Below are 57,671 nucleotides of genomic sequence, written 5' to 3' on the forward strand. Positions count from 1 at the left end.
TAAAAGCCTGCAAATACGGTATTAGGGAAGCGTGATTTTAGAAGAGCGCTGGCGTTGGAAAGATTAGCCAAAACATTGGTTTCACCTTCCAATAAAAAAGAGAACTCCTCATTTAACATTTGATAACGTGATTGTTTTTCTGATTCTAACATAGAACTATTATATCAAAAAAGGCTTACAGACAAAAGAAAAATCCCTTGTTTAGAAAACAAAGGATTTTGTGAATTTTCAATTTGATTAAAGTTCGATATCACCGAACAAGTCAGCCATTGAGAATCCTGTTTGTGTTTCTGGAAGTTCGAAATCACGTTTTTCTTGACGTTTTGGACGACGTGGACGAGCAGCACGTTTTTCTTCTTTTTGTCCTTCTTCTTGAGCTGGACGCTCTTCAAGAGCTTTGATAGAAAGTGATACGCGCTCTGCATCTGCGTTAACTTCAAGAACTTTAACTTTAACTTCTTGACCAACTTTAAGAGCTTCTTTTGGATTTTCAATACGTTTGTGTGAAATTTGTGATACGTGAACAAGTCCATCGATACCTGGCAATACTTCAACAAATGCACCGAAGTCAGTCAAACGTTTAACTGTTCCTTCTACTACATCACCTTTAGCCAATTTTTGCTCAACGCCATCCCATGGTCCAGGTGTTGTTGCTTTAAGTGAAAGTGATACGCGTCCTTCTTCTTCGTTAAGATCAAGGATTTTCACTTCAATTTCTTCACCAACAGTTACAACTGATTTTGGTGATACGTTACGTTCATGTGACAATTCAGTCAAGTGAACCAATCCGTCAACACCACCAAGGTCGATGAAAGCACCGAAGCTTGTGATACGTGCAACTTTACCAGTTACTACATCACCAACAGCCAATTTACCGAATACTTCAGCGCGAGCTGCTGCTGTAGCTGCTTCAACAACTTCACGACGTGAAAGGATGAAGCGGTTTTCTTTAGCGTCAACTTCTTTGATTTTAGCATCAAATTCTTGACCTACAAAACGCTCAGTGTTACGTACGAAACGAGTATCCAACATTGAAGCTGGGATAAATCCACGAACACCTTCAAATTCTACTGAAAGTCCACCTTTAACGGCACGAGTTCCTTTAACAGTAACAACTTCTTCTTCGCGACCAACAAGTTTGTCCCATGCTTTGCGAGCTTCAAGACGTTTTTTAGATACAAGGTATGTAACTGTATCAGTATCTTTACCAACTACTTGACGAAGTACAAGAACATCCAATACTTCTCCTACTTTCACAAAGTCATTGATATCTGCATCGCGATCGTTTGTCAATTCGCGAAGAGTCAAGACACCTTCAACACCAGTCCCAGAGATTGCAACGTTAGCTTGAGTCGCATCAACTGTCAATACTTCAGCACTAACAACATCACCAGGCTCAACTTGGCTAACGCTATTTAGCAAATCTTCAAATTCGTTCATCTAAAAAATCCTCCAACAATCAAGTTTTTCTTAAACTTGACATACTTATAATTTTTTTCCTAAGCACCCGCAAGGACATGTTCATATCGTTCACGTCTTTCAATTATTAAAATAAAATACCCTAAGATATTTTGCTTTTTATCTTGATCATTACCTAAGAACTGGGGTAGCTGGATTCGAACCAACGCATGAGGGAGTCAAAGTCCCTTGCCTTACCGCTTGGCTATACCCCATTGATGAAATGGAGAGAGAGGGATTCGAACCCCCGAACCCGAAGGAGCGGATTTACAGTCCGCCGCGTTTAGCCTCTTCGCTATCTCTCCTACAATCAACATGGACTATTATATCATGAAAATTTCAAAAAAACAAGACTTATTTTGCTAAATTATAATTTTCAATCAAAATTTCCACAGCTTTTTCCAATTTTTTATAAAAACTATTGACATTCCCATTCTTTATGATAGCAAATTGTCCATCTAATTCGGCAATTTCTCCGATAACTTTTTTACCAATAGTCAATGTATAACCTTCAAAACTGTCTTTTCCCACATTAACTTTGGCATCTGCTACTTGGATTTCGATTTTTTTATCTTTCTTGCTCATTTCATACCTCTCTTCACTTTTTCTATTTTACAAGAAAATCCTAAAACTAGCAAGAAAAAACTCTATATCATTCCATGTCTGATATAGAGTTTTCTGCTTTATTTAATGTGTTTTTCTAGTTCTTTTTGGTACTTACCATTTGATTCCAATTTTTCTTTTTGCCATTTTTTCAGTGCTTCTTCATATTCTTTTGTTGTAACAATATCTTTTTGCAATTTCATTCCTTTAAAGATATATGGGTCACCTTTAATACCAACTTGTGAGTATGGTTTTGAGAATGGCACGACATTACTTACAACTGGAGAACCACCAGATGAGGCTGTAGGCATCAATAATGAACTATCTGTCAACCAAGCTTGAGCCTTGGCATATTTTTCATATCGCTCTTCAAGATTCGTAGTTTCTGAATCGGCATCATCCAATAATTTCTTATATTCATCTAAACCAAGTTTAGCTACAACATCCTTATCTTTCCCTTTAGTAATACCAAGGTGCTTCATGGCAGAACCTGATTTAGGATCCATGATATTCAAGTAAGATGCTGGGTCTTGATAACTTGGAGCCCATCCTGTACTGTTCAAATCATAGTCTTTTTGAGAAGGAACACGCGCTTGTGAAGTGATTGTTTCCTTTTCATTATCTGTCATTTGAAGAACGTCGATGACAACATTTTCAGCACCAAGAGTTGATTCTATAGACTGTTTGAAAGAGTTGCTTTGTTGAACAGCGATGGTATCTGTTTGTTCAACTGGGACATCCAAGTGAATTGGGAATGTTACCCCTTTAGATTCCAAGTCTTTCTTAGCTTTTTCGAATGCAGCTTTAGCCTTGTCAGGGTTGTAGATAGAATCCTTACCGTCAACTAGCTCAACACCTTTCCATTGGTCACCATAGTTCACCAACTCTGCTTGAGCGATTTGACCAAAGTTTTTCCCACCTGCTTGTACAAAGTTGTCAGGAACAAGGCTGTTACGAATAATCTTATCCGCACCGTCTTCACCATTTAGCTGAGCAGCATAAGAATGGCGGTTAAAGGCAAAGTTGATAGCCTGACGGAAGTCCTTATTAAGCATAGCTTCTTTTGTAGAAGTCTTTTGTTCTTCACTTGTTTTCGCAGTTTTATTGTATGACTGACGATTTACGTTAAAGGTGAAGTAATAACTACTTGAGTCCTGTGGGCTATAAGTTATTTTATCTCCGTATTGTTCCAAAGTAGAAGCAAAGTTTGAGCTACTTGGGAAGAGACGGGCTGTCGTATAGGCACCAGAAGAGAAGCTACGAATCAACGATTCCTGATCAGAACCATCGTAGTAAGTCAATTTAATCTTCTCGATTTTTACCTTTTCTTTATCCCAGTAATTTGGGTTTTTCTCGTATTCGATCAACGATTTAGAAGTCAAGGTCTTCAAGATATAAGGACCATTGTAAAGAATCCCTGCTGGAGTAACTGCTCCATAATCTTTACCTGATGCCTTCAAAAACTCTTCATTTACAGGCAACATCGTTGCTGTGGTGACTTTAGAGTTCCAGAAGCTTTCTGGTTTGTTTAGGGTATATTCAACTGTATAATCGTCCAAGGCCTTAACACCAACTGTAGAGAAATCATTGGTCTCACCAGTCATGTAGGCATCCAAGCCCTTGATTGAATTTTGGATGAGAGAGACACCGTCTGACTTACCGTCAGCTACGTGTTTTAGTCCTGTCACAAAGTCATGGGCTGTTACTTCTGCATATTCTTCACCTTCAGAAGTGTACCATTTAACCCCTTTACGAAGTTTATAGGTATAAGTCAAACCATCTTTTGAGACAGACCAATCTTCAGCTAAGGAAGGAATAACATTTCCGTATTGGTCATTTTCCATCAAACCATCCACCACATTCCCGATGACATCTGTTGTAGATGTACGAGTCGCTACACTATAGTCCAAAGACGCAGGATCTACTGCATAGACATATGAAAATGTTGTCGGTGCATCTGCTTCTTTATCAGCTTTTCCACAAGCCACTAATAGAGCTGTTGTGCTCAGGACCACTCCTGCTGTTAAGAGCCACTTTTTCGATTTCATAAAAAATCTCCTTTAGTTAATTTTAATCTACTTTTACAATCCAACCTTCTGGCGCTTCAATATCGCCAAACTGAATTCCTGTCAATTCATCATAGAGTTTACGAGTCACAGGACCTACTTCTGTTTCACTATAGAATACATGGAAATCATCACCGTGCTGAATTCCACCAATTGGAGAAATCACCGCTGCTGTACCACAGGCACCTGCCTCTACAAAACGGTCAAGGTTATCAATCGGGACATCCCCCTCAACAGGAGTTAAGCCCAAGCGATGTTCTGCCAAATAAAGCAAAGAATACTTGGTAATAGATGGCAAGATAGATGGACTCAATGGTGTTACAAATTCATTATCAGCTGTAATTCCAAAGAAGTTAGCTGAACCGACTTCTTCAATCTTTGTATGAGTTGATGGGTCTAGATAGATAACATCTGAGAAATGACGTGACTTGGCCAATTTCCCTGGTAAGAGACTGGCAGCATAGTTCCCACCAACCTTGGCCGCACCTGTACCATTTGGAGCGGCACGGTCGTATTCATCCTGAATCAAGAAGTTGGTTGGAACCAAACCGCCTTTAAAGTAATTACCAACTGGCATGGCAAAGATGGTGAAAATATACTCTTCTGCTGGTTTAACCCCAATAATATCTCCTACTCCAATCAAAAGAGGACGAAGATAAAGGGTTCCACCTGTTCCGTATGGTGGTACGTATTCTTCATTCGCACGAACAACTGCCTTACAAGCTTCTACAAACATTTCTGTCGGAACTTGTGGCATCAAAAGACGATCACAAGTACGTTGCAGTCGTTTAGCATTTTCGTCAGGACGGAAAAGTTGAATACTACCATCCTTAGTACGGTAAGCTTTCAAACCTTCGAATGCTTGTTGTCCATAGTGAAGACTTGGAGAAGACTCTGAAATATGCAAGGTTGCATCTTCTGTAAGTTCTCCTTGATTCCATTGTCCATTTTTAAAATGAGCAATATAGCGATAAGGTAATTTCATATAGGAAAAACCGAGATTTTCCCAATCAATCGTTACTGTCATATTCCACTCCTTATTCTAAAAACCTATTTCTTTTATTCTACACTATTTTTCTAAAATAGCAAGTATATTTTGTAATTTTCAGAAAATTTCTTCAATAAAAAGAACCAGCTCTTAGAACTGATTCTTCATTTCACTTATTTAGCTTCAGTAAATACTTCTTTAAGATAAGCGTCAAAAACTTCTTCATCTGAAATGGTGTCTGAAATAAAGCTTCCATTGCTAGTACGTTCTGACAGGTTCAAGTCTTGTAATCGGCTTTCATAGATTGTTCCTTTGTTTGATTGAACAAGCAGAGTTTGGTCGTTCTCTTCCACTTCTGTACTGAAGAGATCACCAACGAAGCCTTGTTCTGCAACTGCACCTGCCAAGAAGACACGATGCGGTTTGTTTTTCAACTCACGCAAGACTTGTAAGCCGCGTTTGGCACGGCTGGTTGCCGGAATTTCGTCAATAGAAACACGTTTCAAACTTCCACGTTGGGTCAAGAGGTAGAAGGATGAGGTGTTACAGATAAAGGCGGATTGGAGGACATCATCTCCTTTCAGGTTCATAGCTTTGACACCTGCAGCCTTAGCACCGACAACTGGTACCTCTTCGATATTGAAACGAAGGGCATAACCATTTTGGCTAATCAAGAGAACATCATCCAGTTTAATCGGAGCCACTGCTACAATCTGGTCTGTCTCGTCTTTGAGCTTAGCATACTTGACAGACTTAGATTTATAGGTCCGCCATGGAGTGAACTCTTTTCGCTCTACACGCTTGATTTGACCGAGACGAGTCGCAGCAAAGTAGGTTGTGCCTTCATCAAACTGATCCACGACTTCCACATAGAGGATTTCTTCGTTAGTTTCAAAGTTTGTGATGGTTTGGCTCAGATGCTCTCCGATATCCTTCCAGCGAACATCTGCCAATTCATGAATTGGTCGATAAATGACATTTCCAAGAGTCGTGAACATCAAAAGATGCTGGGTTGTCTTGGCAGATTGAACAAAGATTAAACGGTCATCATCACGTTTGCCAATTTCTTCCAAGGTGGAGGCTGCAAAGGAACGTGGGCTGGTACGCTTGATGTAACCTGCCTTGGTCACGCTGACGTAGGTATCTTCCTCGGCTATAAGACTAGCTGTATCAATCTCAATTACTTTTGCTGTATCTTCTAAAGTACTCAAACGTGGAGTCGCAAATTTCTTCTTGACCTCACGAAGCTCTTTCTTCATGAGATTGTACATGGTACGTTCATCACCGATAATAGCCGCAAGCATGGCAATCTTTTCACGAAGTTCTGCTTCTTCTTCCTGCAAGACAACTACGTCTGTATTGGTCAAACGGTACAGTTGCAAGGTTACGATAGCCTCAGCCTGTTCTTCCGTAAAATCATAGCTTACCTTAAGATTTTCCTTAGCGTCCGCCTTATTCTCAGAAGCACGGATAAGCGCAATGACTTCATCCAAAATCGAAATCACGCGAATCAAACCTTCGACGATATGGAGACGTTTCTCAGCCTTTTCCTTATCAAAGCGTGAACGCGCCAAAATCACTTCGCGACGGTGGGCGATGTAGCTAGACAAGATTGGGACAATACCGACCTGACGAGGGGTGAAATTGTCAATCGCCACCATGTTAAAGTTGTAGTTGATTTGCAGGTCAGTATATTTAAAGAGATAGTTGAGAACAAGCTCCGTATTGGCATCTTTTTTGAGCTCAATAGCAATTCGAAGACCATCACGGTCAGACTCATCCCGAACCTCAGCAATACCAGCCACCTTGTTATTGACACGTACATCATCGATTTTCTTGACCAGATTGGCCTTGTTGATTTCATAAGGAATCTCAGTAATAACGATTTGTTCCTTACCACCTTTTAGCTTTTCAATCTCAGTCTTGGAACGAACAACCACGCGCCCTTTCCCAGTTTCATAGGCCTTCTTGATTTCATCACGACCCTGAATGATTCCTCCAGTCGGAAAATCTGGTCCAGGCAAAAATTCCATGAGCTTGTCCACCTTAGCTGTTGGATGGTCAATCATATAAACAGTGGCATCAATGACCTCAGCTAAATTATGGGGTGGAATATCTGTGGCATATCCAGCCGAAATCCCAGTCGATCCATTTACCAAGAGATTTGGAAAGGCTGCCGGCAAGACTGTCGGCTCTTTCTCTGTATCGTCAAAGTTCCAAGCAAAAGGAACGGTCTTTTTATCGATATCTTGAAGAAGGTAGCCAGCAATTTCAGACAAACGCGCCTCAGTATAACGCATAGCCGCAGGTGGATCTCCGTCCATAGAACCGTTATTACCGTGCATTTCAACTAGAATCTCACGATTTTTCCAGTCCTGTGACATACGAACCATAGCATCATAGATAGAACTGTCACCATGGGGGTGGAAATTCCCCATGATATTCCCGACAGACTTGGCCGACTTACGGTAACTTTTGTCAAAGGTGTTGCCATCCTTATTCATAGAATAAAGAATGCGACGCTGAACCGGCTTCAATCCATCACGAATATCTGGCAAGGCTCGGTCTTGAATAATGTATTTGGAGTAGCGACCAAAACGCTCTCCCATGATGTCCTCCAGGGACATATTTTGAATGTTAGACATATAGGATACAGAGCCCGTAAAATATCAAGTGAAAATAGAAAATTCTTGAAATAAGAAAGATCATCATAGAATTTATCTTTTTCACGCATCATTTAGGGCGTGTTCAACTCCTTTCAAAGAATATAGAGTAAGTTTTTACAGAAAAAGTGTTCATTTAAGATATAAAGGGACGATTTGGCTTGCCAAAAATGTCTGTAGAAAAATAGAAAATCGATGTAGGGCTCGATGAAGTCAAGACGATTTGACTTTTTTCTGAATAAAATTAGTCCCGTGTTCAGTTACTACAAATAACCAAACGACTCTTTCTGTAGTTTAATCTTTTAAATTAAGGTCTTTAGTTAGTTAGCGATTAAGAAGTCTCTCCTTAGCATACTCAATCATCTTCTCAGCTACTTCCATATCATAGTCAAAGCCCATCTTTTGAGCAAAGAATTGAGCTTCTTGATGAAAAAGTTCCATGGTAGCAAATAAAGACTGGGTGATTTTATCTAAACTTGAAAAATCAAGCAGATTTGAGAATTGTTTCTCTTTCTCAGCAGGTAAATAGTTAAAGAGATACTTGTAGTTTTTGCCGATATCGACTTTCCCCCTATCACTTGCAACCTGCCAAGCCAAAATCTTTAGGAGTTCTTGGTGACAGATGCCATAAAGATGGTCAGTGGCATAGAGTAGTTGCTTGCGGCAGATTCCTTTGACTACGTAGGCTGACACCCACCAAAATTCATTGCAGGTTTTTTCAAACTCTATCTCAATAGCTGAGTTCTTCCAGTAACGTTGAGGACTTGCAGTATAGGACTCAAACAAGCCTTTCTCATCTTTCAAAACTGTATAATCAGCTTCGCTATCCACCCACTCTTGAATGTATTCTTTGGGGCAGAGAGTCAAATCAATCCGATTGCCATCTTCAAAGAGCAGGAGATAGAGGCGACGATGGTCAAGTACGTTATACTGCTCAATGATGCGCTTGCCAAACTGATCCAACCAAGTCAGGTCAGCTAACAGACCATCCAAACTCTCCACAATGTAGACCACATCATAGTCTTGAAACTCATCTTTTGGAGCTTTTGTATCAGTCCGTGAACCAGACATAGCGACAGCCTCGACTTGTAAAGTTTTGGCAGTCTGTAAAATCACATCAAGCATTTCTGTTTCTGTTCTCATGTATTTCCACCTCTTTTTCTATAAGGTAACAGATTTATTATATCGAACAGTTTCTTAAGATTTAAAAAGTTAGAAAAACTATACAAGCTCTATAAAACTAAATTATCTAAATATTTTCAATTATATACAAAAACAAGTAATTCTTCTCTAGCTATCTTTATTCTTAACAAATCATCAATTATAAAATTAGTACATTGAACATCGTCAAAGTTTGTCGAAAAATATTTTGATAAAGAGTTTACTACTCTTAATAGTTTGTTAAAATAAGCTAAAGCTAACGGCGGAACTTCTTCAGTATTCAGATGATTAATTTCTGATTCAATTAAATCCTCAATTGCTGCGAATATTTCACCTATTTCATCTTTAATATTAGAAGATAAATTCTTTTTAGAATTAAAATCATTAATAGAATTCAAAAGTTTGTTATATTCCCATTCAAAATCATCTAGTGCTCTATAGAATATTTGGAAATCACTTTGTAATTTTAATAGATTTGACTTCCTTGATTGTCGAGCCATTTCTTTAAGTTCTCTTAAACTCTCTTCAACCTTTTTTTGAGTTTCAGATAGTTGCTTTTGTTGACTTGTCAATTCTACTATATTTTTCGCGATTGAAGATTGAATAATTTCTAGCTTTCGTTGTCGTTCATCAATTTCTTTAGTATCTTTTTTTGAAATCCAAGTTGCGTAAATTATAGGTATTAGAATTGAAAAACCACCTATACCTATTTGAATCCAATTGGAAATCCAATCAGTTGAATCAATGGCTTTAATCAATTCCTCAAACATTTCAACATTCATATTATAATCCTTGTGAATACTATGACTAAACTTAAAATATAGTTCATCAATAACCGAGTTGTTTAATTGTAAAAATTGACTTTATATATTTCTTGCTCTAATCGCTTTATAAAGTTTATAGTCATCATAGTTTTTCAAATCTTTTAGTGATTTCAACTCATTTTTAACAATAATAACTAAAAATTTCTCCGTACTCAGCAACTTCTCTTTATATTTCTCACCACCATAATAATAACATTCTACTAGCCTATTGTAATCAATACCATCTTCGTTTTTAAGAAGCTGCTCTTGGAAAATTTGTTGGGCTTTATCATACATTTTTGAAAGAAATTGTGACTGACGAAATTCAAAAAATGCTGTTTGAATAATCAATACTAGAAGAGCAATACCTATCGGTCTAACTTTATCAATATCAACTCCAACAATGAATGTTACTATCGCAAGAACTCCAAGTATGAGACGATTTTCCAATTCCATACCTTCTAATTCAAAAATATTCTGAGATTTTAAAACGATATAAAATGAAAGGCAAGAAGCAATCGACACCAAAAAGATTATCAACCAAAACGCCCAAACTTCAGAATTCAATTCGCAGTTCAAGTCATACTCCTTAAATGGGAAATTTATAAAACTCTCTATTATTTTTAAATTATTATTATTTTGAACCATATAGATAGTCAGAGAGCCTATAATAAATGCAGCCACAATCATTAATACTAAAAGTTTCATCCGAAAATTTTTAACAAATGATAAAGTGGCAAACACTCGTCTCATATTCAATCTCTTTTTTAAATAACTATGATAAAAATCTTTGAACAGATAAAAGATAAACAGGATCAAAAAATTATAACCAAGCATTACTAAAACTGTTATTACAAGAAGTAAAAGCAAAGATATAAAGTTATTTATATATTCAGACGGAACCTTTTTATCAATCTCAATAAAAATATTCATCAACGTCCCTATAATAAACATATAAAGCAAATACTTAATCATCTTAACTCTAGTATTTTTAGCAAGATAATCTGTACTATCTAAGATTTTTAAAAATTTTAGACTACTTGCTTCATTATTTATAAAATAATTCTTTATTATTCTATGTAATCTTGTAATTAACATCTCAAAACAACATCTCCCCACTCTCTTCCAGCGTAAACTTGACATTGTCTTCGATCCACTTACGACGTGGTTCGACCTTATCACCCATGAGGACATTGACACGACGTTCTGCGCGTGCTAAGTCTTCAATCGTAACACGGATGAGGGTACGCGTTTCTGGGTTCATGGTTGTTTCCCAGAGTTGGTCTGCATTCATCTCACCAAGTCCCTTGTAGCGTTGGAGGGTAGCGCCTTTGCCGAACTGCTTGCGGAGTTCTTCTAACTCGCCGTCCGTCCATGCATAGGCCACTTCTTCTTTCTTGCCTTTCCCTTTAGACATCTTGTAAAGAGGCGGAAGGGCGATATAGACATGGCCTGCCTCAACTAGGGGACGCATGTAACGATAGAAAAATGTCAAGAGTAAAGTCTGAATGTGGGCACCGTCGGTGTCCGCATCGGTCATGATAATGATCTTGTCATAGTTGGCATCTTCAATGGAGAAGTCTGCTCCAACACCCGCTCCAATAGTATAAATCATAGTATTGATTTCTTCATTTTTGAGGATATCTGCCATCTTGGCCTTGGCTGTATTGATAACCTTACCACGAAGAGGTAAGATAGCCTGAAACTTGCGGTCACGGCCTTGTTTGGCAGAACCACCGGCAGAGTCCCCCTCAACCAGATAGAGTTCATTCTTAGCAGGATTCTTAGACTGGGCTGGGGTCAATTTTCCAGAAAGCAAGCCCTTGTCTTTTTTATTTTTCTTACCATTACGGCTCTCATCACGCGCCTTGCGAGCCGCTTCACGAGCATCACGCGCCTTGATAGCCTTGCGGATGAGGTTAGAAGCCAGTTCACCATTTTCCATGAGGAAGAAAGTTAATTTTTCTGCGACAATGCTATCAACAATCGGGCGAGCTAGTGGACTTCCCAGTTTGTCCTTGGTCTGGCCTTCAAACTGGAGGTGTTCTTCCGGAACCAAGATAGAAAGAACGGCCGCTAACCCCTCACGATAGTCTGAGCCTTCAAGGTTTTTATCTTTTTCCTTGAGAAGACCTGTCTTACGCGCATAGTCATTCATGACCTTAGTGATAGCAGACTTAAGTCCAGTCTCATGTGTTCCACCGTCCTTGGTGCGAACGTTATTGACAAAGGACAGAATGTTATCTGAAAATCCGTCATTGTACTGGAGAGCTACTTCCACTTGAAAACCATTGTCTTCACCTTCAAAGTATAGAACTGGTGTCAAGGTCTCCTTGTCTTCGTTCAGGTAAGAAACAAAGTCTTGTACCCCATTCTCATAGTGGAATTCAATCGCTTCGTCTGTTCGTTTATCAGTCAAAGACAAGGTCACATTTTTCAAGAGAAAGGCTGATTCATTAAGACGCTCTGAGATGGTATTGTACTTGAAATCTGTCGTAGAAAAGATCGTCGCATCTGGCATGAAGGTCACTTTGGTACCTGTCTTAGACTTGGGTGCTGTACCGATTTTCTTCAGAGTCGTGACAGGTTTTCCACCATTTTCAAAACGTTGCTTATAGATTGCCCCATCACGGGTAATTTCAACTTCCAGCCAACTTGAAAGAGCGTTAACAACGGAAGAACCCACCCCGTGGAGACCACCAGATGTCTTGTAGCCACCCTGACCGAATTTCCCTCCGGCGTGAAGAATGGTAAAGATAACCTCAACTGTTGGGATTCCCATCGCGTGCATTCCAGTCGGCATCCCACGTCCGTGGTCTTGAACCGTTAAACTGCCGTCTTTATTAATGGTCACATCAATACGGTCACCAAATCCAGACAAGGCTTCATCGACAGCATTATCGACGATTTCCCAGACTAGGTGGTGGAGCCCAGCGCCATCGGTCGATCCGATATACATCCCTGGACGTTTTCGGACCGCATCCAACCCTTCTAGCACCTGAATGGCATCATCATTATAATTGTTAATATTGATTTCCTTTTTTGACACAAGGAACCTCCTATTCGTTCATCTTTACTATTCTACAGGTTTTCTAAGGATTTTGCAAAATTTTTCTTTCTCCGCTGTGACAATTTCAGAAGAGATTCTCTGCCTTTCTTCTCCATTTCATGATATAATAGGAGTATGATTACAATAGTTTTATTAATCCTAGCCTATTTGCTGGGTTCGATTCCGTCTGGTCTCTGGATTGGACAAGTATTCTTTCAAATCAATCTTCGCGAGCATGGTTCTGGCAATACTGGAACGACCAATACCTTTCGCATTTTAGGCAAGAAAGCAGGTATGGCGACCTTTGTGATTGACTTTTTCAAAGGAACTCTAGCAACGCTTCTTCCGATTATTTTTCATCTGCAAGGCGTTTCGCCTCTCATCTTTGGACTTTTGGCTGTTATTGGTCATACCTTCCCTATCTTTGCAGGATTTAAGGGTGGTAAGGCTGTCGCAACCAGTGCTGGTGTGATTTTCGGATTTGCGCCTATATTCTGCCTCTACCTTGCAGTTATTTTCTTTGGAACCCTCTATCTTGGTAGTATGATTTCACTGTCTAGTGTCACAGCATCTATCGCGGCTGTCATCGGGGTTCTACTCTTTCCGCTTTTTGGTTTTATCCTGAATCACTATGACCCTCTCTTCATCGCTATTATCCTAGCACTTGCTAGTTTGATTATCATTCGTCATAAGGATAATATCACACGCATCAAAAACAAAACTGAAAATTTAGTCCCTTGGGGATTGAACTTAACTCACCAACATCCTAAAAAATAAAACGCCAGTTCATTCTGTACTGACGTTTTTTGTATGCTTATTTTGATTTGATATAGTTGATACCATCTGCTTTTGGTGCAACTGCTTTTCCAAAGAAGGCTGCCAAGACAAGAATTGTCAAAACATAAGGTGCGATTTGAAGGTAAACCGCAGGCACTCCTTGTAGAAATGGCAATTGAGATCCGATAACAGCCAAACTTTGTGAAAGTCCAAAGAAGAGACTAGATAGCATGGCTCCGATTGGATTCCATTTCCCGAAAATCATCGCAGCAAGGGCGATAAATCCAGGTCCAACAATAGTTGTCACTGAGAAGTTAACTGAGATGGATTGAGCATAAATTGCTCCGCCAATTCCACCTAGGAAACCTGAAATAATAACCCCTAAATATCTCATCTTGTAGACATTGATTCCCAAAGTGTCCGCTGCTTGAGGGTGTTCACCGACAGAGCGGAGACGAAGACCAAAGCGAGTCTTAAAGAGGATAAACCAAGCAAGGAATGAGAAGGCAATCGCCAAATAACCAAGTAGACTAGTTGACTTGAAGAAGATATCACCAATGACTGGGATATTAGCCAAGACTGGAAAATCAAAGCGTCCAAAAGTCTGACTTAGGTTGTCGGTTTGTCCTTTGTTATAAAGGACTTTCACTAAGAAAACTGCCAAGGCTGGCGCCATCAAGTTCAATACCGTACCGCTGACAACATGGTCTGCACGGAAATGAACCGTCGCTGCTGCGTGGATGATAGAGAAGACACCACCAACCAATCCTGCTACAAGCAAGGATAGCCATGGAGTTGCTGCTCCAAATTGTTCTGCAAATTCAAGGTTAAAGACAACTCCAGAAAAGGCACCCATAACCATAATTCCTTCAAGGCCGACGTTTACCACACCACCACGTTCAGAGAAAACACCACCGATACTTGTAAAGATGAGGGGTGCTGAGTAAATCAGCATAGAAGACACCAAGAGGGTGAGCAAGGTTGTAATAGACATCTTTACTTACCTCCTTTAACTTGTTTTTTCGGTTTGACAAAGCGTTCGATAAGGTAATGAACACTGACAAAGAAGATAATAGACGCTGTTACAATGCTGACAAGCTCAGACGGTACCTGCGCCGCATTCATACCAGGGGCTCCAACTTGGAGAACACCAAATAGGAAGGCTGCAAAGAGAATACCAATTGGTGAGTTTGCTGCAAGTAGACTAACTGCCATACCGTTAAATCCAACAGCTAAAGATGCCCCTTGAACATAGACGTTCTGGAAGGTTCCAAGTCCTTCAACAGCTCCACCAAGACCTGCCAAGGCACCTGAAATAATCATAGATAGGATAATAGTCCGCTTGGCAGAGATACCAGCATATTCTGATGCATGAGGATTGAGACCAACTGCACGAATTTCAAAACCAAGAGTTGTTTTCTTGAGCATGAACCAAATAACTGCAACTGCAATGATTGCAAAGAAAATACCAATATTCATCCGCGAGTTACCAGTCAACTCAGCCAACCAAGGTGTCTGATAGGTTGCATTAGCCCCAACACGAATGGTTGAATCTGTACTTTGCATAAAGTCTTTAGGGAAGGCGTGAATAAAGGCATTCCCTACATACAAGACGATGTAGTTCATCATGATGGTTACGATAACCTCTGACGTTCCTAGATAGGCTCTAAGAATACCTGGAATCGCACCGACAATCCCACCAGCAATCAAGGCAATCACGATAGTCGCTAAAATCATCAAGGGACGCGGCATATCTGGATGAGATAAGGCAAACCAACCACTGAGAATCCAACCTGCTAAAGCCTGACCAGGAAGTCCGACGTTAAAGAAACCTGCACGACTGGCAACGGCAAAACCAAGACCAATCAATATTAGAGGTCCCATAGCACGGAAGATTTCTCCAATCCCACGCAGACTACCAAAGGCTGTATAGAACAATTCTTCATAGCCCCAAATAGCGTCATAACCGAAGATCCACATGACAATGGCTCCGAGCAAAATTCCTAGGAAGACAGAAATCAAGGGAACCGAAATTTGTTGTAATTTTTTAGACATCACTCTTCTCCTTTCCCAAGTTTCCACCAGCCATCAAGACACCAAGTTCCTGTTTATTGGTTGTTTCTGGTGATACAATACCTTGAATCTTACCATCGTGGATAACAGCAATACGGTCTGAGACATTTAAAATCTCATCCAACTCAAAGCTGACAACAAGGACAGCCTTACCATTATCACGCTCTTCAATCAAGCGTTTGTGGATATACTCAATGGCACCGACATCCAACCCACGAGTTGGCTGGCTGACGATAAGGAGATCAGGATCACGATCAATTTCACGAGCAATAATTGCTTTTTGTTGATTTCCTCCTGAGAGTGCTGCTGCAGGAACAAATTCACTGGCAGCACGAACATCAAACTCTTCCATTAGCTTTTTAGCATAAGAAGTAATATTTGAATAGTTCAAAATTCCATTTTTACTATGTGGTTCTTTATAGTAGGTTTGAAGGGCAATATTTTCAGAAATCATCATTTCCAAAATCAAACCATCACGGTGACGGTCTTCTGGAACGTGCCCAACACTCAACTCAGTAATCTGACGTGGGTGTAAGCCTACAATTGAATTTCCTTTTAGCTCAATGCTACCAGATTCAACCTTGCGAAGACCTGTAATTGCTTGAATCAATTCAGACTGACCATTTCCATCAATCCCCGCAATACCAACAATCTCTCCAGCACGAACATCCAAGGATAGATTTTTCACAGCTGGGACACCGCGGTTTTCATTGACCACCAAGTCTTTAATAGACAAGACCACTTCTTTTGGTTGAGAGGCTTGTTTCTCTGTTTTAAAGGAAACAGAACGACCCACCATCATTTCTGCTAAATCAGCATTGGTAGCCCCTGCAATTTCAACGGTTTCAATTGATTTCCCACGACGGATAACTGTGACGCGGTCAGAAACTGCTCGAATCTCATCCAACTTGTGGGTAATCAAGATAATTGATTTTCCTTCTTTGACAAGATTTTTCATAATAGCCATCAACTCATCAATTTCTGATGGAGTCAAGACAGCCGTTGGTTCGTCAAAGATAAGGATATCAGCCCCCCGATAAAGTGTTTTTAAAATTTCTACACGTTGTTGGGCTCCAACTGAGATATCTGCTACCTTGGCAGAAGGGTCAACCGCTAAGCCATAACGCTCAGAAAGAGCCTTGATTTCTTTGCTAGCTCCAGCGATATCTAATACACCATTTTTAGTTAATTCACTACCTAAAATGATGTTTTCAGCCACTGTGAAGGCTTCTACCAACATAAAATGCTGGTGAACCATTCCAATTCCCAAGCTAGCCGCTTTAGACGGTGAATCGAGGTTGACAACTTGACCGTTGACCACAATTTCACCGCTGGTTGGTTCAAGAAGCCCTGCTAACATGTTCATGAGCGTGGACTTTCCAGCCCCATTTTCTCCTAAAAGTGCATGAATTTCACCTTTTCGTAGGTGCAAGTTGATTTTGTCGTTGGCAACAAATTCACCAAACACCTTGGTAATATCACGCATCTCAATGACATTTTCGTGTGCCATGTGCTCTTCCTTTCAGAGTCTTATTTTATTTCAATAAAACTTGCTAGTTTACCTAGTAGCAAGCTTTACTGAGACAAAATGACTTTGTCTCAACTCTTAAAAAAGCGGCCGAGGGCCGCTTCCTAAGAAATGACTTCCATCCATTATTTTTCAGGAACTTTTACGCTTCCATCAAGGATTTTAGCTTTAGCATCTTCAACAGCTTTTTTACCTTCTTCTGAAAGGTTTGTCACTGCCAAGTCAACCCCTTTATCTTTCAATGAGTAAACGATTACTTGACCGCCAGGGAATTCACCTTTTTCTGCCTTGTTAGCAATATCTTTTACAGTTGTACCAACTTGTTTCAAAGTAGATACAAGAACAAAGTTTGATTCTTTGCCATCTTTAGAAGTGTATTTACCTTCTGCTACTTGGTCACGGTCAACACCGATAACCCAAACTTTTTCACTTTCAGAACGGCTTTCGTTGAGTGATTTTGCTTCTGCAAAGACACCAGCACCTGTTCCACCTGCTGCTTGATAAACAACATCTGCACCAGCTGCGTATTGTGCCGCTGCAATTGTTTTACCTTTAGCAGCATCACCAAATGAACCAGCGTAGTCAACTTGTACTTTGATAGATGGGTCTACTGATTCAACACCAGCTTTAAATCCAGCTGCAAAACGTGAGATAACTTCAGACTCAATACCACCTACAAAACCAACTTGTTTTGTTTTAGTTGTTTTAGCCGCTGCAACACCCGCAAGGTAAGCAGCTTCGTTATCGGCAAATGTTACACTAGCAACATTCTTTTGATCTTTAATCACATCATCAATCAAGACATAGTTCAAATCAGAGTGGTCTTTTGCTGCTTCTTCAACCGCATTGTGAAGGGCAAAACCAACACCGAAGATTAGGTTGTAACTTCCAGCCGCTTGTTGCAAGTTGTTAGCATAGTCAGCTTCACTTGTTGATTGGAAGTAAGTGAAACCTTTATCTTTTGAAAGATTGTGTTCTTTACCCCAGTCTTGCAAACCTTCCCAAGCTGATTGGTTGAATGATTTATCATCAACACCACCAGTATCAGTGACGATAGCTGCTTTTGTCTTCACATCAGAAGATGAAGCTGCCTTACGAGAAGAGCGGTTACCACATGCAGCAAGTCCAACTGCTGCCACTGCAACTAGACCAAGGCCTAGCCATTGTTTCTTGTTCATTACTGAACCTCCTAAATAAGATGTGCAACGATGTTGCAAGTATGGATTGGTTGGCCACAAGGACCGTGCCACTCATAGAGCGACTCAGACTAGTTTAAGTCTGTAAAAGAATATGGAAGTAATTCCCCGACCGTCATCTCGACCGTCGATTTATCTTTTGCGACTAAGGTCACTTTTAGATCTTGTTCAAAAAATTCAGCCATCACTTGGCGACAAGCACCACATGGTGAGATTGGTTTTTCAGTCTCTCCATAGACAATCAATTCTGAAAATTCTCTTTGGCCTTCAGAAACTGCTTTAAAAATCGCTGTACGTTCTCCACAGTTGGTCAAAGAATAACTAGCATTCTCGATATTGACACCTGTATAAATACTACCATCTTTTGCCACTAGAACAGCACTGACTGGAAAGTGAGAATAGGGTACATAGGCTTTCTTGCTGGTTTCAATTGCTAGTTCAATCAACTCAGTAGTTGCCATCTGCCAATTCTCCTTTTAGAATTGCTACCCCAGCTGACGTTCCGATACGGGTCGCACCTGCTTCCACAAAGGCAAGAGCATCTGCATAAGAACGGGCTCCGCCAGCAGCCTTGACTCCCATATCAGGTCCAACTGTTTCACGCATTAATGTAACATCTGCTATCGTAGCGCCACCAGTTGAAAAGCCAGTAGATGTTTTAACAAAATCAGCTCCCGCTTTCTGGGCTAATTGACAAGCCACAACTTTTTCTTGGTCTGTCAATAAGCAAGCTTCAATGATGACTTTTACCAACTTGTCACCACTTGCTTCCACTACTGCACGAATATCTGACTCTACCAGGGCCAAATCACCTGATTTAAGAGCCCCAACATTGATCACCATATCAATCTCATTTGCACCATTTTGAATAGCTTCTTTGGTTTCAAAAGCTTTTACAGCTGAAGTTGTTGCCCCCAAAGGGAAACCTACTACTGTACAGACCTTGACATCTGTGTCTTCAAGCCCTTTTTTGGCATGTTCTACCCAGGTCGGATTAACGCAAACACTGGCAAAATCATACTCTCTAGCCTCAGACAACAAACAATCAATCTGATTTTTTGTTGCATCCTGTTTTAAAAGCGTATGATCGATATATTTATTTAATTTCATATTCGGATTCTCCTGCGGTTTATGAGATGATTTCTATAATTTCTCGTAAACTTTGCACCCTGTCATTTATTTTAACATATTTTTGAAAATCTGTAACTAGCTGAGGAGAAATTTTTCCATTTGTGTATACTTTTGCAACAATTTCTCCCTTTTGAACGGAATCTCCAACTTTCTTTTCAAAAACAATTCCTGTTTCATAGTCCAAGGCATCAGACTTGACTGCACGGCCCGCCCCCAGTCTCATAGCATAAAGTCCAAATTCCATAGCTGGAAGAGCTGAAATGACACCCGTTTCATGAGCAGGGATTTCCACCACATGGGCTACATTTACAGGACGATAGAGGTCTTCCAAGTCTCCACCTTGGGCTTGGACCATTTCCTCAAACTTAGCCAGCGCTTGGCCATTTTCAAGATGTTGGCGAACTTCTTCAACTGTCTTGTTTACATTTGCTAAACCAAGCATTATTTGAGCCAATTCACAGATGAAGTGGGTAATATCCTGACGACCTTGCCCTTGTAAAATCTCCAATGCTTCAAGGATCTCCAGACGATTTCCAATCGCTCGTCCCAAGGGCTGACTCATATCCGTAATCACTGCTACCGTCTTTCGACCAACTGCCTTACCAAGTTCCACCATGGTTTGAGCCAATTCACGCGCCTCATCAACCGTCTTCATGAAGGCACCCTCACCGACAGTCACATCTAGCAAGATAGCATCCGCTCCTGCCGCGATTTTCTTGCTCATCACTGAACTCGCAATCAAAGGAATCGTGTCGACAGTTGCGGTCACATCACGAAGGGCATAGAGAAGCTTGTCAGCTTTGACAAGCTGGTCTGATTGCCCAATGATAGATACACCAATATCCTGAACCTGACGAATAAAATCCTCTTGACTGCGTTCCACTTGATAACCCTTAATGGACTCCAATTTATCAATTGTCCCACCAGTATGGCCGAGACCACGACCACTCATTTTTGCCACAGGCACACCGAAGCTAGCAACAAGAGGAGCCAAAATCAAGGTCACCTTATCACCAACACCACCCGTAGAATGCTTGTCAACCTTAACCCCATCAATAGCAGATAAATCAAACTCTTGACCTGTCTTGACCATCTTCATAGTTAGGTCAGAGATTTCTCGAGTCGTCATTCCTTTGAAATAAACAGCCATAGCAAAGGCAGACATCTGATAATCAGGAACAGTTCCTGACACATAGCCTTCTACCAGCCATTCAATTTCACCCGAAGTCAGTTCTTGACCGTCTCGTTTCTTTTGGATTAAATCAACTGCTCTCATTCTTTCACACTTCTAAGGATATAGTATCCCTTATCTTTTTTGACGATTTCACAATTGCCAAACACCTCTTCCATCTTGGACTTAGCACTTGGGGCCCCTTGTTTCTTCTGGATAACGATTGTTAAATCTCCATCAGTTTCCAAGAAATCTTTACTTTTCTCAATGATTTCATGAACCACTTGCTTGCCCGCACGGATAGGAGGATTGGAAATGACATGGTCAAATGTGCCTTCAACTTGTTCATAGATGTTGGACTGGAAAATCGTCGCTTCTACTTTATTTCGTTCAGCATTTTGTCGCGCCAAATCCAAGGCACGATTATTGATATCGACCATGGTCGCCTGAACTCCATAAGCCTTAGATAAAGACAAGCCCAAAGGTCCGTAACCACAGCCTACATCAAGGACAGTTTCTCCTTGATTGACCTCAAGACACTTGAGCAAGAGTTGACTTCCAAAGTCAATCATTTTCTTGCTAAAAACACCCGCATCCGTCAAAAAGGTCATTTTTTCTCCCAACAATTCCACTCTCAACTCATGAATGTCGTGAGCAGCGTCAGGATTTTCTGCATAATACATTTTACTCATGAAACTATTTTACCATAATTTGTCTTAAATTGTAAATCGTTTACAAATTGATAATAAAACGAAAAAGACTGAAAAAAGCTAGTAGGTAAAACCTTTTCTTCAATCTCTTTTAACACTTATAGATGAATGATAAACCATTTAGAACTAGAAATATCATAGTCAGGATAAAAAAAGTTTATCATCTATAATCGGGCGTATTTTTATTACGATTGCTTAACCTTCAGATACTTAATTATCAAGAGAATTCCCAACAAAATATTTAGATAAAAGCCCAACTGATACGTTTTTGTCAGGAATTCCAAACTTGTCCAAAGTCGTATCAAATCTTCTAATGACATGCGGAAGAAATAACCCTCTGTAGCAATCCATAGAACTAAAAAGAAATAACTACCAGTAGCAAGCCATTTCGTCCACCGTTTTTTTAGTAGGCAAGCAATTAAGAGCGAACAGATAAAGACAGCTGTTACAATGGCATGTTCCATCAAAAAAGTAAAACCGTAATAGGTTTCCACAAAACGTCTACCATTATCCGCATTCGCTCCTTTTAAAAAAGGTAAGGCAAAACTTAAAATAAAACAGAGTTCCAATATATAACTTTTTAATATTTTCATGTCACACCTCCTATAAGTTGTGAATCCCAAAGCCCCCTTTATTAGCTTATAAATCAGGAGAAAGTAGCTCCTACTTCATCAATAAATTGTTCATCCTCTATCTACTTATATTATATACTATTGACTTAACACATTCAAGAAACCGCTTTATTTTTTTAGCTTTTTATGGTATGATAAACAAAATATCTAGGGGAAAACAAATGACCAACGAATTTTTACATTTTGAAAAAATCAGCCGCCAGACTTGGCAATCGTTACATCGGAAGACAACACCTCCTTTGACAGAAGAGGAATTAGAATCCATCAAGAGTTTTAATGACCAGATTAGCTTGCAGGATGTTACCGATGTCTATCTACCCCTAGCCCATCTCATCCAGATTTACAAGCGTACCAAGGATGATTTGGCCTTCTCAAAAGGGATTTTTCTTCAACGTGAAAGCAAATCCCAACCTTTTATTATTGGAGTTTCTGGGAGTGTTGCCGTTGGAAAATCCACAACCAGTCGCCTGCTTCAAATCCTACTGTCCCGTACACTTACAGATGCTAGGGTTGAGTTGGTAACAACTGACGGCTTTCTCTATCCCAACCAGACCTTGATTGAACAGGGGATTTTAAATCGCAAGGGATTTCCTGAAAGCTATGATATGGAAGCTCTTCTCAACTTCCTGGACCACATCAAAAATGGACAAGATGTAGATATTCCTGTCTATTCTCATGAAGTCTACGACATCGTACCCGAGGAAAAGCAAAGCGTCAAAGCAGCTGACTTTGTCATTGTCGAAGGGATTAACGTTTTTCAAAATCCACAAAACGAGCGTCTCTACATTACTGACTTTTTTGACTTTTCCATCTATGTTGATGCTGCAGTCGATGACATCGAGAGTTGGTATCTGGACCGTTTCTTGAAGATGCTGAGCCTAGCCCAAAACGACCCTGATAGCTACTATTATCGTTTTACACAAATGCCGATTGGAGAAGTGGAATCCTTTGCCCATCAGGTCTGGACTAGTATCAATCTCACAAATCTACAAAATTATATTGAACCAACCAGAAATCGTGCGGAAGTGATTCTTCATAAAACAAAGAACCATGAAATCGATGAAATTTACTTAAAAAAATAATTTTCCCTTGTCAAAACGTAAGTTTTCAGATATAATGGTATAGTTAGTAAATATGGAGGTAAGAACATTGGCAAACATTAAATCAGCTATCAAACGCGCTGAATTGAACGTTAAACAAAACGAAAAGAACTCAGCTCAAAAATCAGCTATGCGTACTGCTATCAAAGCTTTCGAAGCAAACCCATCTGAAGAACTTTTCCGTGCTGCTAGCTCAGCTATCGATAAAGCAGAAACTAAAGGTTTGATTCACAAAAACAAAGCAAGCCGCGATAAAGCTCGTCTTTCAGCTAAACTTGCTAAATAAGAACAGTCCATAGAGGCTGTTTTTTTGTCCTCAAATAGGAAAAGGTAGAAAATGAAAATCGCAATTATCGGATATTCTGGTGCTGGTAAGTCAACTCTAGCTGAAAAGTTGTCTCACTGCTACTCCATCCCAAAACTTCACATGGACACACTCCAATTTCAACCCGGTTGGCAAGACAGTGACCGTGAATGGATGTTGGATGAGATGAAAAATTTTCTCACCAAGCAGGAAACTTGGGTCATAGATGGTAATTATTCTTGGTGCTATTACGAAGAAAGAATGAAAGGAGCTGACCAGATCATCTTTCTCAATTTTTCGCCATTGACCTGTCTCTTTCGAGCCTTTAAACGGTATCTCACATACAGAGGCAAGGTTAGAGAAAGTATGGCAGCCGGTTGTCAAGAACAATTTAATTGGGAGTTTGTCAGATGGATTCTCTGGGATGGACGGAGCAAAACTGCTAAAGAACGCTACAAGTGGGTTCAAGAAACCTATCCAGATAAAGTTGTTATCCTTAGGTCTCAAAAGGAGATAGATTACTTTATAAAGACTCACGAAAACAAGAAGAAAAACCAACATGGATAATGTTAGTACTATTTGGAAGACAAATCCCCTTTTTGGGGGCTATTTTCCCAAAATATTTTCTTCATTATTTACCAATCTATCCTATCTAAAACTCTGAATTCTATAGAAATGAAAAGGGACATTCACTGTCCCTTTTATCAATTTTTAGATTTTGAATATACAATAATCACAATCGCTAGGTCTCAAATCCACTCTACTCATTTGAAACGAGTATAAGGGGAGACGGGTATTATATTTAGCTTTAATAAATAATAGGCAATGAAATGAGTATTATAACCTTAATCTGAAAAAATAAAGGTTTCAGCTACTAAAAATGTGCAAGAAAAGCTTGATTTCATAAACTTTACCAGCTTCGTTGCTATAACCTCGTCCCCAGTCATACCTAGCCCCAAGTAATTTCCAATTGATAGCTGGCAAAGGGATGTCCCTCTTGATTTTGTAGTTGATAGTCTAAATGAATCTTTTGCCCATCAACTTCATAACGACTGGTTTGGATAATAAACTCCTGCATGCCCATGGGTGTAGGAATATAGGCCAAACTATCACTATCCTTTAGAAAGCGCATAATGGTCTTGGGATTGGAAAATCGGCTCATCACCAGTTCTTGACCATGAAATTTAATAACTACTTTTTCCTTTTCCTCATTATAGAAAAGCAGGTAGCTATAATCTCCCTTTTCATGCACTTCTACATCATAGAGTTGGTCAATCACTTCCAACTGTTCATCAAACTGAATCGTATTTCGCATCCGAATCTTCACATCAAGTCCTCTTTCTTGTCTCTTGTCCTACTATTTTACCAAAAAGAGCAGGATTTTGCTATAATGGTCATATGAACGAAAAAGTATTCCGTGACCCAGTTCACAACTACATCCATGTTAATAATCAAATCATCTACGACTTGATCAATACAAAAGAATTTCAACGCTTGCGCCGTATTAAACAACTAGGAACTTCCAGTTATACCTTCCACGGTGGAGAGCATAGTCGCTTCTCTCACTGTCTAGGAGTCTATGAAATTGCACGACGCATCACAGAGATTTTTGAAGAAAAATATCCCGAAGAATGGAATCCTGCCGAGTCTCTCTTGACTATGACAGCTGCTCTCCTACATGACCTTGGGCATGGCGCCTACTCCCATACTTTTGAACATCTCTTTGATACAGACCATGAAGCCATCACTCAGGAGATTATTCAAAGTCCTGAGACAGAGATTCACCAAGTCCTACTACAAGTGGCGCCAGATTTTCCAGAAAAGGTAGCCAGTGTTATTGATCATACCTATCCTAACAAGCAGGTTGTGCAGCTCATTTCCAGCCAGATTGATGCAGACCGTATGGACTATCTCTTACGCGACTCTTATTTTACAGGAGCATCTTATGGAGAATTTGACCTGACTCGAATCCTCCGAGTCATTCGTCCTGTCGAAAATGGTATCGCCTTTCAGCGCAATGGCATGCATGCCATCGAAGACTATGTCCTCAGTCGCTACCAGATGTATATGCAGGTTTATTTCCACCCAGCAACACGAGCCATGGAAGTTCTCCTACAGAATCTCCTCAAGCGCGCCAAGGAACTCTATCCTGCAGACAAGGACTTCTTTGCACGAACTTCTCCACATCTCCTACCTTTCTTTGAAAAAAATGTTACCTTGTCTGATTATCTGGCTCTAGATGATGGTGTGATGAATACCTACTTCCAGCTCTGGATGACCAGTCCTGATAAGATTCTTGCAGACCTGTCGCAACGCTTTGTCAACCGTAAGGTCTTTAAGTCCATTACTTTTTCAGAAAAAGACCAAGAGCAACTCGCTAGCATGAGAAAATTGGTTGAAGAAATTGGTTTTGATCCAGACTACTACACTGCTATTCATAAGAACTTCGACCTCCCTTATGATATCTATCGTCCCGAATCTGAAAATCCGCGAACACAGATTGAGATTTTACAAAAAAATGGAGAACTGGCAGAACTCTCTAGCCTGTCTCCTATCGTCCAATCCCTTGCTGGCAGTCGCCACGGAGATAATCGCTTTTATTTTCCAAAAGAAATGTTGGACCAAAACAGTATCTTCGCAAGCATTACCCAGCAATTTTTACACTTGATTGAGAACGATCATTTTACCCCAAATAAAAACTAGAAGAGGAATTTTATGAGTATTAAACTAATCGCCGTCGATATCGACGGAACCCTAGTCAATAGCCAAAAGGAGATTACTCCTGAAGTCTTTTCTGCCATCCAAGATGCCAAAGAAGCTGGTGTCAAAGTCGTGATTGCTACTGGCCGCCCTATCGCAGGTGTTGCCAAACTTCTGGATGACTTGCAGTTGAGAGACGAGGGTGACTATGTCGTGACCTTCAATGGTGCCCTTGTCCAAGAAACTGCTACAGGACATGAGATTATCAGCGAATCCTTGACTTATGAGGATTATCTGGATATGGAATTTCTCAGTCGTAAGCTCGGTGTCCACATGCACGCTATTACCAAGGATGGAATCTACACTGCCAATCGCAATATCGGAAAATACACAGTGCACGAATCAACCCTCGTCAGCATGCCTATCTTCTACCGCACTCCTGAAGAAATGGCTGATAAAGAAATCGTCAAGTGTATGTTTATCGATGAACCAGAAATTCTCGATGCTGCCATTGAAAAGATACCAGCAGAATTTTACGAGCGCTACTCTATTAACAAATCTGCTCCTTTCTACCTTGAACTCCTTAAAAAGAATGTAGACAAGGGCTCAGCCATTACTCACTTAGCTGAAAAACTAGAATTGACCAAAGATGAAACCATGGCGATCGGTGACGAAGAAAATGATCGTGCTATGCTAGCAGTCGTTGGGAATCCCGTTGTTATGGAAAATGGAAATCCAGAACTCAAAAAAATCGCCAAATACATCACTAAAACAAATGACGAATCTGGCGTTGCCCATGCTATCCGTACATGGGTACTGTAAAAGAAAAAAATAGACGAAAACCGCTCAGCTGAGCGGTTTTTGATGTCTAATTACATGCCCCCTGCAGGAATCGAAAAACAGATCTCAAAGCCTTATTTTAAAGGTATTTCTGTCTTACTTGGTCAATTTTTGGTCAAAAGTTTTGCTTAATTTTTTTCAGTTATTAGTAATCATCAATTGTACATTAATGGGAAAGCGACACTCTTCTTTACAACAATAATAAAAGACATGACAAAATTAAAAGTTCAATTTGTACTTTCAAATAAACTGTTCTGAGCAGAATCAGTTGTACTATCTAGAACATTTCGCTTCATAATATCATTACCAGCATACATGATATATCTCATACCACTAGCGACTGACATTTCTTCAGCTGCTTCCGCCTTGGCTTTTACAACCTCATCATCAATCATATTGTCACCTTTTACTTCTATGATCTGATAAGAACCATCAGCCATCTTAGCCAAGAAATCAGGATAGTACTGTCTTATCCTCTTAGATTCTGGATCATAATATTGCACGAATAAGTCACCTTGGTTTGCCGTAAACATTCCAGTAAAATAAATCTCTTCCACATTCACATTAGAGATATACTGCAAGAAGCATTCTTTCTCCGGCTTAGAATCGAAGCAATATGTATCCGCATGGAAGCTTTTAGCTATCTCCGCATCAGTAAAGCTATTATGTTCTTTTTCAATGACTAGACTTGCTTCCGCTGAAAATTCATAATAACCTGCATCCTTTGGTTCTTTAAGTAGAACTACATCTATATCTTCATTCTTCTGCTCTGATTTAACTTCATACAAAGCATGGAATACTTTAGGTATTATGATATCATCTAAAATCTCATTATGTCTGTTAACTGCATCAACAATTTCATCAAACCCATCAACAGATTCTTTCAAAATAGGCTCAATCATCAAACAAGATAAATTCATATAACGTGAGATTTCTCCAACCAAAGAAAATCTACTGAACTTAGTCTGTTCTTTAATATCATCAATGATGGTTTCTTTTGCAGACATATCTAACCTAATACTGCCTTTTTCATACATTCTAGATTCATACTTTGTTTCATCAATCTGTTGTATTTCGAAGTTTATTGGTTCAGAATAATCCTTTTCAATCAATGAGTACTCATGCCAGATACGTTTCATTTTTATGCTTCTTGGTGGCGGTAAAACTCGAACTTTATAATTGCTCTTTTTCTTTTTAGGTCTTTTACCCAGGTCACTAATCTCCATATTATAGTTATTACGAAGTTCAGCATCTAGCGTATCTAAATTTTCCTTTGACAAGAAAACTGTAGCCTTAAGTTGCTCATCTGTAAGTTTTCTCAAACATCTCATAGTTGCTTGCAATACAAAAATCTTAGATTTAGGACTGCGGAATAGAGCGATACTCAATAAAGAGCGACAATTCCATCCTTCACGTCCTTTTTCAACAAGGATAATAAATTGTTTTTTACTTCCTTCTGTTCCGAGAACATCAAGATTGTTAAAATTTCTGATGTCTTCGTTCTTAGTCACAGTCGAATCACCTGTATTAACTAAGATTGTATCTAATGGCACATCAAGTTCACTTAACACCTTCTCCACTATAGGCCTTACTACGTCCGTAGCTTCTGCAACACTAGTCGCAAAAATTGCCATCTTAGGAGGAAGCCCCTCGTAGGTCTTGCCACCATATCTTTCCCAGAACGTTGTGATTGACTTATTCAAGAACTCTTCGTTCTTTACGTTATCAAAACCAATAGGATCTGCATCTTTTAAAAAACCATTTCTAATCGATTCGTTAAGACCATAGGCATAAACAACTTCTGGCAATACTTGTTTTTTTACGTATGGAGTACCTGTGTAGTTATAGCACGCAACAATAGATGTTGCTTCTGCAAGCATGTTAATAGTATTTCTCAATGTTGTCTTATTTGTGCCACCCGCTCTTAATTCTTTTTCCAAGTTTGCTCCAAATAAATGATGTGCCTCGTCAACATAAACTCCAAGCTGTGGCAAACGACACAGTTTTTTAAATCTTTGATTATCCATTAAACTTGTATCATCCCACACATCACCATCATCGTCATCTCCATAAATATCAGCAAGTAATGAACTACCAGAGAACAATACATCTGTTGGTTTATCTTCTTTGCGCTTTTTCTTAACAATAATTTTTTGATTATTAGAAATTATAATATTAAAGGCTGAATCATCTATTGTGTGGAGAGTAGTACCACTCTCATCCAAATAGTGGAACTTGATATTTGCATCGAGTACACGAGCATATTCTGGTGGTACAACTTTCGTCTTATCAAGAGTTATGATCTCACGTAAAGATTCAAGTACTGTCTTATCTGGTGCAAACACAAGTGCATTGTGACAGAATCTTTTATCCTTAGGATACTTGTTTGCTAACAAGAATTCATAAAAAATACATGTCCCCATAAGAATGGTCTTACCAAGCCCCATAGTAAGTGCGTAAATATAGTTTGGATAAGATTCTTTGTACTTCTTCATCTGTTTGAAGATGAGCTCATTCTGTTCATCTCCAAGATCGATAATTGAACCCTGTCCACCTTTATGAATACTGTAGTAAGACGCATCTGCAAACTTATCCTTACGATTTCTCCAATCGTCAAACATCTCGTACATGTGTGCATTATTCATAAACTCCTTAATAAATACATACATTTCTAAAGCTTCAAATTGTGGTTTACGCAAGAATGCATTTGTATTTTCATTCTTATCGTTATATGCAAGAAATTTCTTTGTAAGATCATTATATCTAGAACGAATTTTCCCCCTATTTGAAGTGTAGTACCACCATAGTTGCTCATAGAATGCAAAATCTTCTACGAACATCATTGAAGACTGTTTAGCCATATGCTACACCTCCTTCTCTAATGATTCTGATAGTAAATCTGTTATTTTAACCTTGATATTCCCTGCACTTTCTGGTATTTCATAAACCCCAGAAACAAAAGAGTTTTTATCTGAAACATCTGTTACCGTTGGTTGCATAACAGCACCGTCATAATTCCAGTCAATAATAATTGATTCAACTAATTGTTTCCAATCATCCACATACTCTTTTTGTAAAGAGAGTTTTTGCATTAGATTCATCGGGTAAAATGAACGAACAATAAGCTGATTACCTTCTCGTACAATCTCAGCCTCTGCCTCTCTCTTTAGTTGAAGATCTGATTTATCTCGTAATATATCTACTATTTGCACATCAACCTTATAATCTGCCAAGGACTGTTCAAGAGAAGCTTTTAGACCAGGTTCATGTCCCATGCACACTATGGTAATCTGTTCCACTGCCTGACGAGGATTTTCCTCTTTTATTTTTTCATAAGTCTTATATGGAAGATTTGCTTTTAGTTCTTCGAGATCTGCTTTAGTAGCAATTCTATTTACTGGCATAATCTTAACCATTCGACCGTCCAACTCTCCATCCCATATATTTCCTTGTTTGAACGGTTGAATTTCCAAGGCTTCCACAATCAAGTTTTTTGCTTCAATTTGATTTCTGAAGAAATCATAATTATTAACATTATAAACTTCCAAATTATCATAAATATCATCTAATTGTATTTCTTTTGCTAAATTAATTAGTCTTTTTGTGGCCGTTTGTACAGCACCAAGATTTATATCTGAACCAATGAATCTTCGACCTAATCTCATGGCAACAGCCTGAGTAGTACCACTACCCATAAAGCAATCAAAAACTAAGTCTCCTGGATTGGAAGATGCCATGATTATTCTTTCAAGTAAAGCTTCAGGCTTTTGTGTTGGATATCCAGTGGCTTCAGCGAACCCATTCTTTAATGCAGAAATATCTACCCACCAATCAGATAAAGGTGCACCATTATTAATATCCAACCAAGTCTCTGACAAATCTTCTGGTATGCCTTTCAATTTCGCAAAGACTCCAGGATTTGTATCTTTTAGTTTTTGATAAGATATTTTCCCATCATCATCAAAATATGACTGATAACGCTTAATGGTACTTTCCGACAAACGCTTTCTAAGTATGTTGAAAGTCCTATCTTCTGATGCAGTTTTAGAATACATTAGTATTGTGTCATGTTTTCTCTTAAAGTACTTAACAGCTCTACTACCTATATCTTCATACCCCCACACAATTTCATCAATAAAATTATTAGGGCTGAACACTTCATCCATTAGCATTCTCAAATGATGAGATTTATGCCAATCGCAGTGCAAAAATATCGTTCCAGAATCTGATAATAATTCCCTCAATAGAATTAATCTTTCATACATAAATTGAAGGTACTCATCATTGGTCCAAATATCTCCATACTGTTTTTCTTCGAAAGAAGATGAATCTGCTTCTGTCTTTCCCACTCCTTTTATTTCTATTTTCTTTTTATAATCTGCTTTAGAATCAAATGGGGGATCAATATAAATAAGATTAATTTTCCCACGGTATTCCTTAAGCATATGACTCATTACTTGGAGATTATCACCCCAGAAAATTTTATTAATCCAATTATCCTTCTCTTCTCCGTACCTTTCACGAAGTTGAGCTGGGTAATACTGTGTCGAACGATACGGTCTTTTACCTGTCCACCTAAGTTCTGGAAACCCCTTTATAGTCGGTCTCTGTTCAAAATCAAAAGTGATTGGTTCTTCCATTTTTATTTCCTCCAAAATCATTATTCAGTAAGATTATTTATGACAATAGTGCCTGAAATCGCAGTTCGAACAAATTTTTGCATCATTCGAACAATTTTTAAAGTCTTTTCTTAATATCTTATGCACAGTATCATCAAATGCAGCCACAGTACCATCGATAGCACTTTTGGTGTAAGGAAAGCTAATCATCGGATTACCATCTTCCTCACCAGTGTAGTATAAATGCATTTTGCTGACCTTCTGACCTGTTCTCTGCTCAATAAGATAAGCATAAATATGAAGCTGTCTTCGATAATGTTCAAGTCGATCTCTCATTTTTTCCATATCTGGTTTCTTCTCAGACTTAAAATCTACGAGCTCTACAGTCCCATTCTCTCCTTTTACCAGATCTATTTTACCCTCTATGATATAATCTGGCTGCACTAAACTAACGTCAACCTCTACTTGTTGAATTGAACTCCAGTTACCATTTTGACGTTCTACATATCGAAGAACTTGATTTAAGGCTGCATTACGTTGTCCTTCAGCTAAGTATCCATGTTCTCTCTTAATCAGTGATAAATAGTTACTTGCAAACCAATTAGTAATATTATCTGTAGTAATCTTTGCAGTTTCATCTTTTAGTGCTGCTCTATGAACATCTTCAATTGTTTGATGAACTAAAGTACCAAAAAGCATGTCACCCTGACGAATCGGCATAAATTCTAACTCTTTATAAAATTTGTATTGAAGTGCACAAGTTTCATATACTGAAATATGAGAAGTGAATGAAAATGTGTTTTTTAAATTCACGTTCTTCACCTTTTTAAAATCAAATTCATTTAGATCAATTGACGCAATAGGTTGAAGTTCATCGTACACCTCTTTAAAGTATTTGCTTGGTGTATTCTTGTTTTCATTACATGTTAGAATCAATAAATTCTGTGCCCTAGAAAATGCTGTGTAGTAAAGTCTCCAGAAATCAAACATCTTCACTACATCATGTGGTTCGAAAGCCTCACGATGATAATACTTTTCCTCTATATGGCTTAAAATATCTTTATAGCTTTTTCTAGGAACATTGCTAAGCGAATCAACAAATACTACTGGGAACTCCATACCTTTTGATTGATGAATTGTAAGGAATGATACACATCCACTCGGTGCATATTCTTCATCGTCTTCATACTCTGCGATTCCGCCATCATATAGAAGTTTCAAATACATATTGAATAATTGTTCTGTATTCTTTAAGATATATTTTCCAGTGATGACGTCAATATTATGCAGATACTCGAACTTGCCGACTATTTGAGTTAGCTTGGCCAGGTTTCTCGCTGGTCTAATATCAACAATTCCTAATTCTAGATCCGTATCCAATATATCACTAAACGGTTTAAACATAAATAATCTGTAAATTAATCCTGAATACGTATAATCTGTCGTTCCAGAAGACGATGAAGCTAAAGAGAAATGCTCTTTACCATGATCTCTAATAAATCTTTTCAATTCAATATTTTCAGGCTTAGTCACAAATTCATTAGCTGCTTTGATACAGTCACTAAAGTAAGAATAATGTTTAATATCTAAGTATTTATATTCTCCTTTTTCCAATCCATTTACGTAATTAGGAAACATCAGCATAAGACATCCTATAGTCTGCATGATTTCATCTCTTTTAAAATACATATCTGACCTAGGTGAATAAACATTAATATGATTATTTTCCAAAAATCTAGCTAGACTAATAACTCTTTCATGCTTTACTGAACTAAATAAGAAAGCTAGTTGATTATAATCCTGTATCTTTCCTGATTCTTTAAGACAATTTATAAAGTTAAGGATATTCTCATGCCATTCATCCTCATCGTCTTTACTAGCTAATTTTGCAACACAAGTACTATTTATAGGAGACTTTTCATGTGGCTCAATTCTTTTTGAATATCTATATTTTCCCCACTCAAATTTAAATTTTGATCCTGAAGTAGTATCCATCCACTTATTATAGAAATCAACGATATCACTATCTGATCTATAATTCACTACCAAGGGAATAACTTCACATTTTCCTTCATCGAACTTTGAAGGAAATTCCAGTATATTTCGGATGGTTGCACCCCTAAAACGATAAAGACCTTGATCATCGTCTCCTACAACACAAATATTCTCATGTTTTCCTAGAAGGAATACTATCTGTTCTTGAATATAGTTTGTATCTTGGTATTCATCGACCATAATGTATTTAATACTACTTCTTAACGATTCAAGAATATTTGAATTTTCTGTAAGCATTCTATAGCATTCAGTCTGGATAGACGAAAAATCAACCAAGTTTTCCTCATCAAGCATTTTTTGATAAACACTTACTACTTTTGCAATAGTAGAAATTTCAACATCTGGATCTTCTAACATTAAATTGAAATCTACAAGTTCTTCCGATAAATTATTTGATAGCTCACAAATTGCTTGTGCCCATTTCCATGCTCCACCTCTAGGCATAACATTTTCAATCCCTGCAATTGTTCTAAAGTTATAGATACTCCTAAAAACTAGGTATTGCTGATCAAAAGTATCTAGAAGTCTGTAATTTTTTTTTAATCTCGTATATTCAAGGTTGTCTTTTATAATTCGTAGACACAAAGAATGAAACGTGCCCACATACATCTCATTGACATTAACAGAGATATCTCTACTAGCCAATTCATTTGTGATACGCGTAATTAACTCCTTAGCTGCTTTTTCTGTAAAAGTAGCAATAAATATTTCTTCAGGTTTTATTCCACATTCTTCAATTAAGTAAATTGCTCTTTGAACCAAAGTGTAAGTCTTTCCAGTTCCAGGTCCGGCAGTAATAAGAACCGGCCCCTCTGTAGTAGAAATTGCTTTCCTTTGTCCATCATTTGCATTTCCAAAATCAAACATAAATTTTCATACCTCTTTATTATGATTTACTTTTTCTTAACCTTATTCTTCATGCTGTACAACTTCAACAATTTTGTCAATATCACAATTCAAATATCCACATATTTTTAGAAGTACATCCGTTGTTATGTTTTCTCCTTTTCTAAGTTTTGCTGACGAAAACTGAGTTCTCTTCATTTCCAATTCAGCAAGTTTTACCAATAAATTTTTATATCATAATTTCATCTTAATTTCCCCGGAAGATCTTTTTCCAACTAGGTAAAAATCCATTTATCTAGTAATAAATTTGCTAAAAATTCTTAAATTTGAAATCGCAATCATTAGCTTTAGAATAGACCTTGTTTAAATATATTATCTATAAAATTATATCATAAAATACCTGCATTTTGTTAATCAGGTACGAATAAATCATCTAATTTACTTGAAAAAATAATTTCAATATAAATCTTGACAAAATTTCTTCATCTAGATTAAATCGAAAGATTCTTAACCCTTAAAATATTATTGTATTTGACTATTTTAAAATCTGAATAATGAAGAGTCAAATGACTAATTACAATAAAATAGACCAGTCACCTGATCTACTTTATTCTATTCTGATAAGATTTGAATTAGTTTTTGTTCAAAAATTAGGCAAGAGTTATTCAAAAAATTAAAAATACTAAATTATTTTTGAAAATGAAATTGTGGAAAGAGTCATTAAATAAACACTTTGAATTTTGTTTGTATTTCTTTACGCTTCTTATTATGCCCCCTGCAGGAATCGAACCTGCAACTACTCCTTAGGAGGGAGTTGTTATATCCATTGAACTAAGGGAGCTAGAGAAAAACTCTGCTGAATGAGCAGAGTTTTTGAGTCGAATTAACGACGGATTTCTTTGATACGAGCTGCCTTACCTTGAAGTGCACGCAAGTAGTACAATTTCGCACGACGTACTTTACCGTAACGAACAACTTCGATTTTTTCAACACGTGGAGTGTGGATTGGGAAGATACGCTCAACACCTACACCGTTAGAGATTTTACGAACTGTGTAGTTTTCAGAGATGCCAGCACCTTTACGTGCGATAACAACACCTTCAAAAATCTGGATACGTTCACGGTTACCTTCGACAACTTTCGCGTGTACACGAACAGTGTCACCAGGACGGAATGATGGGATATCTGTACGAAGTTGACCTTCAGTCAAGCTTTGGATTAATGGATTCATTTTATTCTCCTATCTTTGTCAATCTTGAGGAAACTTCCTCAGCGGATAAACTGTATTTTTGTGCGTCCATTACACACAAGATACAGTTTACCAAATTTCCACAAAAAAGTAAAGAAATTTATAGCAGAATTCCTAAAAAAATCGCAACTAAACCACCTAGGTAGGTTAAGGCTAGATAGCTATAAAATACCTTCTTATCACTTAACAGTCTTTGCAGTTCATCATTCAAGGTCGAAAAAGTTGTTAACCCTCCACAAAAACCCGTCGCTAAAATAGCATAGACTTCCTTGAATTCTACATGATTGTAGAATAATCCAATCAAAAAACAACCTAAAAGATTGGCTATGAGCGTTCCGACTGGCAATTTAGAAGCTTGATTATAGCGGGAAAAGAAATACCGTACGAGTGCTCCGAAGCCACAAGCGATTGCAAGATAGACGATTACCATTTCTTCCTCCCTAGAAAATAAGCCAAGAATAGACCTCCACCAATGCTCAAAATCAAATACATAACTAAACTAAGATAACGCCCTGTATCCAGCAGTTTCACAGCATCAAGCATGAGACTAGAAAAGGTTGTTAAACCTCCGCAAAAACCTGTACCTAGTGCTAAAACCAATCCCTTACTAGTTCCCTTATAGACCAGATAGCCTTTTACCAGATAAACCAAGCAGAAAATTCCTAGATAGTTGACAAAGAGAGTTCCCCAAGGAAAATCTGGACTGGCTGGTAACCAAGTGGAAACCAGGTAGCGCACAAGTCCGCCCAACATGGCAGCTAGAAAAATTCCTAGCGGATAAAATTGTTCTTTTTTCATTTGATGTTTTGATCCTGATAATCACGCGAACGTTTGAGTATGTCCGAAAATATTGCGACAATAGTCTCCTGATAACGCTTGTCCTCTACACGACTCCTAACCTTTTCAAAAATAATTGCTTCTCTCTTGGTATCTAAAATCGGTTTCCCTGAAGCCTTCTTATAAGCGACAACCCCTTCAACTAAATGCATTCTTTCTTCTAACAGTTTGACAATTTGGTCGTCGATCTGATCAATTTCTTGACGAATAATATCTAAATCCATACAGTCTACTCCTTTATTTGAATTATTGTATCAAAAAGCCACCAAATAGGCTAGTAAAATCCCAACTCTCGATAAGAAAAATGCACTGATTGATTACATCAGCGCACGTTTATGCTTATCCTACTTTAGCAGCCAATTCTTCTGCGAATTGTTCCAAGCGTTCAATGTCTTCTTCCTCAGCAGAGAGATCAACTTTGACACACTCTGAACCTTTTTCTGCTCCTGTCGCTACAAAAACACGGTCAAAGTCATCGACAGCCTTACAGAATTCATCGTAGAAGGTATCTCCTGAGCCGACCACTCCGTAGATTTTACCATTCAAGTTAAGATCTGCTAGGTCTTCGTAGAAGTCCATCATCTCATCTGGCAATTCACCATCACCATAAGTATAGGTCGCAACGATAGCGATGTCTGCTTCCAAGAAGTCTGAAGCGTCAACAGTTGTACATTCATCAACATCGACATCCAAGCCCAAGTCACGTAATTTGTCTGCTACAATATCTGCAATTTCTTCGGTATTACCGGTCATACTGGCAAATACAATTTTTGCTAATGCCATATCGTCCTCCTCAATTTATCTTTCTCCATTATATCACATCTTTTTCATTTTAAAAATAAAAATTCTTGTGCTACAATGAAATGAGAAAGAATTGAGGTTATTTATGGACATTTGCCATCAAATTTTAGAAAAAATCAAAGAATACGACACGATTATCATTCACCGTCATATGAAACCAGACCCAGATGCCTTGGGAAGTCAGGTGGGATTGAAAGCTCTTCTCAAACATCATTTCCCCGAAAAAACTATCAAAGCAGTTGGTTTTGATGAACCAACTCTTACTTGGATGGCTGAGATGGATTTTGTTGAAGATAGTGCCTACCAAGGGGCACTTGTTATCGTCTGTGATACGGCCAATACTGCTCGTATCGATGATAAGCGCTATAGTCAAGGTGAATTTCTCATTAAGATTGACCACCATCCAAATGATGATGTATACGGTGACCTATATTGGGTGGATACTAGTTCAAGCAGCGCTAGCGAGATGATTACCTTATTTGCAGAAACAACTCAACTGGCCTTGTCAGATCGCGCTGCTGAATTGCTCTTTGCAGGAATTATTGGTGATACAGGCCGCTTCCTCTACCCTTCTACCACTGCACGGACTCTTCGCCTGTCTGCTTATCTAAGAGAACATAACTTTGACTTTGCGGCTCTCACTCGCAAAATGGACACTATGAGTTACAAAATTGCTAAACTTCAGGGCTACATCTACGACCATCTGGAAGTGGATGAAAATGGCGCAGCTCGCGTGATTCTGAGTCAGGAAATCTTGAAACGATTCAATGTTACCGATGCTGAAACTGCAGCCATTGTCGGTGCACCTGGACGCATTGACAGTGTGAGTCTCTGGGGAATTTTTGTGGAGCAGGCTGATGGCCACTACCGCGTTCGCTTACGCAGTAAAATTCATCCTATCAATGAAATTGCCAAAGAACATGATGGAGGAGGCCACCCTCTAGCAAGCGGTGCTAATTCCTATAGCCTAGAGGAAAACGAAATCATATACCAAAAGTTAAAAAACTTGCTTAAAAACTGATAAAATACTTGCCAAACATTTCATAATCTGATAGACTAGTAAGGTAACAATCTATGGCTCGCAAAGAGACCATGGCAGAAAGGAAATATTGCAAAATGAAAAAAGATATCCATCCAGAATATCGCCCAGTTGTCTTCATGGACACAACTACTGGTTACCAATTCCTTAGCGGTTCAACAAAACGCTCTAACGAAACAGTTGAGTTTGAAGGCGAAACTTACCCATTGATTCGTGTGGAAATTTCATCAGACTCACACCCATTCTACACTGGACGTCAAAAGTTCACTCAAGCAGATGGACGTGTGGATCGTTTCAACAAAAAATACGGTCTCAAATAATGAAAAAAAGAACAGTTTCAACTGTTCTTTTTTTTCTTCTTTTTATGAACCAATCACTACTACTTTCTATTTGTCAACCATCACGCTGACACTATAATTGATTTCAAACGGGGTTAAAAAATGTCGAAAAGAAGCTTGATATTGAGAATGGTCAAGATGATTGAAACTACGTAGCCTAGGATTGTATTCCACTTGGCATCGGTGAATTCTCCCATCACTGACTTCTTAGAGGTCAGATAAATTAAGGGAAAAATTGAGAATGGAAGAGAGACCTTTTTGTAAGAAGACATCGGAATATTCACTTTCTAATCTTGTCTTTACCTAGTTTAGTAATGGAATTTTGAAAATAATTTCCTATTTCCAATTTATTCTTATTACATCACATTTTGAAACGATTCTTAAGGAAAGCATGATAGTTAAAACAAGCAAGAACTGTATTGAAAAAAACCAGCGTTTTCTGACGCTGGCTTTTTAACTGTGAAAAACTTTTCTCAACTAGATTGCTTCTGTAACAAAACTACGACTTTCCAATACTTTGAGCATGGCGTTAGCTGTATCTAGGGCTGTAAAGAGGGGTACCCCGTGTTCAATGGCTGAACGACGGATTTGCTCACCATCTTCGTCTGCAGTTCGTTTTGTTCCAACTGTGTTAATGATAGCTTGAATTCTTCCTTTGCGAACAAAGCTTGGAATATCCTTATCGTCATCACCAATCTTACCAACAGGTTGGGCTTGCAATCCATGACTGGCAAAGAAGGCTGCTGTCCCTTCTGTCGCGAGGATTCCATAGCCAATATTTTGGAAACGACGAGCCAAGTCCAAGGCTTCTTCTTTGGCGTCATCAGCGATGGTAAATACAACGTTACCAAAAGTTGGCAAGTGTAAGTAAGAAGCTTCAAAGGCCTTATAGAGAGCTTTTTCCAAAGTCGTATCAGAACCCATAACTTCCCCTGTTGACTTCATTTCAGGGCCAAGTAAGCTGTCTACCTTAGCTAGTTTGGTAAAGGAGAAGACAGGTGCCTTGATATGAACTCGGGTGCTTTCAGGGTAAAGTCCATCTTGGTAGCCAAGTTCTTCAAGTTTTTGACCAAGAATGAGCTTGGTTGCTACTTGAGCCATAGGAATATTGGTCACCTTAGAAAGGAAAGGAACCGTACGGCTAGCACGTGGATTAACCTCAATAACATAGACTTTTTCATCCTTGATAACAAACTGGATGTTCATCATTCCAAGACAGTTAAGACCGATTGCTAGGCGTTTAGTATAGTCTGCGATTGTTTCTTGCACCTTTTTCGACAAGGTTTGTGGTGGGTAAACGGCCATTGAGTCACCTGAGTGGACACCAGCACGTTCGATGTGCTCCATGATACCAGGAATGAGTACATTTTTACCATCTGAAATGGCATCAACTTCACACTCTTGTCCAACGATATAAGAGTCAACAAGGACTGGATGATCAGGACTAGCCTTAACAGCAGTACGCATGTAAGAACGAAGGTCTTCTTCGTTTTCAACGATTTCCATGGCACGTCCACCAAGTACATAAGATGGGCGAACGAGAACTGGGAAACCAATCTTGCGAGCTGCAAGAACTGCTTCTTCTTCATTGGTAGCCGTTTGTCCTGGTGGCTGTGGAATATCCAAATCTTTAAGAGCTTGCTCGAAGAGGTCACGGTCTTCCGCACGGTCCAAATCAGCAACCTGTGTACCAAGGATGGTCACACCTGCTTTTGCCAATGGCTCCGCAAGGTTAATGGCTGTTTGACCACCAAACTGAACGATAACACCTTTCGGTTGCTCCAAGTCGATGACATTCATAACATCTTCGAATGTCAATGGTTCAAAGTAGAGCTTATCAGATACAGAAAAGTCTGTAGAAACGGTCTCTGGGTTTGAGTTCATGATGATAGCTTCATAACCAGCCGCCTGAATAGCCTTAACCGAGTGAACAGTTGCGTAGTCAAACTCAACCCCTTGACCGATACGGATTGGACCAGAACCTAGGACAAGTACAGATTCTTTATCAGACTTGATAGACTCATTTTCCCAACCATAGGTTGAATAGAAGTATGGTGTTTCAGAGTCAAATTCTGCCGCACAAGTATCGACCATCTTATAAACTGGAACAATCTTGTTTTCCAAGCGAAGTTGGCGAACTTGGTCAGCTGTAGTATTCCAGAGTTCAGCAATCTTACGGTCTGAAAATCCATTCAATTTTGCAGTTTTCAAAACTTCAAAATCTTGTGGATGGGCACCCAACTCCTGCTCGATTTCAAAGATATGTAAGAGTTTATCAAGATAGAAGATATCAATCTTAGTCAATTCAGCAATTTCTTCTGGTGTGTAGCCGCGACGAATGGCTTCTGATACGTAGAAGAGACGGTCATCCTGGGCTTTGACTACTTTTTCAATCAAGGAATCATCAGAAACTGCTGCAAGTTCAGGCATTTCATTGTGATGCACCCCAATTTCTAGAGAGCGACAAGCCTTAAGGAGAGATTCCTCGATGTTCCGACCGATTGCCATGACTTCTCCAGTGGCCTTCATCTGAGTACCAAGACGGCGCTCACCCTTTTCAAACTTGTCAAATGGGAAACGTGGAATCTTAGCAACAACGTAGTCAAGGGCAGGCTCAAACATGGCATAGGTTGAACCTGTAACTGGGTTGATAACTTCATCCAAGGTCAAACCTACTGCAATCTTTGCAGCCAACTTAGCAATTGGGTAACCTGTAGCCTTAGAAGCAAGGGCTGAAGAACGCGACACACGAGGGTTTACTTCGATGACATAGTACTTGAAGCTGTGTGGATCAAGGGCTAGCTGAACGTTACATCCACCTTCAATCTTGAGGGCACGAATGATGCTCAAGCTCGCGTCACGTAGCATTTGGTTTTCATAGTCTGACATGGTTTGCGCAGGGGCAAATACAATGGAATCCCCTGTGTGAATCCCGACTGGGTCAAAGTTTTCCATGTTACAAACAACCAAAGCATTGTCTGCTGAGTCACGCATCACTTCGTATTCGATTTCCTTGAAACCTGCAATAGAACGCTCAATCAAACATTGGGTAACAGGTGACAATTTTAATCCATTTTCAGCGATTTCACGCAATTCTTCCTCATTGGCACACATACCACCACCAGTACCACCTAGGGTAAAGGCTGGACGAACGATGACTGGGTAACCAATTGTCGCTGCAAAGGCAACAGCTTCTTCGACAGTGTTAACAATTTCAGATTCTGGAATTGGTTGCTCCAATTCTTCCATCAATTGTTTAAAGAGGTCACGGTCCTCCGCTTGATCAATGGCAGATAATTTAGTTCCCAGAAGTTCAACACCAAGCTCATCGAGGATACCATTTTTAGACAATTCCATGGCCATATTAAGACCAGTTTGCCCACCAAGGGTTGGAAGTAAGGCATCTGGACGTTCCTTACGAAGAATACGTGTCACAAACTCAAGTGTAATCGGTTCAATATAAACCTTATCAGCAATCTCCTTGTCCGTCATAATGGTTGCAGGGTTTGAGTTAACCAAAACAACCTCATAACCTTCCTCTTTCAAAGACAAGCAAGCCTGGGTCCCAGCGTAATCAAACTCAGCAGCCTGACCAATAATAATCGGACCAGAACCAATCACCATAATTTTTTGAATATCAGTACGTTTAGGCATATATAAGATATTAAGGGTGTCAAGCGGACAAAGCTAAAATAAGAGTTATGACGAAGAACTGTCAGTTCTAGGAATAACTATCTTTTTAGCACCGTCCGTAGCCCGTATTCAGTTAAGCAAATACGGAGCACCCTTCTCCTTTCTATTCGTCGCCTCTCAGGGCGACATTAAATAATTTCTCCGACGAGCTTTTACTCGTTCTTAGTTTGATTGTTTAAAAGCTTCCATCATCTCGATAAACTCGTCGAATAGGTAGCTAGCGTCGTGTGGACCAGGGGCTGCATCTGGATGGTATTGAACAGAGAAAGCAGGTTGATATCTGTGGCGCACACCTTCCACTGACTTGTCATTGATTTCTTCGTGGGTGATAATCAAGTGCTCTGGCAAATCCTCACGGCTAACTGCATAGCCATGGTTTTGACTTGTAAAATCCACACGTCCAGTAGCAATTTCGCGTACCGCATGGTTAAATCCACGGTGACCAAACTTCATCTTGTAAGTCTTAGCCCCGTTTGCCATAGCAAAGAGTTGGTGCCCCATACAAATACCAAAAATTGGAATTTTTCCTTGTACACCGCGAATCATGTCCAGTGCTTGGGGAACATCTTCTGGGTTTCCTGGACCGTTTGACAACATAACTCCGTCAGGATTGAGATGGAGAATTTCTTCTGCCGTTGTCGAATAAGGAACAACCGTCACGTTACAATTACGCTTAGAGAGTTCACGTAGAATTGAATGCTTGAGACCAAAGTCCACTAGCACCACGCTCAAACCAACTCCTGGAGCTGGATAGGAAGTTTTAGTAGAAACCTGCTTGATATTATCTGTCGGCAAGACTGTCGCTTGGAGCTGGTCCGTCACATGGTCCATGCTGTCCCCAACATGGGTCAAGGTTGCACGCATCGTACCATGCTTACGGATAATCTTGGTGAGTGCACGCGTATCAATCCCTGAAATACCAGGAATTTTCTTGGCTTTCAAAAATTCATCTAGCGTCATTTGGTTGCGCCAGTTGCTTGCTCTACGCGCCTCTTCGAAAACAACGACTCCCTTACAAGTTGGAATAATGGATTCGTAATCATCACGGTTAATTCCATAATTTCCCACCAAAGGATAAGTAAAGGTCAAGATTTGTCCATTATAAGACTGGTCTGTAATGGATTCTTGGTAGCCAGTCATACCTGTATTAAAGACAATTTCGCCTGTTACATCAATATCTGCTCCGAAGGCCTTGCCTTCAAAAACTGTGCCATCTTCTAATACTAGAAGTCTTTTTGTCATATTTTCACCTCTCGTGGACGCTCACTGGCGTCTTTTAACGTCTTGTGTTTTAGTTGGCGTTTCTACTCGCCAGTACGGATTCTAAGATTGCCATTCGAACAAAGACACCATTGGTCATTTGTTGGACAATCCGTGATTTTGGTGCTTCAACCAAGTGATCTGCGATTTCTACATCACGATTGACTGGAGCTGGATGCATAAGGATTGCTGTTTCTTTCAAACGATCGTAACGTTCTTGAGTCAAGCCATGTTGGGCATGGTAGTCTTCTTTTGAAAACACTGCACCACTATCATGGCGTTCATGTTGCACACGGAGAAACATCATGACATCCACCTGATCAATGATTTCATCAATGGTTACAAACTGTCCATAGTCTGCAAACTCTTGACTTCTCCATTCCTCAGGTCCAGCAAAGTAAAGTTCAGCTCCCAAGCGTTTCAAAATCTGCATATTAGATTTGGCAACGCGTGAGTGGTCCAAGTCGCCTGCAATCGCAACCTTGAGACTCTCAAAGTGACCAAATTCCTCATAAATGGTCATCAAATCAAGCAAGCTCTGGCTAGGGTGTTGGCCCGAACCATCTCCACCATTGATGATGGAAGTCGTAATCGTCGGACTAGCAATCAACTCTCTGTAGTAGTCAACCTCTGGGTGGCGAATCACACAGACATCCACCCCTAAAGCAGACAAAGTCAAAATGGTATCATAAAGTGTCTCACCCTTATTAACCGAACTAGTTTTCACATCAAAGTCAAGTCGTTCCAGCCCCAGTTTAATCTCTGCCACTTCAAAGGACTTATGCGTCCGTGTAGAATCCTCAAAGAAAAGATTGGAAACAATCGGATGGTCTTCATAAGGAAGCTGAGCTCCATTTTTAAACTCAATTCCTCGCTTGATCAATTTCATCACTTGATCGACAGTGAGGTCTTCCATGGACACCACATGGTTCAATGCTTGTTGATTTTTTGACATGGCTACTCCTTTAGCTTTCTAAGCTTCTTCAGTAATCAGAACTCTGTCTTGGCCATCAAGTTCTGCCATCTCTACGATGATTTCTTCAGAACGACTAGTTGGGATGTTTTTTCCAACGTAATCTGGACGGATTGGCAATTCTCTATGTCCACGATCGACTAAAACTGCTAAACTCACGCGCGCAGGACGACCATGACCGACAATATTATCAATAGCAGCACGGATGGTACGACCTGTATAGAGCACATCGTCCACCAAGATGACTTCGCGGTCTGTCACATCGACAGAAACCAAAGAAGTATCTTCTCCACTTTTAACATCATCACGGAAAGGTTTTGTATCCAATTCCACAACAGGAACTGAAAGATTTTCTAGTTGCTCCAAACGTTCTTGGATTCGGTGGGCGATAAAGACACCACGAGTTTTAATACCAGCCAAGACGATTTTATTCAAATCTTTGTTGCGTTCGATAATCTCATATGTAATACGCGTAATCGCTCGTTTGACGGTCAATTCGTCTACAACTTCTTTTGTCTTCATGACAAACCTCCAAAAAGAAAAGTCTCCTTAAACAAGGAGACTTGAAATGTATAGCTAAGCAAGCCCAACTGCTAACAGTATAGACTTCACCCTTCTACTTTATCGCGCTCCTTGCCTGCCTCACGGGACAGGTTTAAAGGAATATTTAGTTATCAAATACTATAGCACAAAGCATGCTTAAAATCAAGCAAAAACTTTTGAAACCCCATCTTATAAATTGCTAAAATCATATAACTGTGGGTACTGGTCACACTCTGGATTTTTAGGATGACAAATAGCTCTTCCAAAATAAATCATGGCCTGATGGGCAGCTAACCACTGCTCCGGTGGCAAGATATCCATGACACGTTTTTCCACCTCAAGTGGTGTCGCTGATTTTTTGACAATATCGTGGTGTTTGCAAATACGCTCCACATGAGTATCCACTGCAAAAGCTGGAATCCCAAAGCCCACACTCATGACAACATTGGCTGTCTTGCGACCAACACCTGCCAAACTCTCCAATTCCTCACGTGTCTGAGGGACTTGACCATCAAAATCATCTAGTAACTGTTGGGCACATTTTTTAAGGAATTTAGCCTTATTTCGATACAATCCCAGGCGAGAAATGTGTGAAGCAATCTCACCCTCTGTCGCAACAGACATGGCTTGTGGCGTTGGAAAGGCAGCAAAGAGACCCGGTGTGGCCTTATTTACCGCTGCATCCGTTGTCTGAGCTGACAACATGACCGCAACCAAGAGTTCAAAATGATTGGTAAAATCAAGACTGGGCTTGGCATCTGGAAACAGAGCAATGATTTCTTCTAGCACCTTTCGTGCGCGTTTTTTTGACAAGACCATTATTCGTCTCCATCAAATAGTCCTTGTAAGCCAGCAAAAGGACTGTTTTCTTCTTTCTTGACTGCTTGTTGAGCTTGGTATTCTTCCTCTGTCATGATTTGCCAGTCATTTCCTGAAACAAACCCTTGACCAGCCTCTTCTTCAGCTGTCAAGACCTTAATAGGAATGTTGAGCAGTATATTGTCTGATACGCTCTCAGCCAGGTCAAGTTCTCCATTTTCGATAGGCAAGACCAAATCATCATCTAGAACTTCTTGATCTAGCTGGTTGGTTGCGCCTTCCATGAAAACTTCTGTGACTGGATAAGATTCAGCTAACTCAACTGGCTCCATACTGCGACTTGAAGCAAGAACAATGGTGTAAGATAACTGATAATCTAAGAAATACATACGATCTTCGTATTGTACTTTCCCAACTGCAAGAATATCTTTCACATCTAAAATTTCTTGATTTCGTGCACGCAAGTCTGCAGCTAGGTCTAAACTTTGTTCAAAATGCAAGCCTTCAGACTGCTTGCGAATCTCTTGAATATTTAATTTCATACTTCCTCCATAAAGATTTACTCTCTTGATTATACCATGAAAAGGCTACAAATCAGCCCACCAAACTTTGTAATTAAAAATCGATTTTTTAACATATTTACTATGACATCTTTGTTTTTTAGTGCTATACTATAGGCAATAATACATCAGAGCAAGGAGGATGCTCATATGCAAGACAAAGAACTCATTACTAATGCAACCCAACTCCTATCCGAGTTAAATAAAAGTTTCCAAAGCTGCAAACAGGGTACGGCAGATGATATTCGACTGCAAGAGCTGCTAAATACTACTCTGCAAGAGCTCAAAAAAGCGGAAAAGTTGAACAACAGTATCTTAATAGACCTTGAGAAATTTTACCAACGTACCAGTCTTCTGATAGGCCTCGGTAGCCTAAAACTAAACGATCAAGCACGTACCGCTTGGCGAAACTATGACAAATTCCATTACGAGCATGTCAAACACGTACTAACTCTTTATGGACCTGTTTTCGGATTTTAGAGATTAGAATTGTCGGTTTTCTGTTGACAAAATATCCTGAAAGGTATAGTATAGAGATACTAATACTCGGAGGTAAGGGAGACATGAACAACTAAGTCTATCAAATAAAGAACCTTTATTTAGTAGATCTTGTTTTTGTCTCTTTTTGCATGCTCTTTTTGTACTAGATCTTCTGGTACTTTATCCTCTTTGAAAATCAAAAAACTAGAAAGCTAACCATCTGCTCCTCTTGGGTTGGATAGGGGTAGACAAGCCTAGTTTGACAGGATTTTCGACATGGATAATAGCGTTTCTGACAGTGACTTTGGGCTCTACTAGATAAAGTAGAGCTTTTTGTTATGCACTATCGACATTCTAGAAAGGGCAACAATATGATAAAAATCAATCATCTAACCATCACTCAAAACAAAGATCTACGAGATCTTGTATCTGACCTAAGCATGACCATCCAAGACGGGGAAAAGGTAGCTATTATTGGCGAAGAAGGAAATGGAAAATCAACCTTGCTTAAAACTTTAATGGGGGAAGCTTTGCCTGATTTCACTATCAGGGGAGACATTCAATCTGATTATCAATCACTAGCTTACATTCCTCAAAAACTCCCCGAGGAGCTGAAAAAGAGAAGTCTACACGACTACTTCTTTTTAGATTCTATTGATTTAGACTACAGTATCCTTTATCGCTTAGCTGAAGAGTTGCATTTTGATAGTGATCGCTTTGCTAGTGACCAAGAGATTGGCAGTCTATCAGGGGGCGAAGCTTTGAAAATTCAGCTCATCCATGAGTTAGCCAAACCCTTTGAGATTCTATTTTTAGATGAACCTTCAAATGACCTGGACCTTGAGACAGTTGATTGGCTAAAAGGTCAGATTCGCACGATTAGGCAAACCGTTATTTTCATTTCCCATGATGAAGACTTTCTTTCTGAAACGGCTGATACTATTGTCCACTTGCGACTGGTCAAGCACCGTAAGGAAGCGGAGACACTAGTAGAGCATTTAGACTATGATAGCTATAGCGACCAGAGAAAGGCTAATTTTATCAAACAAAGCCAGCAAGCTGCTAACGACCAAAGAGCCTACGATAAAATCATGGAAAAACATCGGCGAGTCAAGCAAAATGTAGAAACTGCGCTTCGAGCTACCAAAGACAGTACTGCCGGTCGCCTATTGGCCAAAAAGATGAAAAATGTTCTCTCACAAGAAAAACGCTACGAAAGAGCAGCTCAGGCCATGACCCAAAAGCCACTTGAAGAGGAAGAAATCAGACTTTTCTTCTCAGATATACAGTCATTACCAGTTTCTAAAGTCTTAATCCAACTGGAAAAGGAAAATTTGGCCATTGGCGACCGAGTTTTGGTTCAAAAACTACAACTAACTGTCCGTGGCCAAGAAAAAATCGGTATTATTGGGCCAAATGGTATTGGAAAATCGACTCTGCTAACCAAGTTTCAACAACTGCTTAGCGCCAAAAGAGAAATTTCGCTTGGTTTTATGCCACAAGATTACCACAAAAAACTACAATTGGATTTATCACCAATATCCTACCTCAGCAAAACTGGAGAAAAAGAGGAACTACAAAAAATCCAATCTCACTTAGCTAGTCTCAATTTCAGTTATCCAGAAATGCAGCATCAAATTCGCTCCTTATCCGGCGGACAACAAGGAAAACTCCTGCTTTTAGATTTAGTCTTGTGCAAACCAAACTTTCTCCTTTTGGATGAACCCACACGAAACTTTTCACCCACTTCTCAACCCCAAATCAGAAAACTCTTTGCCACCTATCCAGGCGGTCTCATCACTGTTTCACATGACCGTCGTTTCTTAAAAGATGTCTGTTCAATCATCTATCGCTTAACAGAACACGGTCTGGAGGTAGTTAATTTAGAAGATTTATAAATTTGCAACATAGTAAAAATCCAGAGACGACCTCTGGATTCTTTTTACATCTGTTTTAAACGTTCAATCCGTTCTGAGATAGGTGGGTGGGTATAAAAGAGTTTTTGGAACCCTCCACCTTTCTTGGGATCATTGATATAAAGTGCACTGCTGGCATCATCGACAGGACGACTCATCGGTTTACTATTATCCAACTTACGTAGAGCATTAATCATCCCTTGAGGATTGCGGGTCAACTCGACACTAGAAGCATCAGCTAGAAATTCCCTCTGACGAGAAATAGCTAGTTGCACCAAGGTTGCAGCGAGAGGTGCCAGCACAATAGCTAGTAGGGAAACCACGAGCATAATGATTTCAAGACCATTTCCATCTCGATCATCATCACTTCGTCTGCGACCTGCTCCACCCCACCACATCATACGACCTGCCATACTAGAAAGCATGGTGATAGCACTGGCAAGGGCAACAGCAATAGTCGAAATGCGGATATCGTAGTTACGAATATGACTGACTTCATGTCCCATAACAGCTTCTAGTTCTTCACGATTCATGATAGCTAGGAGACCTGACGTCGCAGCAACCGCCGCATTTTGAGGGTTAGAACCTGTCGCAAAGGCATTTAAGGCTGAATCATCAATGATGAAAACACGAGGCATAGGAATCTGAGCCACCATAGCCATATCTTCCACTACATGGTAGAGGTCTGGTGCCATTTGCTCATCAACCTCACGCGCTCCATTCATGGACATGACAATCTCTGTCGATTGAAAAATCATGGACAAGGCATAGATAAAGCCGATAATCAGTGCGATAACCAAACCACCAAGCCCAGACCGCATAAAGAGGTAACCAACCGCATAGCCAACAAGAGATAAGAGTAGGAAAAATACCAGCAATAAAATCCACGTTTTTCGTTTATTGCTTGCAATTTGATCAAACAACATCTTAGTCACCTAAACCGCTAAAATCAACCTTAGGAACTGCCTTTTCCTCTTCTGGAGTTTGAAGGAAATCTGCTGCTTTAAATCCAAACATTCCAGCGATAATATTGGTTGGGAAAGTTTCTAATTTTACATTGTAGTTGCTGACAACACTGTTGTAGAGTTGACGAGAGTAAGAAATTTTATTTTCTGTGTTTGTCAACTCCTCTTGCAATTTAACAAAGTTGGCACTAGCTTTCAAATCTGGATAGCTTTCTGCAACTGCAAAAATACCTGAAACCTGACGAGTAAGGGCATCACTAGCTTTCATAGCTTCTGCTGGTGAAGTCGCTGCCGCCACTTGGTTACGTAGTTCTGCCACCTTTTCAAGGGTAGAACCTTCATATTTGGCATAACCTTTTACAGTCTCAATCAAGTTTGGCAAGAGGTCATTTCGACGTTTCAACTGAACATCAATCTGACTCCAAGCCTCCTTTGTTTGCATACGATTCTTAACCAAACCGTTATAGCTAACAATCACAAAAATAACAATAAGAGCTAAAACTCCAAGAATAATCCAAGTCATGATATAAGTCCTTTCTGCTTTTAGATTAGTACCAGTATATCAAATTTTTAATGATTGTGGTAAAATAAGATGATACTAAAGAAGGAAAAAACTATGAAACCAGAAACATTTTACAACTTGCTTGCCGAGCAAAATCTTTCACTTTCGGACCAGCAAAAAAAACAATTTGAACGTTATTTTGAACTCTTGGTCGAGTGGAATGAGAAGATTAATTTGACGGCTATTACAGATAAGGAAGAAGTTTATCTCAAACATTTTTACGATTCGATTGCACCCATTCTTCAAGACTTGATTCCCAATGAAACTATCAAACTGCTTGATATCGGGGCTGGGGCAGGATTTCCTAGTCTACCAATGAAAATCCTCTATCCTCAGTTAGATGTGACCATCATTGATTCACTCAATAAGCGCATCAACTTCCTCCAACTTTTGGCTCAAGAACTGGATTTAGACGATGTTCATTTCTACCATGGACGTGCCGAAGATTTTGCCCAAGACAAAAACTTCCGTGCTCAATATGATTTTGTAACGGCTCGTGCGGTTGCCCGTATGCAAGTCCTATCTGAATTAACTATTCCCTACCTTAAAGTTGGTGGAAAACTATTGGCACTCAAGGCCAGCAATGCATCTGAGGAGTTATTAGAAGCTAAGAATGCCCTCAACCTCCTTTTTAGTAAAGTAGAAGACAATCTCAGCTACGCCCTACCAAATGGAGATCCACGTTACATCACAGTGGTAGAAAAGAAAAAGGAAACGCCAAATAAATATCCACGTAAGGCTGGCATGCCCAATAAACGCCCACTTTAAATTTTTTAGTAAAAAATATTTACAAAGTTCGGAATTTCTGCTATACTATCACAAGCAAAGGTTTTTAATGTCATCCCGTGAGGTGACGAAGACGCAGAAATATTTAAAATTCTTTAAAGTCTAGATTTTAGAGAAGTCTTACTCTGAGGGCCTATTGCTGTAAAATAATGGGCTCTTTTTTGATGCCCAAAAGTGAGGTTTATATGAAACAAGAATCAACTGTTGATTTGTTACTAGACGTTGACCAACGTCCTTCGGCTGGAAAAGGAATTCTCCTTAGTTTCCAACACGTTTTCGCCATGTTTGGTGCGACCATCTTGGTACCCTTGATTTTGGGAATGCCTGTATCTGTTGCCCTTTTTGCTTCAGGTGTCGGGACACTCATCTATATGATTTCAACCGGTTTTAAAGTTCCCGTTTATCTAGGTTCTTCATTTGCCTTTATCACAGCAATGTCACTGGCTATGAAAGAAATGGGTGGTGATGTATCTGCTGCTCAAACAGGGGTTATCTTGACTGGTTTAGTCTATGTCCTTGTGGCTGCAAGTGTTCGTTTTGCGGGTACAAAATGGATTGATAAACTCTTGCCACCAATCATCATCGGACCTATGATCATCGTTATCGGTCTTGGACTTGCAGGTTCAGCTGTTACTAACGCTGGTCTTGTAGCGGATGGAAATTGGAAAAATGCTCTTGTAGCCGTTGTTACTTTCTTGATTGCTGCCTTTATCAATACAAAAGGAAAAGGCTTCCTACGAATCATTCCATTTCTCTTTGCCATTATCGGTGGTTACCTCTTCGCACTAACTCTTGGATTGGTTGACTTTACACCAGTTCTTAAAGCTAACTGGTTCGAGATTCCTGGTTTCTACTTGCCATTTAGCACAGGTGGTGCCTTTAAAGAGTACAATCTTTACTTTGGTCCAGAAACCATCGCCATCTTGCCAATCGCTATCGTAACAATTTCTGAGCATATCGGAGACCATACTGTTTTGGGTCAAATCTGTGGCCGTCAATTCTTGAAAGAACCAGGTCTTCACCGTACTCTTCTTGGTGACGGTATCGCAACTTCAGTTTCTGCCTTCCTTGGTGGACCAGCCAATACAACTTATGGAGAAAATACCGGGGTTATCGGTATGACCCGTATCGCTTCTGTCTCAGTTATCCGTAACGCTGCCTTCATCGCGATTGCCCTTAGCTTCCTTGGTAAATTCACTGCCTTGATTTCAACCATTCCAAATGCTGTACTTGGTGGTATGTCAATCCTTCTCTATGGGGTTATCGCCAGCAACGGTTTGAAAGTCTTGATTAAAGAACGTGTTGATTTCGCTCAAATGCGTAACCTAATCATCGCAAGTGCTATGTTGGTACTTGGACTTGGAGGAGCTATCCTTAAACTTGGTCCAGTTACCCTTTCAGGTACTGCCCTATCAGCCATGACAGGAATCATCTTGAACTTAATCTTGCCATACGAAAATAAAGACTAAACGTCTTGACACAAAAAGTCCGCTCAGACAACTGAGTGGACTTTTCTAATTTTTAAGTCCCCCAAGCAACCAATAGATAGATCAGGCTAGAACCAAACATATCTGCTAAAGCATGCATGAGAAAGAATGGAAGGAGATTTTTAATTTTATATTTGTATAAGAAATAATAGAATAAGCCATAAACTACACCGATTACCAAAGCCCATACTAATCCTTGATAGGTGTGGAAGGAAATACGAATACTAGTAGAATAAATCAAAATCAACCACTTGTGTTTTTCCTTCACTGAAGTTAACAAACCTAGAAAGAAAAACTCTTCATAAAATCCATTTAGCAAGGCATAGGCAATCGCTATCGGGCTGAGAGCTAAGAACTTCCCTATTATTTGCGTGAAATCTATATAGCCAAAAAGGTCTGGATTAAAGTAATTATACTTACCAGTGAGAGTTGTAACCAAGTCTCCAAACAATCCCACTAAAGCAAATATAAATGGAACCCAAAAGATAATGGACCAATTCCAGTGAATAGGAAGCTGTTTAAAATCATAATTTCGAATCAAAAGATAGAGTAAGGTCACAGCCAGTAATATAGTTTGCAGGGTAAAATTACTAAAATAAGCAGCACCTTCGCTTGCAGCCTGTCTAACTGTCCCTTCTGTACTTGATGCACCCGTTGGAAACGTATTTGCTAAAAATAGCTCGGTTGAACGAATTATAAACTGACCAAACATTATGATCGTAATAATCACAATGTCAAACCATCTCAAGTATTTTTGAGGTTTAGATGGATGTATTTTTTTAAAAATATTCATATTTTCTCCAGGTATTCTATACTCATATAAATATTTTAAGAAAAAAGGCTTAAACTTTTATAAAATTTCATTAATTCATTTAGATTTAAAGACGTTTACTAGTAAAAATAACCCCTCTTTAAGAGTGGCTATCATCTACTTTCATTTTTTGTTTATTTCTCTAACAATAAATCTTTCAAAGAAATCAGAGTTACTGCAATTAATATCATTGCCATACCAAGAAAATCAATAGGATAAAATTGTTCATTCATGATTAGGAAGGCAAAGAATACCGCCGAGATTGGCTCAATTGAAGCCAACAAGCTTGACTTGACCGGTCCTATCAGACTGGTTCCTTTAAGGAAAGCTGTATAGGCAAAGACAGTCCCGATAAGAATAATGCCCGCAAAAGCGAGGAGAAAATCAAGACTAGTTGGGATAACAGTCTGTAGAACTCCTGTAAAAGGAAGAGCGACCAAACCTGCTATGACCATTCCCACACCAATGACCAAACTACTCCCCCACTTCTTAATCAAGGATATGGGCAAAATGATATAAAGTGCGTAAGTCAGAGCAGAAAAGAGACCCCAGAACAGGCCTGCAGGTGTCATGGATAACTGGTCAAATTGCCCATGAGTTGCAATCAGGAAGGTCCCTCCAATGGCTAATATGATTGAAATAATCTCTCCCAGTGTCGGTGCCACCTTATCTTTGATACAGCTATAAATCAAAATCCCGACAGGACAAACATACTGAAGCACAGTCGCTGTTCCTGCATTGGTCTCCTGAATAGCAGTTAGATAGGCGAATTGGTTGAGGAAGAGACCAATTAGAGCAAAAATAAGAAGAGACAGCAAACTCTTTCTATCCTTTAAAAAGGCCAGCATTCTATCCTTTGCAGTAGCATAAGCCAAGACTATGAGAATCCCACCGGCGATTAAAAGTCGTAAGTTAGTTAAAACCAGAGACGAAATTCCATGTGCCATCAGGTATTGGCCACTCGTTCCTGACAAGCCCCAAGCAATCCCAGCCACAACTGTTAATAGAGTCCCTTTTAAACTGTTTGACATGTCTCTCCTTACTCTTCTTTGCGAATCAAGTCCATCACTTGATTGCGGTCTACAATCCATTGAGCCCTCTCATCCTTTTCATAGGTACGATTCGATAGGAAAATAGCCGCTTCTTGCTTCTGGCGATTCCACATGATAAAGGTACCTGTATAGCCCGTATGGTCTAACCAATCTCCTTCCAAATTCCATGCCAAAGAACGTTCCTTGTCATCCAAAGGAGAAAAATTTTGACTCAAATCTCTTGCAAAATCATCTGCTAAATAATGCTCTAAAAAGATTTGTAAATCCTTTACAGTAGAAAATAAACCAGCACTACCTGCATGTCTGCCCAGAAGGCGAGCTTTGGGATCATGTACCAGACCTGCCTCGACACCTCTAACTGTTGTAACAGCAAGCTCAACAGGCCCAAACTGGGTATCCGCCATTCCCCAAAGATTCCAGACTTGCTCCTGTAAAATCACATCCAAGTCTTGATTAAAGATTCTTTCCAAGATAAAACCTAACAGCAAAAAATGGACATCCGAATAAAGAAAGGCAGGCTGACTTCGTCTGTTGAGATGAAACATAGCTTCCTTTAATTCAGGTGCTGTTAAAAGATCACGATTGGGAATAAACGGATCAAGGTCTGTAGCGTGAGTCAAGAGCTGGCGAATAGTGATGTCTGGATAATCACTCTCTGGTAAAAAATCTGTTACCGGTCTGTCAATATCTAATTGACCTTTTTCCAACAAGAAGGTAAAAACGGTACCAACCCCAATAACCTTGCTGACACTGGCTAGGTCATAAACTAGTCCTGCCTCAGTATCCAAGCCATGCTCTGGGTCACTCTGGCCTAAATAGAACTCCGTCCATTGATTGTCCTTAAAATATGCAAAAGAGGCTCCGGGATAGATCCCTGCCTCGATTTGTTCTTCTATTTTTTTAATAATCTTGGTCCACTTCATACTTCTTCAAACCACAATTCAACATTATTTCTATCTTTACCAAGGAAGAATTTTTCAGACTTAGGAATAAAATATTCGGTAGACTCAAACTTCTGGCGAAGACTTGCTATATCTAGTTCACTGACCAAGAACTTGAGCATCGATAAGTCCCAAGTAGCCGTATTGTCCACAGTCAAATCTTGACCCTGAGCTGGGATAAAATCAAGTGACTCCCCAATTTCAGATAGTTCCAAAAAAGTATCTACATCCGTTGGGAGGTGTAATTCCATAGAAATCTCAAATTTACTTAAAGAAATTGATTCCGAATCTGTTTGAAATTCAGGATTTTCTTCTACTTCAACTAGACTTTCTCTATCATCTTCCGCATGAATCAAAATCAAATCATCTTCGGGTGAAAAAATTTCAAAAGCGTATCCATTCTGTCCCTTATATAATTTATGAATCGAATTTGTTTTAGATAAGAGTCCTTCAATTTCTAAGGGATTTTCCACCTTGACAATCAATCTAGCTAGTTTCTTTCTTCCCTCTACCTTACGAGTGCGCATACTTGGAGCTTCTTCTAAAATCAGCTTTTCTAGACCTGTTTGATCACCTAGTGACAGAAAGGCTGATTCTTCTAACAAGGCCTTCATGCCAAGAGTTTCAATATAAAATGTTTCATTTAATTTTCTATTATTAACTTTTAAAGTAGGAATAATCCGTACAATCTGATTTACATTCATAAATTCCTCCAACTCTTTTATTTTAAAGGATTTTAGAATTTTTTACAAGAAATTATGCTCAGATTTACCTTTTTTTCGTAAAATTTCATCTAAAAAACCGAGGATTTCCTCGGTTTCAATTTCTTATAGGTAAAGGAATTTGAAGATAGCTACTGCCGCAATTGCTGCTGCGATAGGTGCTACTACTGGTACCCAAGAATACCACCATTTTGAATCACCTTTGTGCTCACCAAGAACTGATTTTGGAAGGAAAGCATGAAGGAGACGTGGTCCCAAGTCACGGGCTGGGTTCAAGGCAGGCCCTGTAGGTCCACCAAGTGATGTTACCAAAGCCATAACAAGGAATCCAAGTGCCAAGTGAGCAATTCCAAGACCAGAAGTCATAAATGGCGCTACTTGTTCTTTAGCTTGGTCAAGTGCTGCTGTTACTTGTTCTTGAGGAATTGTTTGACCTTGAGTAGTTGCTTGTGCAACTTGAGCATTGATAGCAGCTTGTGCTTTTGATACTAGTTCGGCACCAAAGAAGTTTTTAGTCATACCAAGGGCTGCAAAGAAAAGAACAAATGAACCGACAAACTCGTTTACAAAACCATTAACAGTTGCTGCAAAATGTGATTCTTTTGTACCATTATCCAAACTTGAAATTGTTGAGAAAGTACCCAAGATGTTGTTTGGATTTTCAGTTTTCAAGTAGTATGGGCGGTGTGTTGCCACAACCAAGGCTTGACCAAAGATAGCACCCAAAACTTGTGCGATGATATAAGGTGCAACTTGTGCCCAAGGGAAGAGACCGCTGATCGCAAGTCCAAGAGTGAAGGCTGGGTTAATGTGGTTACCAGATACGTTACCAAACATCAATGCTGGGATCATAACCCCCATACCATAACCAACAGCGATAACGATCCAGCCACTTTGGTGACCTTTCGTACCTTTAAGTTCAACGTTGGCAACTGCACCATTTCCAAGAATGATCAAAATAGCAGTGGCCAAAAATTCAGTGGCATATTTAATTGCCCATGTGAAATCCATTTGATAGATTCTCCTTAAAATTTTTTAGACAATCCTTATTCTATCAATTTTTATATCTTTTAGCAACAGGTTTTCTAAAAGAATGTATGAGAAAGCGGTTTTATTTCTCTTGTTAAAATAAAAGGATTAAGGAGGTGCATTTCCTTAATCCGAGAGTTCTTATTCTTGACGTTGTCCGAAATCTGCAATCATCTGCTCCATTTCTTGTCGACTCGGAGTTGTCAGCATATAAAGGTAATCTCCTTGAAGTTCCGCAAAGGCTGCTGGCATGATTTTTTTAACCTTGAACTGATGGCTGTATTTGGCAAGCAAGTCCTCCTCAGAATAAACATAGTGAGCATTTGCACGACGGG

Annotated in this window: 55 protein-coding genes, 3 tRNA genes and 1 pseudogene (2 of these 59 only partly in view); 12 read left to right on the forward strand and 47 right to left on the reverse strand. The window is 39.4% G+C overall.

Annotation, left to right across the window (positions count from 1 at the left end; translation table 11 throughout):
* From KUA57_RS01440 to parE, 12 genes are all read right to left on the reverse strand, one after another.
* Positions 1–152: the 5' portion of a GAF domain-containing protein gene (locus tag KUA57_RS01440; RefSeq protein ID WP_125447060.1), read on the reverse strand. Its footprint begins 346 nt before the window's first position; 152 of the gene's 498 nt are visible here — the first part of the coding sequence; its start codon is at positions 150–152; the stop codon falls past the left edge of the window.
* Positions 153–237: 85 nt separating this feature from the next.
* Entirely contained in the window at positions 238–1,440 is a 1,203-nt protein-coding gene (gene rpsA, locus KUA57_RS01445; RefSeq protein ID WP_049521508.1) for a 30S ribosomal protein S1, read from the reverse strand.
* A 161-nt stretch (positions 1,441–1,601) separates the two neighbouring features.
* Positions 1,602–1,673 (reverse strand) — tRNA-Gln (locus KUA57_RS01450).
* A 9-nt stretch (positions 1,674–1,682) separates the two neighbouring features.
* Positions 1,683–1,763, reverse strand: a tRNA-Tyr gene (locus tag KUA57_RS01455).
* Positions 1,764–1,812: 49 nt separating this feature from the next.
* Complete coding sequence (locus KUA57_RS01460; protein ID WP_218493525.1) at positions 1,813–2,043, reverse strand: DUF2969 domain-containing protein; 231 nt, start codon at positions 2,041–2,043, stop codon at positions 1,813–1,815.
* Positions 2,044–2,141: 98 nt separating this feature from the next.
* Positions 2,142–4,109 carry a peptide ABC transporter substrate-binding protein gene (locus KUA57_RS01465; RefSeq protein ID WP_218493526.1) on the reverse strand — a complete coding sequence of 656 codons (1,968 nt, stop codon included), beginning with the start codon at positions 4,107–4,109 and terminating at the stop codon, positions 2,142–2,144.
* Positions 4,110–4,131: 22 nt separating this feature from the next.
* Positions 4,132–5,154 (reverse strand): branched-chain amino acid aminotransferase, encoded by a 1,023-nt coding sequence (locus KUA57_RS01470; RefSeq protein WP_064277004.1) that lies wholly within the window; start codon positions 5,152–5,154, stop codon positions 4,132–4,134.
* Between the two features lie 134 nt (positions 5,155–5,288).
* Positions 5,289–7,760 carry a DNA topoisomerase IV subunit A gene (gene parC, locus KUA57_RS01475; protein ID WP_125447058.1) on the reverse strand — a complete coding sequence of 824 codons (2,472 nt, stop codon included), beginning with the start codon at positions 7,758–7,760 and terminating at the stop codon, positions 5,289–5,291.
* 342 nt (positions 7,761–8,102) lie between these two features.
* Positions 8,103–8,921, reverse strand: coding sequence for an aminoglycoside 6-adenylyltransferase (locus KUA57_RS01480; RefSeq protein WP_218493527.1), 819 nt, complete (start codon positions 8,919–8,921; stop codon positions 8,103–8,105).
* A 116-nt stretch (positions 8,922–9,037) separates the two neighbouring features.
* Entirely contained in the window at positions 9,038–9,721 is a 684-nt protein-coding gene (locus KUA57_RS01485) for a hypothetical protein (protein WP_218493528.1), read from the reverse strand.
* A gap of 81 nt (positions 9,722–9,802) precedes the next feature.
* On the reverse strand, positions 9,803–10,840 hold the full coding sequence (locus KUA57_RS01490) for a hypothetical protein (RefSeq protein ID WP_061864074.1): 1,038 nt from the start codon (positions 10,838–10,840) through the stop codon (positions 9,803–9,805).
* A gap of 1 nt (position 10,841) precedes the next feature.
* Entirely contained in the window at positions 10,842–12,791 is a 1,950-nt protein-coding gene (gene parE, locus KUA57_RS01495; protein WP_218493529.1) for a DNA topoisomerase IV subunit B, read from the reverse strand.
* Between the two features lie 135 nt (positions 12,792–12,926).
* Here parE and plsY point away from each other — a divergent pair, with 135 nt between their 5' ends.
* Positions 12,927–13,568 (forward strand): glycerol-3-phosphate 1-O-acyltransferase PlsY, encoded by a 642-nt coding sequence (plsY, locus tag KUA57_RS01500; protein ID WP_218493530.1) that lies wholly within the window; start codon positions 12,927–12,929, stop codon positions 13,566–13,568.
* Positions 13,569–13,605: 37 nt separating this feature from the next.
* On the opposite strand, the gene KUA57_RS01505 is transcribed toward plsY, so the two are convergent.
* The 9 genes from KUA57_RS01505 to KUA57_RS01545 all read right to left on the reverse strand — a co-directional run bounded on the left by KUA57_RS01505 (position 13,606) and on the right by KUA57_RS01545 (position 21,970).
* Positions 13,606–14,562: an ABC transporter permease gene (locus KUA57_RS01505; RefSeq protein WP_020902936.1), complete on the reverse strand. Its 957-nt coding sequence runs from the start codon at positions 14,560–14,562 to the stop codon at positions 13,606–13,608.
* A gap of 2 nt (positions 14,563–14,564) precedes the next feature.
* On the reverse strand, positions 14,565–15,623 hold the full coding sequence (locus KUA57_RS01510; RefSeq protein WP_084888380.1) for an ABC transporter permease: 1,059 nt from the start codon (positions 15,621–15,623) through the stop codon (positions 14,565–14,567).
* Positions 15,616–17,151 carry an ABC transporter ATP-binding protein gene (locus KUA57_RS01515; RefSeq protein ID WP_218493531.1) on the reverse strand — a complete coding sequence of 512 codons (1,536 nt, stop codon included), beginning with the start codon at positions 17,149–17,151 and terminating at the stop codon, positions 15,616–15,618. Before KUA57_RS01515 ends, KUA57_RS01510 begins: the two co-directional genes overlap by 8 nt.
* Positions 17,152–17,294: 143 nt before the next feature.
* Complete coding sequence (locus KUA57_RS01520) at positions 17,295–18,347, reverse strand: BMP family lipoprotein (protein ID WP_218493532.1); 1,053 nt, start codon at positions 18,345–18,347, stop codon at positions 17,295–17,297.
* An 89-nt stretch (positions 18,348–18,436) separates the two neighbouring features.
* Entirely contained in the window at positions 18,437–18,826 is a 390-nt protein-coding gene (locus KUA57_RS01525) for a cytidine deaminase (protein ID WP_000246103.1), read from the reverse strand.
* Positions 18,813–19,475 carry a deoxyribose-phosphate aldolase gene (gene deoC / locus KUA57_RS01530; protein WP_218493533.1) on the reverse strand — a complete coding sequence of 221 codons (663 nt, stop codon included), beginning with the start codon at positions 19,473–19,475 and terminating at the stop codon, positions 18,813–18,815. The genes KUA57_RS01525 and deoC overlap by 14 nt, the downstream gene beginning before the upstream one ends.
* A gap of 19 nt (positions 19,476–19,494) precedes the next feature.
* On the reverse strand, positions 19,495–20,772 hold the full coding sequence (locus KUA57_RS01535; protein WP_218493534.1) for a pyrimidine-nucleoside phosphorylase: 1,278 nt from the start codon (positions 20,770–20,772) through the stop codon (positions 19,495–19,497).
* On the reverse strand, positions 20,769–21,359 hold the full coding sequence (locus KUA57_RS01540; protein WP_284691138.1) for a class I SAM-dependent methyltransferase: 591 nt from the start codon (positions 21,357–21,359) through the stop codon (positions 20,769–20,771). The genes KUA57_RS01535 and KUA57_RS01540 overlap by 4 nt, the downstream gene beginning before the upstream one ends.
* A 203-nt stretch (positions 21,360–21,562) precedes the next feature.
* Complete coding sequence (locus KUA57_RS01545; protein WP_218493535.1) at positions 21,563–21,970, reverse strand: hypothetical protein; 408 nt, start codon at positions 21,968–21,970, stop codon at positions 21,563–21,565.
* Positions 21,971–22,170: 200 nt separating this feature from the next.
* On the opposite strand from KUA57_RS01545, the gene coaA reads away from it, so the two are divergent.
* From coaA to KUA57_RS01560, 3 genes are all read left to right on the forward strand, one after another.
* Entirely contained in the window at positions 22,171–23,091 is a 921-nt protein-coding gene (gene coaA, locus KUA57_RS01550) for a type I pantothenate kinase (protein ID WP_020902939.1), read from the forward strand.
* Positions 23,092–23,158: 67 nt separating this feature from the next.
* Positions 23,159–23,395, forward strand: coding sequence for a 30S ribosomal protein S20 (gene rpsT / locus KUA57_RS01555; RefSeq protein WP_001274000.1), 237 nt, complete (start codon positions 23,159–23,161; stop codon positions 23,393–23,395).
* Positions 23,396–23,446: 51 nt separating this feature from the next.
* Positions 23,447–23,980 carry a DNA topology modulation protein gene (locus tag KUA57_RS01560; RefSeq protein WP_218493536.1) on the forward strand — a complete coding sequence of 178 codons (534 nt, stop codon included), beginning with the start codon at positions 23,447–23,449 and terminating at the stop codon, positions 23,978–23,980.
* Between the two features lie 382 nt (positions 23,981–24,362).
* Here the strand turns inward: KUA57_RS01560 and KUA57_RS01565 are convergent, their stop codons facing one another.
* Entirely contained in the window at positions 24,363–24,740 is a 378-nt protein-coding gene (locus tag KUA57_RS01565) for a YwiB family protein (RefSeq protein WP_078352046.1), read from the reverse strand.
* A 71-nt stretch (positions 24,741–24,811) separates the two neighbouring features.
* Between KUA57_RS01565 and KUA57_RS01570 the strand changes: the two genes are divergently transcribed.
* Positions 24,812–26,116, forward strand: a complete 1,305-nt coding sequence (locus KUA57_RS01570) for an HD domain-containing protein (protein WP_218493537.1) — start codon at positions 24,812–24,814, stop codon at positions 26,114–26,116.
* 12 nt (positions 26,117–26,128) lie between these two features.
* Positions 26,129–26,935, forward strand: a complete 807-nt coding sequence (gene yidA / locus KUA57_RS01575; protein WP_218493538.1) for a sugar-phosphatase — start codon at positions 26,129–26,131, stop codon at positions 26,933–26,935.
* 245 nt (positions 26,936–27,180) lie between these two features.
* Here yidA and KUA57_RS01580 read toward each other — a convergent pair whose 3' ends face one another.
* The 10 genes from KUA57_RS01580 to KUA57_RS01625 form a co-directional block, all read right to left on the reverse strand.
* Positions 27,181–29,814 carry a DEAD/DEAH box helicase family protein gene (locus KUA57_RS01580; protein ID WP_218493539.1) on the reverse strand — a complete coding sequence of 878 codons (2,634 nt, stop codon included), beginning with the start codon at positions 29,812–29,814 and terminating at the stop codon, positions 27,181–27,183.
* A 3-nt stretch (positions 29,815–29,817) separates the two neighbouring features.
* Positions 29,818–31,593, reverse strand: coding sequence for a DNA methyltransferase (locus tag KUA57_RS01585; RefSeq protein WP_218493540.1), 1,776 nt, complete (start codon positions 31,591–31,593; stop codon positions 29,818–29,820).
* Positions 31,594–31,626: 33 nt separating this feature from the next.
* Positions 31,627–34,494 (reverse strand): ATP-dependent helicase, encoded by a 2,868-nt coding sequence (locus KUA57_RS01590; protein WP_218493541.1) that lies wholly within the window; start codon positions 34,492–34,494, stop codon positions 31,627–31,629.
* 42 nt (positions 34,495–34,536) lie between these two features.
* Positions 34,537–34,671, reverse strand: a complete 135-nt coding sequence (locus KUA57_RS01595; RefSeq protein WP_218493574.1) for a helix-turn-helix domain-containing protein — start codon at positions 34,669–34,671, stop codon at positions 34,537–34,539.
* 571 nt (positions 34,672–35,242) lie between these two features.
* Positions 35,243–35,314 (reverse strand) — tRNA-Arg (locus KUA57_RS01600).
* A gap of 42 nt (positions 35,315–35,356) precedes the next feature.
* On the reverse strand, positions 35,357–35,704 hold the full coding sequence (rplS, locus tag KUA57_RS01605; protein WP_001068669.1) for a 50S ribosomal protein L19: 348 nt from the start codon (positions 35,702–35,704) through the stop codon (positions 35,357–35,359).
* 118 nt (positions 35,705–35,822) lie between these two features.
* The gene (gene crcB / locus KUA57_RS01610) at positions 35,823–36,152 is read right to left on the reverse strand and encodes a fluoride efflux transporter CrcB (RefSeq protein ID WP_218493542.1); all 330 of its coding nucleotides are present in this window, start codon (positions 36,150–36,152) and stop codon (positions 35,823–35,825) included.
* Entirely contained in the window at positions 36,146–36,520 is a 375-nt protein-coding gene (gene crcB, locus KUA57_RS01615; RefSeq protein ID WP_218493543.1) for a fluoride efflux transporter CrcB, read from the reverse strand. Before crcB (KUA57_RS01615) ends, crcB (KUA57_RS01610) begins: the two co-directional genes overlap by 7 nt.
* Positions 36,517–36,783 carry a chorismate mutase gene (locus tag KUA57_RS01620; RefSeq protein WP_218493544.1) on the reverse strand — a complete coding sequence of 89 codons (267 nt, stop codon included), beginning with the start codon at positions 36,781–36,783 and terminating at the stop codon, positions 36,517–36,519. Before KUA57_RS01620 ends, crcB (KUA57_RS01615) begins: the two co-directional genes overlap by 4 nt.
* A 115-nt stretch (positions 36,784–36,898) precedes the next feature.
* Positions 36,899–37,342 carry a flavodoxin gene (locus tag KUA57_RS01625; RefSeq protein ID WP_001162125.1) on the reverse strand — a complete coding sequence of 148 codons (444 nt, stop codon included), beginning with the start codon at positions 37,340–37,342 and terminating at the stop codon, positions 36,899–36,901.
* A 103-nt stretch (positions 37,343–37,445) separates the two neighbouring features.
* Between KUA57_RS01625 and KUA57_RS01630 the strand changes: the two genes are divergently transcribed.
* A complete protein-coding gene (locus tag KUA57_RS01630; protein ID WP_061864045.1) occupies positions 37,446–38,381 on the forward strand; it encodes a DHH family phosphoesterase in 936 nt (311 codons plus the stop codon).
* Positions 38,382–38,476: 95 nt separating this feature from the next.
* Positions 38,477–38,719, forward strand: a complete 243-nt coding sequence (locus tag KUA57_RS01635) for a type B 50S ribosomal protein L31 (protein ID WP_000710764.1) — start codon at positions 38,477–38,479, stop codon at positions 38,717–38,719.
* A gap of 113 nt (positions 38,720–38,832) precedes the next feature.
* Here the strand turns inward: KUA57_RS01635 and KUA57_RS01640 are convergent.
* The 7 genes and pseudogenes from KUA57_RS01640 to KUA57_RS01670 form a co-directional block, all read right to left on the reverse strand.
* Positions 38,833–38,988: pseudogene (locus KUA57_RS01640) on the reverse strand (divalent metal cation transporter); the annotation flags it as partial.
* A gap of 226 nt (positions 38,989–39,214) precedes the next feature.
* A complete protein-coding gene (carB, locus tag KUA57_RS01645; RefSeq protein ID WP_061864041.1) occupies positions 39,215–42,391 on the reverse strand; it encodes a carbamoyl-phosphate synthase large subunit in 3,177 nt (1,058 codons plus the stop codon).
* A gap of 201 nt (positions 42,392–42,592) precedes the next feature.
* A complete protein-coding gene (locus KUA57_RS01650; protein WP_000166853.1) occupies positions 42,593–43,672 on the reverse strand; it encodes a carbamoyl phosphate synthase small subunit in 1,080 nt (359 codons plus the stop codon).
* Between the two features lie 49 nt (positions 43,673–43,721).
* Positions 43,722–44,645 (reverse strand): aspartate carbamoyltransferase catalytic subunit, encoded by a 924-nt coding sequence (locus KUA57_RS01655; RefSeq protein WP_218493545.1) that lies wholly within the window; start codon positions 44,643–44,645, stop codon positions 43,722–43,724.
* 18 nt (positions 44,646–44,663) lie between these two features.
* Positions 44,664–45,185: a bifunctional pyr operon transcriptional regulator/uracil phosphoribosyltransferase PyrR gene (pyrR, locus tag KUA57_RS01660; protein ID WP_000850023.1), complete on the reverse strand. Its 522-nt coding sequence runs from the start codon at positions 45,183–45,185 to the stop codon at positions 44,664–44,666.
* 210 nt (positions 45,186–45,395) lie between these two features.
* Positions 45,396–46,025, reverse strand: a complete 630-nt coding sequence (gene nth / locus KUA57_RS01665) for an endonuclease III (RefSeq protein WP_033681985.1) — start codon at positions 46,023–46,025, stop codon at positions 45,396–45,398.
* On the reverse strand, positions 46,025–46,567 hold the full coding sequence (locus KUA57_RS01670) for a YceD family protein (RefSeq protein ID WP_055356936.1): 543 nt from the start codon (positions 46,565–46,567) through the stop codon (positions 46,025–46,027). The genes nth and KUA57_RS01670 overlap by 1 nt, the downstream gene beginning before the upstream one ends.
* 168 nt (positions 46,568–46,735) lie before the next feature.
* Between KUA57_RS01670 and KUA57_RS01675 the strand changes: the two genes are divergently transcribed.
* The gene (locus KUA57_RS01675) at positions 46,736–47,065 is read left to right on the forward strand and encodes a helicase BlpT (RefSeq protein WP_218493546.1); all 330 of its coding nucleotides are present in this window, start codon (positions 46,736–46,738) and stop codon (positions 47,063–47,065) included.
* Positions 47,066–47,403: 338 nt separating this feature from the next.
* Positions 47,404–48,963 (forward strand): ATP-binding cassette domain-containing protein, encoded by a 1,560-nt coding sequence (locus tag KUA57_RS01680; protein WP_218493547.1) that lies wholly within the window; start codon positions 47,404–47,406, stop codon positions 48,961–48,963.
* Positions 48,964–49,007: 44 nt separating this feature from the next.
* Here the strand turns inward: KUA57_RS01680 and htpX are convergent, their stop codons facing one another.
* Both htpX and KUA57_RS01690 read right to left on the reverse strand, forming a co-directional pair.
* Positions 49,008–49,907 carry a zinc metalloprotease HtpX gene (htpX, locus tag KUA57_RS01685; protein ID WP_061864037.1) on the reverse strand — a complete coding sequence of 300 codons (900 nt, stop codon included), beginning with the start codon at positions 49,905–49,907 and terminating at the stop codon, positions 49,008–49,010.
* Between the two features lies 1 nt (position 49,908).
* Positions 49,909–50,469: a LemA family protein gene (locus tag KUA57_RS01690; protein ID WP_218493548.1), complete on the reverse strand. Its 561-nt coding sequence runs from the start codon at positions 50,467–50,469 to the stop codon at positions 49,909–49,911.
* Between the two features lie 93 nt (positions 50,470–50,562).
* On the opposite strand from KUA57_RS01690, the gene rsmG reads away from it, so the two are divergent.
* Positions 50,563–51,276 carry a 16S rRNA (guanine(527)-N(7))-methyltransferase RsmG gene (rsmG, locus tag KUA57_RS01695; protein WP_218493549.1) on the forward strand — a complete coding sequence of 238 codons (714 nt, stop codon included), beginning with the start codon at positions 50,563–50,565 and terminating at the stop codon, positions 51,274–51,276.
* Between the two features lie 203 nt (positions 51,277–51,479).
* Entirely contained in the window at positions 51,480–52,763 is a 1,284-nt protein-coding gene (locus KUA57_RS01700; protein WP_031237775.1) for a uracil-xanthine permease family protein, read from the forward strand.
* A gap of 52 nt (positions 52,764–52,815) precedes the next feature.
* Here KUA57_RS01700 and KUA57_RS01705 read toward each other — a convergent pair whose 3' ends face one another.
* From KUA57_RS01705 to KUA57_RS01730, 6 genes are all read right to left on the reverse strand, one after another.
* Positions 52,816–53,574 (reverse strand): CPBP family intramembrane glutamic endopeptidase, encoded by a 759-nt coding sequence (locus KUA57_RS01705; RefSeq protein WP_061864036.1) that lies wholly within the window; start codon positions 53,572–53,574, stop codon positions 52,816–52,818.
* A 152-nt stretch (positions 53,575–53,726) separates the two neighbouring features.
* On the reverse strand, positions 53,727–54,623 hold the full coding sequence (locus tag KUA57_RS01710) for a DMT family transporter (RefSeq protein WP_218493550.1): 897 nt from the start codon (positions 54,621–54,623) through the stop codon (positions 53,727–53,729).
* An 8-nt stretch (positions 54,624–54,631) separates the two neighbouring features.
* Positions 54,632–55,567: a serine hydrolase domain-containing protein gene (locus KUA57_RS01715; protein WP_218493551.1), complete on the reverse strand. Its 936-nt coding sequence runs from the start codon at positions 55,565–55,567 to the stop codon at positions 54,632–54,634.
* Positions 55,564–56,289, reverse strand: coding sequence for a CppA N-terminal domain-containing protein (locus KUA57_RS01720; protein WP_061864035.1), 726 nt, complete (start codon positions 56,287–56,289; stop codon positions 55,564–55,566). The genes KUA57_RS01715 and KUA57_RS01720 overlap by 4 nt, the downstream gene beginning before the upstream one ends.
* Before the next feature lie 123 nt (positions 56,290–56,412).
* Positions 56,413–57,318: an aquaglyceroporin Gla gene (gla, locus tag KUA57_RS01725; protein WP_000348094.1), complete on the reverse strand. Its 906-nt coding sequence runs from the start codon at positions 57,316–57,318 to the stop codon at positions 56,413–56,415.
* Between the two features lie 159 nt (positions 57,319–57,477).
* A protein-coding gene (locus KUA57_RS01730; RefSeq protein WP_061864034.1) for an ATP-grasp domain-containing protein crosses the window boundary here: on the reverse strand, positions 57,478–57,671 show its 3' end. The gene runs 973 nt beyond the window's last position; 194 of the gene's 1,167 nt are visible here — the last part of the coding sequence; its start codon lies off the right edge, out of view; the stop codon is at positions 57,478–57,480.

It is taken from the genome of Streptococcus vulneris (genome assembly GCF_019218685.1).
Lineage (GTDB): Bacteria > Bacillota > Bacilli > Lactobacillales > Streptococcaceae > Streptococcus > Streptococcus vulneris.

What these genes read in the sequence shown, in the direction of transcription:
- rpsA (WP_049521508.1), bottom strand. Translation starts at nt 1,440, where the DNA reads ATGAACGAATTTGAAGATTTGCTAAATAGCGTTAGCCAAGTTGAGCCT.
- KUA57_RS01460 (WP_218493525.1), bottom strand. Translation starts at nt 2,043, where the DNA reads ATGAGCAAGAAAGATAAAAAAATCGAAATCCAAGTAGCAGATGCCAAA.
- KUA57_RS01465 (WP_218493526.1), bottom strand. Translation starts at nt 4,109, where the DNA reads ATGAAATCGAAAAAGTGGCTCTTAACAGCAGGAGTGGTCCTGAGCACA.
- KUA57_RS01470 (WP_064277004.1), bottom strand. Translation starts at nt 5,154, where the DNA reads ATGACAGTAACGATTGATTGGGAAAATCTCGGTTTTTCCTATATGAAA.
- parC (WP_125447058.1), bottom strand. Translation starts at nt 7,760, where the DNA reads ATGTCTAACATTCAAAATATGTCCCTGGAGGACATCATGGGAGAGCGT.
- KUA57_RS01480 (WP_218493527.1), bottom strand. Translation starts at nt 8,921, where the DNA reads ATGAGAACAGAAACAGAAATGCTTGATGTGATTTTACAGACTGCCAAA.
- KUA57_RS01485 (WP_218493528.1), bottom strand. Translation starts at nt 9,721, where the DNA reads ATGAATGTTGAAATGTTTGAGGAATTGATTAAAGCCATTGATTCAACT.
- KUA57_RS01490 (WP_061864074.1), bottom strand. Translation starts at nt 10,840, where the DNA reads ATGTTAATTACAAGATTACATAGAATAATAAAGAATTATTTTATAAAT.
- plsY (WP_218493530.1), top strand. Translation starts at nt 12,927, where the DNA reads ATGATTACAATAGTTTTATTAATCCTAGCCTATTTGCTGGGTTCGATT.
- KUA57_RS01505 (WP_020902936.1), bottom strand. Translation starts at nt 14,562, where the DNA reads ATGTCTATTACAACCTTGCTCACCCTCTTGGTGTCTTCTATGCTGATT.
- KUA57_RS01510 (WP_084888380.1), bottom strand. Translation starts at nt 15,623, where the DNA reads ATGTCTAAAAAATTACAACAAATTTCGGTTCCCTTGATTTCTGTCTTC.
- KUA57_RS01515 (WP_218493531.1), bottom strand. Translation starts at nt 17,151, where the DNA reads ATGGCACACGAAAATGTCATTGAGATGCGTGATATTACCAAGGTGTTT.
- KUA57_RS01520 (WP_218493532.1), bottom strand. Translation starts at nt 18,347, where the DNA reads ATGAACAAGAAACAATGGCTAGGCCTTGGTCTAGTTGCAGTGGCAGCA.
- KUA57_RS01525 (WP_000246103.1), bottom strand. Translation starts at nt 18,826, where the DNA reads ATGGCAACTACTGAGTTGATTGAACTAGCAATTGAAACCAGCAAGAAA.
- deoC (WP_218493533.1), bottom strand. Translation starts at nt 19,475, where the DNA reads ATGAAATTAAATAAATATATCGATCATACGCTTTTAAAACAGGATGCA.
- KUA57_RS01535 (WP_218493534.1), bottom strand. Translation starts at nt 20,772, where the DNA reads ATGAGAGCAGTTGATTTAATCCAAAAGAAACGAGACGGTCAAGAACTG.
- KUA57_RS01540 (WP_284691138.1), bottom strand. Translation starts at nt 21,359, where the DNA reads ATGAGTAAAATGTATTATGCAGAAAATCCTGACGCTGCTCACGACATT.
- KUA57_RS01545 (WP_218493535.1), bottom strand. Translation starts at nt 21,970, where the DNA reads ATGAAAATATTAAAAAGTTATATATTGGAACTCTGTTTTATTTTAAGT.
- coaA (WP_020902939.1), top strand. Translation starts at nt 22,171, where the DNA reads ATGACCAACGAATTTTTACATTTTGAAAAAATCAGCCGCCAGACTTGG.
- KUA57_RS01560 (WP_218493536.1), top strand. Translation starts at nt 23,447, where the DNA reads ATGAAAATCGCAATTATCGGATATTCTGGTGCTGGTAAGTCAACTCTA.
- KUA57_RS01570 (WP_218493537.1), top strand. Translation starts at nt 24,812, where the DNA reads ATGAACGAAAAAGTATTCCGTGACCCAGTTCACAACTACATCCATGTT.
- yidA (WP_218493538.1), top strand. Translation starts at nt 26,129, where the DNA reads ATGAGTATTAAACTAATCGCCGTCGATATCGACGGAACCCTAGTCAAT.
- KUA57_RS01580 (WP_218493539.1), bottom strand. Translation starts at nt 29,814, where the DNA reads ATGGCTAAACAGTCTTCAATGATGTTCGTAGAAGATTTTGCATTCTAT.
- KUA57_RS01585 (WP_218493540.1), bottom strand. Translation starts at nt 31,593, where the DNA reads ATGGAAGAACCAATCACTTTTGATTTTGAACAGAGACCGACTATAAAG.
- KUA57_RS01590 (WP_218493541.1), bottom strand. Translation starts at nt 34,494, where the DNA reads ATGTTTGATTTTGGAAATGCAAATGATGGACAAAGGAAAGCAATTTCT.
- KUA57_RS01595 (WP_218493574.1), bottom strand. Translation starts at nt 34,671, where the DNA reads ATGAAGAGAACTCAGTTTTCGTCAGCAAAACTTAGAAAAGGAGAAAAC.
- rplS (WP_001068669.1), bottom strand. Translation starts at nt 35,704, where the DNA reads ATGAATCCATTAATCCAAAGCTTGACTGAAGGTCAACTTCGTACAGAT.
- crcB (WP_218493542.1), bottom strand. Translation starts at nt 36,152, where the DNA reads ATGGTAATCGTCTATCTTGCAATCGCTTGTGGCTTCGGAGCACTCGTA.
- crcB (WP_218493543.1), bottom strand. Translation starts at nt 36,520, where the DNA reads ATGAAAAAAGAACAATTTTATCCGCTAGGAATTTTTCTAGCTGCCATG.
- KUA57_RS01620 (WP_218493544.1), bottom strand. Translation starts at nt 36,783, where the DNA reads ATGGATTTAGATATTATTCGTCAAGAAATTGATCAGATCGACGACCAA.
- KUA57_RS01625 (WP_001162125.1), bottom strand. Translation starts at nt 37,342, where the DNA reads ATGGCATTAGCAAAAATTGTATTTGCCAGTATGACCGGTAATACCGAA.
- KUA57_RS01630 (WP_061864045.1), top strand. Translation starts at nt 37,446, where the DNA reads ATGGACATTTGCCATCAAATTTTAGAAAAAATCAAAGAATACGACACG.
- KUA57_RS01635 (WP_000710764.1), top strand. Translation starts at nt 38,477, where the DNA reads ATGAAAAAAGATATCCATCCAGAATATCGCCCAGTTGTCTTCATGGAC.
- carB (WP_061864041.1), bottom strand. Translation starts at nt 42,391, where the DNA reads ATGCCTAAACGTACTGATATTCAAAAAATTATGGTGATTGGTTCTGGT.
- KUA57_RS01650 (WP_000166853.1), bottom strand. Translation starts at nt 43,672, where the DNA reads ATGACAAAAAGACTTCTAGTATTAGAAGATGGCACAGTTTTTGAAGGC.
- KUA57_RS01655 (WP_218493545.1), bottom strand. Translation starts at nt 44,645, where the DNA reads ATGTCAAAAAATCAACAAGCATTGAACCATGTGGTGTCCATGGAAGAC.
- pyrR (WP_000850023.1), bottom strand. Translation starts at nt 45,185, where the DNA reads ATGAAGACAAAAGAAGTTGTAGACGAATTGACCGTCAAACGAGCGATT.
- nth (WP_033681985.1), bottom strand. Translation starts at nt 46,025, where the DNA reads ATGGTCTTGTCAAAAAAACGCGCACGAAAGGTGCTAGAAGAAATCATT.
- KUA57_RS01670 (WP_055356936.1), bottom strand. Translation starts at nt 46,567, where the DNA reads ATGAAATTAAATATTCAAGAGATTCGCAAGCAGTCTGAAGGCTTGCAT.
- KUA57_RS01675 (WP_218493546.1), top strand. Translation starts at nt 46,736, where the DNA reads ATGCAAGACAAAGAACTCATTACTAATGCAACCCAACTCCTATCCGAG.
- KUA57_RS01680 (WP_218493547.1), top strand. Translation starts at nt 47,404, where the DNA reads ATGCACTATCGACATTCTAGAAAGGGCAACAATATGATAAAAATCAAT.
- htpX (WP_061864037.1), bottom strand. Translation starts at nt 49,907, where the DNA reads ATGTTGTTTGATCAAATTGCAAGCAATAAACGAAAAACGTGGATTTTA.
- KUA57_RS01690 (WP_218493548.1), bottom strand. Translation starts at nt 50,469, where the DNA reads ATGACTTGGATTATTCTTGGAGTTTTAGCTCTTATTGTTATTTTTGTG.
- rsmG (WP_218493549.1), top strand. Translation starts at nt 50,563, where the DNA reads ATGAAACCAGAAACATTTTACAACTTGCTTGCCGAGCAAAATCTTTCA.
- KUA57_RS01700 (WP_031237775.1), top strand. Translation starts at nt 51,480, where the DNA reads ATGAAACAAGAATCAACTGTTGATTTGTTACTAGACGTTGACCAACGT.
- KUA57_RS01705 (WP_061864036.1), bottom strand. Translation starts at nt 53,574, where the DNA reads ATGAATATTTTTAAAAAAATACATCCATCTAAACCTCAAAAATACTTG.
- KUA57_RS01710 (WP_218493550.1), bottom strand. Translation starts at nt 54,623, where the DNA reads ATGTCAAACAGTTTAAAAGGGACTCTATTAACAGTTGTGGCTGGGATT.
- KUA57_RS01715 (WP_218493551.1), bottom strand. Translation starts at nt 55,567, where the DNA reads ATGAAGTGGACCAAGATTATTAAAAAAATAGAAGAACAAATCGAGGCA.
- KUA57_RS01720 (WP_061864035.1), bottom strand. Translation starts at nt 56,289, where the DNA reads ATGAATGTAAATCAGATTGTACGGATTATTCCTACTTTAAAAGTTAAT.
- gla (WP_000348094.1), bottom strand. Translation starts at nt 57,318, where the DNA reads ATGGATTTCACATGGGCAATTAAATATGCCACTGAATTTTTGGCCACT.